57 protein-coding genes and 3 pseudogenes (1 of these 60 running past the window's edge) are annotated in these 55723 nt (G+C 70.3%); 21 read left to right on the top strand and 39 right to left on the bottom strand.

The genetic code is table 11. The annotated features are described in order from the left end of the window. Positions 1 to 223: 223 nt before the first annotated feature. The 4 genes from WJM95_RS33130 to WJM95_RS33115 all read right to left on the bottom strand — a co-directional run bounded on the left by WJM95_RS33130 (position 224) and on the right by WJM95_RS33115 (position 5760). On the bottom strand, positions 224 to 1030 hold the full coding sequence (locus WJM95_RS33130; protein ID WP_339134491.1) for an AfsR/SARP family transcriptional regulator: 807 nt from the start codon (positions 1028 to 1030) through the stop codon (positions 224 to 226). Positions 1031 to 2037: 1007 nt separating this feature from the next. Next, positions 2038 to 2832 (bottom strand): ScbR family autoregulator-binding transcription factor, encoded by a 795-nt coding sequence (locus tag WJM95_RS33125; RefSeq protein WP_339134489.1) that lies wholly within the window; start codon positions 2830 to 2832, stop codon positions 2038 to 2040. Positions 2833 to 3157: 325 nt separating this feature from the next. Continuing rightward, positions 3158 to 4393, bottom strand: coding sequence for a cytochrome P450 (locus tag WJM95_RS33120; protein WP_339134487.1), 1236 nt, complete (start codon positions 4391 to 4393; stop codon positions 3158 to 3160). Positions 4394 to 5076: 683 nt separating this feature from the next. After that, positions 5077 to 5760, bottom strand: coding sequence for a ScbR family autoregulator-binding transcription factor (locus WJM95_RS33115; protein ID WP_339134485.1), 684 nt, complete (start codon positions 5758 to 5760; stop codon positions 5077 to 5079). 375 nt (positions 5761 to 6135) lie between these two features. On the opposite strand from WJM95_RS33115, the gene WJM95_RS33110 reads away from it, so the two are divergent. After that, entirely contained in the window at positions 6136 to 9258 is a 3123-nt protein-coding gene (locus tag WJM95_RS33110) for an acyl-CoA dehydrogenase (protein ID WP_339134483.1), read from the top strand. 1266 nt (positions 9259 to 10524) lie between these two features. Here the strand turns inward: WJM95_RS33110 and WJM95_RS33105 are convergent. Together WJM95_RS33105 and WJM95_RS33100 are read right to left on the bottom strand one after the other, a co-directional pair. Continuing rightward, a complete protein-coding gene (locus WJM95_RS33105; RefSeq protein WP_339134481.1) occupies positions 10525 to 10845 on the bottom strand; it encodes a hypothetical protein in 321 nt (106 codons plus the stop codon). A 76-nt stretch (positions 10846 to 10921) separates the two neighbouring features. After that, positions 10922 to 11185 carry a hypothetical protein gene (locus tag WJM95_RS33100; protein WP_339134479.1) on the bottom strand — a complete coding sequence of 88 codons (264 nt, stop codon included), beginning with the start codon at positions 11183 to 11185 and terminating at the stop codon, positions 10922 to 10924. A gap of 189 nt (positions 11186 to 11374) precedes the next feature. Between WJM95_RS33100 and WJM95_RS33095 the strand changes: the two are divergent. Both WJM95_RS33095 and WJM95_RS33090 read left to right on the top strand, forming a co-directional pair. Continuing rightward, positions 11375 to 11854, top strand: a pseudogene (locus tag WJM95_RS33095) (winged helix-turn-helix domain-containing protein); the annotation flags it as partial. Continuing rightward, positions 11854 to 12477: a transposase gene (locus WJM95_RS33090; RefSeq protein WP_339134477.1), complete on the top strand. Its 624-nt coding sequence runs from the start codon at positions 11854 to 11856 to the stop codon at positions 12475 to 12477. The pseudogene WJM95_RS33095 and the gene WJM95_RS33090, both read left to right, overlap by 1 nt. Before the next feature lie 299 nt (positions 12478 to 12776). Here WJM95_RS33090 and WJM95_RS33085 read toward each other — a convergent pair whose 3' ends face one another. Further along, complete coding sequence (locus WJM95_RS33085) at positions 12777 to 13133, bottom strand: DUF6086 family protein (RefSeq protein WP_339134475.1); 357 nt, start codon at positions 13131 to 13133, stop codon at positions 12777 to 12779. A gap of 167 nt (positions 13134 to 13300) precedes the next feature. Here WJM95_RS33085 and WJM95_RS33080 point away from each other — a divergent pair, with 167 nt between their 5' ends. Continuing rightward, positions 13301 to 13996, top strand: coding sequence for a hypothetical protein (locus WJM95_RS33080; RefSeq protein WP_339134473.1), 696 nt, complete (start codon positions 13301 to 13303; stop codon positions 13994 to 13996). A gap of 109 nt (positions 13997 to 14105) precedes the next feature. Here the strand turns inward: WJM95_RS33080 and WJM95_RS33075 are convergent, their stop codons facing one another. The 8 genes from WJM95_RS33075 to WJM95_RS33040 form a co-directional block, all read right to left on the bottom strand. Then, the gene (locus WJM95_RS33075) at positions 14106 to 14567 is read right to left on the bottom strand and encodes a DUF4279 domain-containing protein (RefSeq protein ID WP_339134471.1); all 462 of its coding nucleotides are present in this window, start codon (positions 14565 to 14567) and stop codon (positions 14106 to 14108) included. Positions 14568 to 14849: 282 nt separating this feature from the next. Then, positions 14850 to 15107: a hypothetical protein gene (locus tag WJM95_RS33070; protein ID WP_339134469.1), complete on the bottom strand. Its 258-nt coding sequence runs from the start codon at positions 15105 to 15107 to the stop codon at positions 14850 to 14852. A gap of 309 nt (positions 15108 to 15416) precedes the next feature. Then, positions 15417 to 15680 (bottom strand): hypothetical protein, encoded by a 264-nt coding sequence (locus tag WJM95_RS33065; RefSeq protein WP_339134467.1) that lies wholly within the window; start codon positions 15678 to 15680, stop codon positions 15417 to 15419. A 590-nt stretch (positions 15681 to 16270) separates the two neighbouring features. After that, the gene (locus WJM95_RS33060; RefSeq protein ID WP_339134465.1) at positions 16271 to 17143 is read right to left on the bottom strand and encodes a hypothetical protein; all 873 of its coding nucleotides are present in this window, start codon (positions 17141 to 17143) and stop codon (positions 16271 to 16273) included. A 220-nt stretch (positions 17144 to 17363) separates the two neighbouring features. Then, the gene (locus tag WJM95_RS33055) at positions 17364 to 17603 is read right to left on the bottom strand and encodes a hypothetical protein (RefSeq protein ID WP_339134463.1); all 240 of its coding nucleotides are present in this window, start codon (positions 17601 to 17603) and stop codon (positions 17364 to 17366) included. A gap of 106 nt (positions 17604 to 17709) precedes the next feature. Then, on the bottom strand, positions 17710 to 17925 hold the full coding sequence (locus tag WJM95_RS33050; protein WP_339134461.1) for a DUF6243 family protein: 216 nt from the start codon (positions 17923 to 17925) through the stop codon (positions 17710 to 17712). 622 nt (positions 17926 to 18547) lie between these two features. Next, positions 18548 to 19666 (bottom strand): acyl-CoA desaturase, encoded by a 1119-nt coding sequence (locus WJM95_RS33045; protein ID WP_339134459.1) that lies wholly within the window; start codon positions 19664 to 19666, stop codon positions 18548 to 18550. A 7-nt stretch (positions 19667 to 19673) separates the two neighbouring features. After that, the gene (locus tag WJM95_RS33040; RefSeq protein ID WP_339134457.1) at positions 19674 to 20729 is read right to left on the bottom strand and encodes a ferredoxin reductase; all 1056 of its coding nucleotides are present in this window, start codon (positions 20727 to 20729) and stop codon (positions 19674 to 19676) included. Between the two features lie 86 nt (positions 20730 to 20815). Between WJM95_RS33040 and WJM95_RS33035 the strand changes: the two genes are divergently transcribed. Next, positions 20816 to 21955 (top strand): helix-turn-helix domain-containing protein, encoded by a 1140-nt coding sequence (locus WJM95_RS33035; RefSeq protein ID WP_339134455.1) that lies wholly within the window; start codon positions 20816 to 20818, stop codon positions 21953 to 21955. 436 nt (positions 21956 to 22391) lie between these two features. Here the strand turns inward: WJM95_RS33035 and WJM95_RS33030 are convergent, their stop codons facing one another. The 3 genes and pseudogenes from WJM95_RS33030 to WJM95_RS33020 all read right to left on the bottom strand — a co-directional run. Further along, on the bottom strand, positions 22392 to 22751 hold the full coding sequence (locus tag WJM95_RS33030) for a DUF805 domain-containing protein (RefSeq protein WP_339134453.1): 360 nt from the start codon (positions 22749 to 22751) through the stop codon (positions 22392 to 22394). Between the two features lie 790 nt (positions 22752 to 23541). Further along, complete coding sequence (locus WJM95_RS33025; protein ID WP_339136062.1) at positions 23542 to 23832, bottom strand: hypothetical protein; 291 nt, start codon at positions 23830 to 23832, stop codon at positions 23542 to 23544. 55 nt (positions 23833 to 23887) lie between these two features. Beyond that, a pseudogene (locus WJM95_RS33020) lies at positions 23888 to 24037 on the bottom strand (transposase); the annotation flags it as partial. A gap of 86 nt (positions 24038 to 24123) precedes the next feature. Between WJM95_RS33020 and WJM95_RS33015 the strand changes: the two are divergent. Continuing rightward, entirely contained in the window at positions 24124 to 24519 is a 396-nt protein-coding gene (locus tag WJM95_RS33015) for a contact-dependent growth inhibition system immunity protein (protein WP_339134451.1), read from the top strand. 441 nt (positions 24520 to 24960) lie between these two features. Here WJM95_RS33015 and WJM95_RS33010 read toward each other — a convergent pair whose 3' ends face one another. Continuing rightward, positions 24961 to 25653: a GntR family transcriptional regulator gene (locus WJM95_RS33010; protein WP_339134449.1), complete on the bottom strand. Its 693-nt coding sequence runs from the start codon at positions 25651 to 25653 to the stop codon at positions 24961 to 24963. 110 nt (positions 25654 to 25763) lie between these two features. Here WJM95_RS33010 and WJM95_RS33005 point away from each other — a divergent pair, with 110 nt between their 5' ends. Together WJM95_RS33005 and WJM95_RS33000 are read left to right on the top strand one after the other, a co-directional pair. Continuing rightward, on the top strand, positions 25764 to 26297 hold the full coding sequence (locus tag WJM95_RS33005; RefSeq protein ID WP_339134447.1) for a YbhB/YbcL family Raf kinase inhibitor-like protein: 534 nt from the start codon (positions 25764 to 25766) through the stop codon (positions 26295 to 26297). A gap of 34 nt (positions 26298 to 26331) precedes the next feature. Continuing rightward, on the top strand, positions 26332 to 27243 hold the full coding sequence (locus WJM95_RS33000) for a hypothetical protein (protein WP_339134445.1): 912 nt from the start codon (positions 26332 to 26334) through the stop codon (positions 27241 to 27243). Positions 27244 to 27277: 34 nt separating this feature from the next. On the opposite strand, the gene WJM95_RS32995 is transcribed toward WJM95_RS33000, so the two are convergent. The 5 genes from WJM95_RS32995 to WJM95_RS32975 form a co-directional block, all read right to left on the bottom strand. Then, entirely contained in the window at positions 27278 to 27937 is a 660-nt protein-coding gene (locus WJM95_RS32995) for a hypothetical protein (RefSeq protein ID WP_339134443.1), read from the bottom strand. Between the two features lie 174 nt (positions 27938 to 28111). Further along, complete coding sequence (locus WJM95_RS32990) at positions 28112 to 29158, bottom strand: peptidase (protein ID WP_339134441.1); 1047 nt, start codon at positions 29156 to 29158, stop codon at positions 28112 to 28114. Positions 29159 to 29183: 25 nt separating this feature from the next. After that, positions 29184 to 29699, bottom strand: coding sequence for a hypothetical protein (locus tag WJM95_RS32985; protein WP_339134439.1), 516 nt, complete (start codon positions 29697 to 29699; stop codon positions 29184 to 29186). 339 nt (positions 29700 to 30038) lie between these two features. After that, on the bottom strand, positions 30039 to 30734 hold the full coding sequence (locus tag WJM95_RS32980) for an SDR family oxidoreductase (RefSeq protein WP_339136006.1): 696 nt from the start codon (positions 30732 to 30734) through the stop codon (positions 30039 to 30041). A gap of 79 nt (positions 30735 to 30813) precedes the next feature. Beyond that, the gene (locus WJM95_RS32975) at positions 30814 to 32028 is read right to left on the bottom strand and encodes a transposase (RefSeq protein WP_339134437.1); all 1215 of its coding nucleotides are present in this window, start codon (positions 32026 to 32028) and stop codon (positions 30814 to 30816) included. A gap of 51 nt (positions 32029 to 32079) precedes the next feature. Here WJM95_RS32975 and tnpA point away from each other — a divergent pair. Next, positions 32080 to 32493, top strand: a pseudogene (gene tnpA, locus WJM95_RS32970) (IS200/IS605 family transposase). A 120-nt stretch (positions 32494 to 32613) separates the two neighbouring features. After that, positions 32614 to 33504 carry a helix-turn-helix transcriptional regulator gene (locus WJM95_RS32965; protein ID WP_339134435.1) on the top strand — a complete coding sequence of 297 codons (891 nt, stop codon included), beginning with the start codon at positions 32614 to 32616 and terminating at the stop codon, positions 33502 to 33504. Positions 33505 to 33571: 67 nt separating this feature from the next. Here the strand turns inward: WJM95_RS32965 and WJM95_RS32960 are convergent, their stop codons facing one another. The 3 genes from WJM95_RS32960 to WJM95_RS32950 all read right to left on the bottom strand — a co-directional run bounded on the left by WJM95_RS32960 (position 33572) and on the right by WJM95_RS32950 (position 36007). Further along, positions 33572 to 33958, bottom strand: a complete 387-nt coding sequence (locus tag WJM95_RS32960) for a hypothetical protein (protein ID WP_339134433.1) — start codon at positions 33956 to 33958, stop codon at positions 33572 to 33574. Positions 33959 to 34098: 140 nt separating this feature from the next. Further along, on the bottom strand, positions 34099 to 34800 hold the full coding sequence (locus WJM95_RS32955) for a response regulator transcription factor (protein WP_339134431.1): 702 nt from the start codon (positions 34798 to 34800) through the stop codon (positions 34099 to 34101). Continuing rightward, entirely contained in the window at positions 34772 to 36007 is a 1236-nt protein-coding gene (locus tag WJM95_RS32950; protein ID WP_339134429.1) for a sensor histidine kinase, read from the bottom strand. Before WJM95_RS32950 ends, WJM95_RS32955 begins: the two co-directional genes overlap by 29 nt. Positions 36008 to 36389: 382 nt before the next feature. Here WJM95_RS32950 and WJM95_RS32945 point away from each other — a divergent pair, with 382 nt between their 5' ends. Both WJM95_RS32945 and WJM95_RS32940 read left to right on the top strand, forming a co-directional pair. Then, entirely contained in the window at positions 36390 to 36665 is a 276-nt protein-coding gene (locus WJM95_RS32945; protein WP_339134427.1) for a hypothetical protein, read from the top strand. 74 nt (positions 36666 to 36739) lie between these two features. Beyond that, positions 36740 to 38293: a hypothetical protein gene (locus WJM95_RS32940; RefSeq protein ID WP_339134426.1), complete on the top strand. Its 1554-nt coding sequence runs from the start codon at positions 36740 to 36742 to the stop codon at positions 38291 to 38293. Between the two features lie 36 nt (positions 38294 to 38329). Here the strand turns inward: WJM95_RS32940 and WJM95_RS32935 are convergent, their stop codons facing one another. Beyond that, positions 38330 to 38746, bottom strand: coding sequence for a hypothetical protein (locus tag WJM95_RS32935; RefSeq protein ID WP_339134424.1), 417 nt, complete (start codon positions 38744 to 38746; stop codon positions 38330 to 38332). A gap of 65 nt (positions 38747 to 38811) precedes the next feature. Then, on the bottom strand, positions 38812 to 39819 hold the full coding sequence (locus WJM95_RS32930; protein ID WP_339134422.1) for a hypothetical protein: 1008 nt from the start codon (positions 39817 to 39819) through the stop codon (positions 38812 to 38814). A 238-nt stretch (positions 39820 to 40057) separates the two neighbouring features. Here WJM95_RS32930 and WJM95_RS32925 point away from each other — a divergent pair, with 238 nt between their 5' ends. The 3 genes from WJM95_RS32925 (at position 40058) to WJM95_RS32915 (ending at position 42568) form a co-directional block, all read left to right on the top strand. Further along, positions 40058 to 40570, top strand: coding sequence for a hypothetical protein (locus tag WJM95_RS32925; protein WP_339134420.1), 513 nt, complete (start codon positions 40058 to 40060; stop codon positions 40568 to 40570). Between the two features lie 19 nt (positions 40571 to 40589). Further along, entirely contained in the window at positions 40590 to 41561 is a 972-nt protein-coding gene (locus WJM95_RS32920; RefSeq protein WP_339134418.1) for a ribosome-inactivating family protein, read from the top strand. Between the two features lie 164 nt (positions 41562 to 41725). Next, positions 41726 to 42568: a formate/nitrite transporter family protein gene (locus tag WJM95_RS32915; protein WP_339134416.1), complete on the top strand. Its 843-nt coding sequence runs from the start codon at positions 41726 to 41728 to the stop codon at positions 42566 to 42568. Positions 42569 to 42678: 110 nt separating this feature from the next. Here the strand turns inward: WJM95_RS32915 and coaD are convergent, their stop codons facing one another. Beyond that, complete coding sequence (coaD, locus tag WJM95_RS32910) at positions 42679 to 43104, bottom strand: pantetheine-phosphate adenylyltransferase (protein ID WP_339134414.1); 426 nt, start codon at positions 43102 to 43104, stop codon at positions 42679 to 42681. 101 nt (positions 43105 to 43205) lie between these two features. Between coaD and WJM95_RS32905 the strand changes: the two genes are divergently transcribed. After that, positions 43206 to 43595, top strand: coding sequence for a hypothetical protein (locus WJM95_RS32905; RefSeq protein WP_339134412.1), 390 nt, complete (start codon positions 43206 to 43208; stop codon positions 43593 to 43595). A 206-nt stretch (positions 43596 to 43801) separates the two neighbouring features. On the opposite strand, the gene WJM95_RS32900 is transcribed toward WJM95_RS32905, so the two are convergent. Next, positions 43802 to 44716 (bottom strand): alpha/beta hydrolase, encoded by a 915-nt coding sequence (locus tag WJM95_RS32900; RefSeq protein ID WP_339134410.1) that lies wholly within the window; start codon positions 44714 to 44716, stop codon positions 43802 to 43804. Positions 44717 to 44824: 108 nt separating this feature from the next. Here WJM95_RS32900 and WJM95_RS32895 point away from each other — a divergent pair, with 108 nt between their 5' ends. Then, on the top strand, positions 44825 to 45271 hold the full coding sequence (locus WJM95_RS32895) for a MarR family winged helix-turn-helix transcriptional regulator (protein ID WP_339134408.1): 447 nt from the start codon (positions 44825 to 44827) through the stop codon (positions 45269 to 45271). A gap of 26 nt (positions 45272 to 45297) precedes the next feature. Here the strand turns inward: WJM95_RS32895 and WJM95_RS32890 are convergent, their stop codons facing one another. Then, entirely contained in the window at positions 45298 to 45783 is a 486-nt protein-coding gene (locus WJM95_RS32890; RefSeq protein WP_339134406.1) for a hypothetical protein, read from the bottom strand. Between the two features lie 346 nt (positions 45784 to 46129). Between WJM95_RS32890 and WJM95_RS32885 the strand changes: the two genes are divergently transcribed. After that, entirely contained in the window at positions 46130 to 46876 is a 747-nt protein-coding gene (locus WJM95_RS32885) for a phosphotransferase (RefSeq protein WP_339134404.1), read from the top strand. Positions 46877 to 46987: 111 nt separating this feature from the next. On the opposite strand, the gene WJM95_RS32880 is transcribed toward WJM95_RS32885, so the two are convergent. After that, positions 46988 to 47497: a hypothetical protein gene (locus WJM95_RS32880; RefSeq protein WP_339134402.1), complete on the bottom strand. Its 510-nt coding sequence runs from the start codon at positions 47495 to 47497 to the stop codon at positions 46988 to 46990. Positions 47498 to 47606: 109 nt separating this feature from the next. After that, the gene (locus tag WJM95_RS32875; protein ID WP_339134400.1) at positions 47607 to 47987 is read right to left on the bottom strand and encodes a hypothetical protein; all 381 of its coding nucleotides are present in this window, start codon (positions 47985 to 47987) and stop codon (positions 47607 to 47609) included. A 47-nt stretch (positions 47988 to 48034) separates the two neighbouring features. Between WJM95_RS32875 and WJM95_RS32870 the strand changes: the two genes are divergently transcribed. Then, positions 48035 to 48886: a sulfurtransferase gene (locus WJM95_RS32870; RefSeq protein ID WP_339134398.1), complete on the top strand. Its 852-nt coding sequence runs from the start codon at positions 48035 to 48037 to the stop codon at positions 48884 to 48886. 139 nt (positions 48887 to 49025) lie between these two features. Here WJM95_RS32870 and WJM95_RS32865 read toward each other — a convergent pair whose 3' ends face one another. After that, complete coding sequence (locus WJM95_RS32865; RefSeq protein ID WP_339134396.1) at positions 49026 to 49481, bottom strand: hypothetical protein; 456 nt, start codon at positions 49479 to 49481, stop codon at positions 49026 to 49028. 145 nt (positions 49482 to 49626) lie between these two features. Between WJM95_RS32865 and WJM95_RS32860 the strand changes: the two genes are divergently transcribed. Continuing rightward, positions 49627 to 50304, top strand: a complete 678-nt coding sequence (locus WJM95_RS32860; protein WP_339134394.1) for a sigma-70 family RNA polymerase sigma factor — start codon at positions 49627 to 49629, stop codon at positions 50302 to 50304. Positions 50305 to 50485: 181 nt separating this feature from the next. Continuing rightward, the gene (locus tag WJM95_RS32855; protein WP_339134392.1) at positions 50486 to 51016 is read left to right on the top strand and encodes a hypothetical protein; all 531 of its coding nucleotides are present in this window, start codon (positions 50486 to 50488) and stop codon (positions 51014 to 51016) included. 303 nt (positions 51017 to 51319) lie between these two features. On the opposite strand, the gene WJM95_RS32850 is transcribed toward WJM95_RS32855, so the two are convergent. From WJM95_RS32850 to WJM95_RS32835, 4 genes are all read right to left on the bottom strand, one after another. Continuing rightward, on the bottom strand, positions 51320 to 52516 hold the full coding sequence (locus tag WJM95_RS32850; protein WP_339134390.1) for an FAD-dependent oxidoreductase: 1197 nt from the start codon (positions 52514 to 52516) through the stop codon (positions 51320 to 51322). 122 nt (positions 52517 to 52638) lie between these two features. Continuing rightward, complete coding sequence (sigJ, locus tag WJM95_RS32845) at positions 52639 to 53583, bottom strand: RNA polymerase sigma factor SigJ (protein ID WP_339134388.1); 945 nt, start codon at positions 53581 to 53583, stop codon at positions 52639 to 52641. Between the two features lie 136 nt (positions 53584 to 53719). Then, positions 53720 to 54370 carry a GNAT family protein gene (locus WJM95_RS32840; protein WP_339134386.1) on the bottom strand — a complete coding sequence of 217 codons (651 nt, stop codon included), beginning with the start codon at positions 54368 to 54370 and terminating at the stop codon, positions 53720 to 53722. A 274-nt stretch (positions 54371 to 54644) separates the two neighbouring features. Further along, positions 54645 to 55723: the 3' portion of an ABC transporter ATP-binding protein gene (locus tag WJM95_RS32835; protein ID WP_339136004.1), read on the bottom strand. Its footprint extends 688 nt past the window's final position; only the last 1079 of its 1767 coding nucleotides appear in the window; its start codon lies off the right edge, out of view — the gene reads right to left on this strand; its stop codon occupies positions 54645 to 54647.

Raw genomic sequence — 55723 nt, 5'->3', positions numbered from 1 at the left:
AACGACACGGGCGGCAGTGCCGCGCATCGCATCAGCCCGTGCCGGCCACCAACACCCTCAACAAGCAGGACGAGCCGGTGGGGCAGGGCGGGCGGGAACGGGGCGGCGCGGGTGCGGGCGGCCGGCCCGCCCACGGCGGGACGGGCCGCGCAAAGCAGGAGGGCGGGAGCGGGCGGGGTGGGAGCGGGCGGGGTGGGTCAGCCGGTGCGGGCCGCCGGTGTGCTCATGGCGGGGCGGGCCGGAAGGCTCTGGGGCCCGACATCAGCAGGGAGCGCTGGAGCTTGGCGAGCGCGGGCGAGGGCTCCAGGCCCATGGCGCGCACCAGGGTGGCGCGCAGCCGCTGGTAGGCGTCCAGGGCCTCGCCGCGGCGGCCGGAGCGGTAGAGGGCGAGCATGTACTGGCCGCACAGGCTCTCGTGCATGGGGTACTGGCTGATCAGCACGGTGAGTTCGGCGAGCAGTTCGCGGTGGCGTCCCAGGCGCAGGTCGGCCTCGACGCGCTGGTCCAGGGCGCACAGCCGGCTCTCCTCGAGCCGTTTGGCCTCGGTGCGCAGCTGGGGGCCGGTGTGGACGTCGGCCAGCGCGGGCCCGGTCCACAGGTCCAGGGCCTGGCGCAGCAGGCGGGCGGCCTGGGGGTAGTCCTCGGCGTCCATGGCCCGGTAGCCGCTGCCGGCGAGCCGCTCGAACTCGCGGACGTCGCTGACGCCGTCGCCGTTCCGAAGGAGGTAGCCGCCGGGGACGGTCAGCAGGACGTCCTTGGCCTGGCGGCGCCGGCCGGCGGGGCTGTGGGCGCCGCCGGCCAGGGCGGCGGAGATGAGTTCGCGCAGCTGGAGGATGTAGGTCTGCAAGGTGGCGCGGGCACTGCGCGGCGGGCTGGCGCCCCACAGTTCCTCGGCCAGCACCCCCACCGGGACGACCTGCCCGGCCCGCAGCGCCAGCAGGGCCAGGACCTGGCGGGGCTTGGGTGCGGTGGGCGTGACGGACACGCCGTTGTGCCGCACGGCGAGTGTGCCCAGTACGTCGATGTCCACGCCGTCTCCCCGTTTCTGACGCAGTTCCGCAGTGTCGTCCACTGCACCCCGAGTAAAAAACAGCACGCGCGGTATGTCAATGGGAAACCGGAAACCCTGCTTGCTCCCGCACCCGGCACGAGGACGGCCGGCCGCGCGGCCGGGGACGACCAGGCGGCGGCCGGGGGCGGACCCGTGCGGCCGGGACGGGCCCGTGCGGGCGGGACGGGGCACCCGCGCACACGGGGGCGGCGGGCCGGCCGCGGTACGGGAACGGCCCAACTGCGGTACGGGGACAGGCCGGCCGCGGTACGGGGACAGGCCCGCGCAGCCGGGGGGCGCCCGTGCATACGGGGACGGCGGCCCGGCCGCGGCAGGGGAACCGCCCGGCCGCGGTACGGGGATGAGCCGGCCGCACGGCCGGGAACGGGCCGCCTGTGCGCTACGGACGGCCGCCCGCGCGGCACGGGGACGGCGGGCCGGCCCCGGCACGGGGACGGACCTGGCCGCGAGGCCGGAACGGACCGCTTGCGCGGTACGGGGGCGGACGGCCGGCCGCAGTACGGGAACGGCCCAACTACGGTACAGGGAGGGGCCGGCCGTGCGGCTGCACCGGCGCTCACGGACACGGCGCAGCCTGCATCGACGGGATGGGTCGCAGGCACTCACGGCCACACGGTGGCTGCACCCGGGCAGACGGGGCGCGGGCGCTCACGGCCGCGCGGCAGGCCGTACTGACGGCTGCGGCGCAGGTGCCGACGGCCGCACGGCAGGCTGCGGCGACGGACGGGTCCGGGTGCCCACAACCCCCATGACGGGCCGCACCGAAGGCCGTTGACGCAGGACCGTGCCGACGGCCGTTGACGCAGACCGGGTTGGCGGCCGTCGGCACAGGCCGGTCGGCGGCCGCGGCGCAGGCCCGGTTGGCGGCCGTTGGCGCAGGCCGGGTTGGCGGCCGTTGGCGCAGGCCGGGTTGGCGGCCTGCCGCAGGCCGGGTTGGCGGCCGTGAAGGGGGGCCAGGCCGGGGTCTAGGTGCGGGGCGGCATCCATTCCAGGGCGCGTTCGGGGCTGGCCGCCAGCCCGGGCAGGACGAGGGACCAGAACTGCTCCACGAGCCCGGCCGGCAGCCAGCCACCGTCCACCGCGCCTCCCCCCGCACCGGCCCTCACGCCGTCCACCGCGCCTCCCGCCGCACCGGCCCTCACGCCGTCCGCCGCGCCTCCCTCCGCACCGTCCCTCACGCCGTCCTGCGCGGCGCCCATCGCACCGCCGATCGCACCGGCCGTCACACCATCCACCGCGCCGTCCGCCGCGGCGGCCATCGCGGCGGCCATCTCCAGGCCGACGGTGGCGGCCACGACCGTGGCCGTCACGCCGTCGGGGCAGACTCCCTCGGCGAGTTCGCCCGCGCTCTGGGCCTGGAGCACCAGCTCGCGCACGCACCGGTGCCACAGGCCCAGCATGGCGGCCCCGCTCTTGCGGGAGGGGTCGGCGCCGAGCCTGAACCCGGCCCTGACCACCGGGTCGCCGGCGACGGCCAGCAGCAGGCCGGACATGGTGCGCATGAGCAGCTGGAGCCGGGCGCCGTTCTCCTCGCGGCAGCGTTCGGCCAGCTCGCGCACCCAGTCCGCGGCCGCGGACTCCACCTCGGCGGCCAGGGCGTCCTTGCTGGCGAAGTGGAAGTGCAGGGCGCCCGCGCTGACCCCCGCCCGCCTGCTGATCACCGGCAGCGAGGCGAGGGCGTAGCCGTCCGCGGCGAACACCTCGGCCGCGGCGCGGACCAGGGACTGGCGCGTGCGCGCCGCCCTCACCTGCTTGACCATCACAGCCTCCTTCCGGGCCCGCGCGGCATCCGCCGCGCACGCCCCCCTGCATCCGGGCCCCCGGGGCCCGCGAACATTACCAAACCGCGCGCTTGGTACGTTTACTGTAGGGGACGATGCCGGGCAGGACGAGACCCGCCCCGGCCATCGCCGCACCGGCACGGCCAGATAAAGACGCAGACGGCGGGACCCTCCCCCGGCCTGGGGGGAGGGTCCCGCCGTCTGCACGCGGCGTCTTGGTCCAGCGGGTCAGGGACCCGGCGCCCTAGTCCGGCGGGTCCGGGGAGCCGGTGTCCCGGTTCAGCGGGTCCGGGGAGCCGGTGTTTCAGTCGAGCGGGTTGAGGATCACCGGCAGGGCGCGGTGGGAGTTCATCAGGAAGCTGGACATGGGCCGCAGTTCGCGCGGGGGGCAGGCCAGCCGCATGCGGGGGAAGGCGTCGAAGAGCGCGGCGAAGGCGCCGGTGGCCTCCATCTCGGCGAGCGGGACGCCCATGCAGCGGTGCGTGCCGTGCCCGAAGCCGAGCAGGTCGCGGCCGGTGCGCAGCACGTCGAAGCGGTCGGCGTCGGGGCCGTGGAGTTCGGGATCGCGGCCGCCCGCGGCGAAGTTGACCAGGATCGCGTCGCCCTTGCGGATGAGGACCCCGTCCAGGTCGATGTCCTTAACGGCGAACCGCATCGGCGAGTAGGCGCCGGGAGTGTGCACGCGCATCGTCTCGGCCGCCACGTCCTGCCAGCCGGCCCGGCCCTCGCGCACGTGCCCGAGCTGGACGGGATCGCTCAGCAGTGCCCCCACCGCGTTGGTGATCAGCGCGGCGGTCGTGTCCTGCCCGCCGGCGATCATCAGGAAGAGGGTGCCGAGCAGTTCCGCCTCGCTCAGCCGGTCCTCCCGGTCCCGGGCCGCGATGAGCGAACTGGTCAGATCGTCCCCGGGCCGCTCCCGCTTGTCCTTCACCAGCTGCGACAGCAGCATGAAGGCCTCCAGGCGGGCCGCCTCGATCTCGGCGCCGGGCAGGGTGGTGCTGAACACCTTGTGCAGCGCCGCGCACAGCGCGTCGGTCGGCTCCCCCTGCACCACCCCGAACAGCTCGCAGATCACCCGCATCGGCAGCACCTCGGCGAACGCGGTCCGCAGATCCACCTCCGTGCCGGCCGGCAGCGCCGCCAGATCCGCGAGCAGCTCGGCGGTGATCTCCTCGACCCGCGGACGCAGCGCCTCGGTGCGCCGCGCGGTGAAGGCCCCCGCCACCAGCCGGCGCAGCCGCGTGTGGCTCTCCCCGTAGGCGAAGAGCATGTTCTCGTTGGCCACCCACGGATACAGCGGCCAGTCCTCGGTGATCCGGCCCTCGATGAAGGCCGGCCAGTGCCGGCGGGCGTCCTTGGAGACCCGCGCATCGGTCAGCAGCCGCTCCACATGCCGCTGCCCCACCACGGCCCAGGCCACCACCCCCCCGGGCAGCTGGACCTGCACCGCAGGCCCCTGGGCCCGCAGCATCGCGGCCTCTCCCGGCAGATCCCGCCCGGTCACGTCCAGGACATACGGGCATACAGCAGGCGCGCTCACGTCGTTCTCCCTGGGTCGGTGTTGCACAAACGGCACGTGCCCAGGGGGAGGAAACCCCCTCCCCCACCCGGGAGCGCCACGCGAACACGCCCCCGGCGACTGTTCAGTTGTCCCTCACACACCGGCCGCCACCAGCCCGCGGCCCCCACCCCGGCAACCACCCGGCCACGCATGCGCGCACCCGGCGACCGCCCGGCCGTTCCCCGTGCACCGGACGGCCGTCCGGCTGTCTTCCGTGCACCGGGCGCCCGCCCGGCCGTCTCCACCTGCGCCCGGCAGCCGTCCGGCCGCCCATCCGTCCGGCAGCCGCCCGGCCGTCCTTCGCAGACCCGACGGCCACCCGGTCGCCCTTGCCTTGGTACACCGGGCAGTTGCCCGGCCGTTTCGTACACCAGGCAGCTGCCCGGCCGCCGCTCGTACGCCGGGTCGGCGGCCGGCCGGCAACCGCTCCCCCGGCAACCGTCCGGTCACCCCGCACACACCCGGCAGCAGGCCGGCCGTTCTTCGCGCACCCGGCGGCCGTCCGGGCGCCCTTTCGTCCGTCCGGCAGCCGCCCGGCCGCCCCTCGCTCCCCGGCAGCCGCCCGGCCGTCTTTCATGCACCTGACAGCCGCCCGGCCGTGTTCCGTGCGCCCGGCGATTGTGCGGTGGTCGTGCGTGCGCCGCAGTGCGGTGCGGTGGTGGTCAGCCGGCGGCTGCGATCTCCCCGCCCTGCGCGCGCAGTTGCAGCGCCGCGGCGTGCACCCGGGCGCCCCGGTCGGCGGCCGTGTCCAGCTGCATGAGCACCGCCGGCACGGCGATGCTCGCCATCAGGTGCCGCTGGAGGTCCGAGACCCGCTCCGGCAGATCGGCGTGATCCGTCATGATCTTGGAGAGGACCTGGACCCCGGTGAACGCCCCCACGAACATCCGCGCGGCCGCGGGGACATGGACGTGCGGGAGGAGTTCCCCGTTCTCCTTCGCCCGGCCCAGGATGTCGATGTTGTGCTCGATCCACCCGCTCATCGGGACCTGCCGGTCCAGACCGTCGGACGGAGCCCCCTGATCGACCGTCAGGCGGATACTGCCCCGGACCATCGGGTCCCCCACCGACAGCAGATGCGCGAGCAGGAACGCCTCGTCGATGCCCTGCTGGAGCATCAGCTCCTGCGGCGGCGGAGCGGGGATCGACTCCAGCTGCCCGGCCAGCACCGCCTGCGCGAGCTCGTCCTTGGAGGGGAAATGGAAATACAGCGCCCCCTTGGTGACATTGGCCCGCTGGAGGATCTCCGAGATCGTCGCCGCCTCGTATCCCACATCGGCGAACACCGCTGCCGCGGCGACCAGGATGGCCCGCCTCGTCCTGATGGCCCGTTCCTGCAGCGCCACGGCCTCCACCTCCACGATCGGCTCCGGTCGGCCTCCACCAAAAATAAACCGACAGGTTTGTATTGTGCCACCCCCCTTCCGCACGATCAACCACACCCCTGGGCCGCCCCGTAACACCGGGATTGTTCGCATTCCCGCGGCCGCCCGGCGAATGATCTGGACCTGAAGAAAACCTTGCGCGCGGTATAGAGCAGCAACCCGTCGACAGCAGAATCGGATATTCCGCTACGGATCCCCTGAACGGCCCGTGAAGATCGCCCGGGACGCCTCGCGCTTTACTGTTTTTTGACTTGATAAGAAAACCGGTAGGTCCGTATCTTCTGGGGAGTCCAGCACGTCCACATCCGGATCTGCGACCGACGGGGGATAAGGGTCATGGCCCTTGCGACAAGCCAGCCGACCGTGCAGGACGGCCCAGCCGGCCCTGCCGCACACCAGCCGCCACAGGCACAAACACCCGACCGCCTGGACGCCGACCGGCGAAAAGAACTCCGCGCGATCGAGGCACGCACCCTCGAAAAGATCAAAAACCCCGCACAGGACCCCGCCCCCGCGCAGGAACTCACCGCCGCACAGGACCCCGCGCAGGAACTCACCCCCGCGCAGATCCCGGCCCCGGTGCAGGGCATCGCCCCCGCACAGGGGCCGGCCCCGGCACAGAACCCCGCACAGGCGCAGCACCCCTGCCCCGCCCGGGACTTGACCCCGGCGCAGGACGCCCCGCCCACGCGGGACCACACCCCTGCACAGGGCCCCGCCGCGGCGCAGGATCCCGCCCCCGCACAGGCACCCGCGCAAAGACCGGCCCGAGCGCAGGACCCCGCGCCCGCCGAGCGCCCCTCCCCCATGCGGGGCCCGGCCGCGGCGCAGGACTTACCGCTCGTGCAGGACCTCACCCTTATGCAGGACCTCACCCCGGCGCAGGACCTCGCACCTGCCGAGGACCTCACCCTCACTCAGGGCCTCACACCGGCGCAGAGCCCCGCACCCGTGCAGGGCCGCCCCGCATCCATACCGGACCCGGCCCCGGAACGGGACTCCCCGCCCATGCGGGACCTCCCCCTGACGCAGGGCCCCGCCCCGGCGGATGATCCAGCCCGCACCGAGGGCCCCTCCCCCGTGCAGGACCCGGCCCGAGCGCAGGACCTCGCGCCCGCACACAGACCCGCCCCGGCACAGGCCCCCACCCTGATACGGGACCTCACCCTCACGCCGGACCTCGCCCCCGTCGAGGGCTCCTCCCCGGCTCAGGGCCCCGCGCCCGCCGAGGGCCTCACACCCGTGGGCCCGGCCCCGGCACACGACTCCTCGCTCGTACAGGACCTCGCCCCCGTCGAGGGCTCCTCCCCTGTCCAGGGTCTCGCCCCGGCGCAGAGTCCCGCCCGTATTGAGGGCCCCTCACCCGTGCACAACCTCATCACCGTGCAGGCCCCGGCCCCGGCGCAGGACTCCCCGCCCGTCGAGGGCCCCTCCCCCGTGGAGTGCCTGACCCCGGCGCTGGACCTCGCGCCCGTACGGGGCTTCGCCCCCGCGCAGAACTCCTCCCCTGCCCAGAACCTCGCCCCGGCGCTGGACCCCTCCGTGCAGGACCCGGCCCCCGCACAGGACCTCTCCCCCGTGCAGGACCTCTGCCCCGTGCAGGACCTGGCCACCGCACCGGATCCCGCCCCCGCGCAGGACCCGGCCCCGGTGCGGGAGCTGTCCCCGGCGGAGGACCTGGCCCGGCTGCTCTTCGGCGAGGACCAGGAACGCGAGCGCATCCACGGCCCGTGGCGGCGGCTGATCCAGGACGAAACGTTCCGCCACCAGCCCGGACGCACCCCCGCCCAGCAGGCCGCCCAGGCCTACGACTGGCTGCGGATGGCCAACGACACCCTCGACGACCCCCAAGCCCTGGCCACCGACCCCGCCCAGCTCGCCGCCCTGCACGAATGGACCGCGATCGTGGACGGCGGCGGAAGCCTGTGCACCCTCGCCAGCATCCACTACAACCTCTTCCTCGGCAGCCTCCTGGACCACGAGAAAGCCGGACACCGCGACCTGACCCCCTACACCTCCCTGCAACGCATCGGCACCTTCCTGTGCACCGAGGTCGAACACGGCAACGACAGCGCCGCCCTGGAGACCACCGCCACCTACGACCCCGCCGGCGGCGGATTCATCCTCAACACCCCCCACCCCGGCGCCCAGAAATTCATGCCCAACACCAGCCTCACCGGCGGCCCCAAAACCGCCGTCGTCGCCGCCCGCCTGATCATCGACGGCCACGACGAAGGCGTCTACCTGTTCCTGACCCCCCTCAGCGACGAGACCGGCATCCTCCCCGGCATCCGCGTGCGCCCCCTGCCCATGCGCCCCACCGCCCCCGTCGACCACTGCCTGACCGCCTTCGACCACGTCCCCCTGCCCCGAGAAGCCCTCCTCGAGTCCGACCACGGACACCTCACCGACGACGGCACCCTCACCAGCAGCCTCGGCAACCGCCGCAAACGCTTCCTGCGCTCCATCGCCCGCGTCACCACCGGCAAACTCTGCATGAGCGCCGCCGCCATCGGCGCCTCACGCGCCGCCCTGACCATCGCCGTCCAGTACGGCGAACACCGCCACGTCTCCGGACCCCGCCCCGGCGAACGCATCACCGTCAACACCCACCGCACCCACCACGCCCCCCTCCTCAACTCCATCGCCACCGCCTACGCCATGACCCTCCTGCACCGCACCGCCCTTGACACCTGGACCCACCACACCCCCGACACCCGCGACCACGCCGAACGCCTCACCGCCATCACCAAAGCCTGGAACACCTGGCAGGCCCGCACCATCACCACCCAGGCCCGCGAACGCTGCGGCGCCCAGGGCCTCTTCGCCGTCAACCACCTCGCCAACCTCCCCGACTACATCGAAGGCACCATCACCGCCGAAGGCGACAACCTCGTCATCTGGGCCAAAGCCGCAGCCGAACTCCTCCTCACCCCCCACACCCCACCCCCCACACCCCCCACCCACACCGGACCCCCCGACCTCACCAACCCCCACCACATCCACACCCTCCTCACCCACGCCGAAAACATCTGGCACACCCGCGCCCGCACCGCACTACGCAACGCACCCCCCAAAAACCCCGCAGGCCGCTGGAACCACGCCTCCACCCCCGCCCTCGAAATGCTCACCCTCCACACCACCAACCACGCCACCACCGCCCTCCTCAACGCAACCCACAACACCACCAACCCCCACACCAAAACCCTCCTCACCCACCTCACCCACCTCTTCCTCCTCCACCAACTCCGCCCCCACACCGGCGACCTGATCACCCACCACCACCTCACCCCCCAACAAAACAACCAACTCCCCACCCTCACCGACACCCTCACCCACACCCTCGCCCCCCACCTGACCACCCTCACCCAAGCCTTCAACCTCCCCACCCCCTACCTCAACGCCATCCCCATCACCACCACCCACCGCCCCACCCTCACCAACTACACCCACCCATAAACACCCACCCCCACACACCGACACCCCAGCACCAGCACCAGCACCAGCACCGACCCACGACACCCGACACCACCCCAGACGCACCCCCACCAGACGCACCCCCCCACCCAGCAACACCAGGCACCCCCCACACCCGCCTGACGCACCACCCCTAAAACACCCTTGACACCACACCACACCACCCCACCCACCCAAACACACCACGCCAGACCAAACAGCCAGACAGCACCGCCCGCCCCCACCCCGGACGGGCCCGCACCACATTCACAAGCCGGGAACCGAACCACCGACCAGACCGCGGCACAACACCAACCCCCGCAGGCATTTCCGCGGTCAGGCCGCCAACACACCCAGAACCAGCCGACGGCAGACACCCGACACTGAACGACACAGGGCCACCCTCACCAAGAACAACCCCGCCCCCCGTTCACGAACCAGGAGCCAGACCACCCACGGACAACGGGCCGGCCCATGAACGCATCAAGGAGGATCCGGTCCCCCACCGGCCGGCCACCCACACTGCCGGCAGGCAGTTCCCTGAGGATGTCCTCGGTCTGTGGCACGATCTTGATCACCTCGCCGGTGTGCTGCGCCTGCTCGCTCACCTCGATCTGCTGCGGTGAGCCCAGGGGGACAATCTTGAAATCTGCCGGCTTCGCCTTCCCAGGTTTCGAATCCTGGCGCCGCCACCCTCACGGGATCGGCCCCTGACCAGCAAGGGCGCTTTCTAGGGGCCGTTCTCGTTCCCAGATCACGCCAGTGCCCGCCACTCCCCGAGGTTCCCCGCCCGTTGTGGCACGGCCGTGGCACATACCGTGACCTTGATCATGCAGTCAGCGGAGTTTTACGGCTGGAGTCCCGCTCACGGCCGATGGCGACGCCTGCGAGCCGCCCGCTAGGTTCGCCGCGGGTGAACGATGGAGGCATGGCAGACCACCTGCGCTCCGAGGACGGCTGGCTGATCCTTGACGACAGCAGATCGCCGTGGAGGTCGACCTGGGTCTCTTCCTGCCTGTCACGGGATCGTGGGGCTGCGTGCTGTGCAATCTTCCGCCAGGGCTGGCAGGCGCCATAAGAGGCAATGAGGTTCGCTTGCGCCTGGAGAACGGCCAAGTGCGCCAGATCCGTCTTCTGGCCGGCCCCCACGATGAAACCTCTGTGTCCTTCGTCGGTGAAGGAACCGCACCGTTCTGAACTGCTGACCGTCCCTGCGTTCGGTCGAGGCTCCTGGCTCGTCGCAGGATTGCCCTAGCGGCCTCATCCTTATCAGGTCGATGACCGAAGGCTGTCGACGCCAGCCAACCGAGAGTGAGCCTGGACCGAGTGTCCAATGAGGTTCGGCTTCGGCCACCACTGTTCGCGCTTGTTGGTGTCAGCCGCTGATGCGCCGCCGAGGCGCGCCGCAAGTTCCGCCGGACAGACCGTCACCCAGGCGTAGCCGCGCAGGAACTGCCTGCCCTCGCGCAGGGACGTGCGCCGCTTGCGGCGCAGCACGGCATCGAGGTTGGTGAGTTCGTCGAAGTCGTCCCATTCGATGTGGCCGTAGAGGGGGCTGCTCCCATCCAGCACGGCGTACAGGAAGTCCACCAGCGCGGTGCAGGATGGGGCGTCATCCGGGAATTGACCTTGACCAGAGCCGATGCGCGCCAGATGGAACCGTCCCTCAGGACGTGGTAGGAACTCGCCCGACCCAGGTGGCCAGTTCCCCGCCCTCCGTGAGAAACACGAGCTGGGCTCCCCACGGGAACGCGGCAAGCTCCTCCTCGAACCGCGGCCACGTCTTCCCGATGCGGGGGAAGCGGCGCACCAGGTCGTCGATGTCCCGGCGGATCTGCGCTTCGGAGACGACCCCTCCCCCGCTCCCGGCCTCCGCCTCCACCAGGCCGCTGTACAGCCCGGTGCGGGCGGCACGAAACCACCGGACCAACGATGCCCCAGGACCGTCCGGCACAGCCGCATCGAACGAGGCTTCGACGCATACGTTCACTCCGCGCACCCTATTGGTGCCTCAGCAGGCACCGCCCGGCACACAGGCCGGACCGCTGGACGGGAGCGGCGGGGCGATACTGACTTCGGCTCGTTGGGGTGAACTTGCTCGGAGTGCCTGATAGGGCCGGTGTGGTGGTTGTATCTGTGGTGCGTGAGATATGCGGATGGGGGCGGGCTGAGTCCTGCGGGACGTCAGCGCCGGGAGACGGTCCGGATGCAGGCGGCCGAGTTGTTCGAGCAGGACATCAAGCCGCTGGAGGTGGCGCGGTGCCTGCGGGTGAGTCTGAAGTCGGCCTATCAGTGGCAGCAGCTGTGGCGGGACGGTGGTGTGCAGGCTCTGGTCTCTCGGGGCCCGGGTGGTTCGCGGTGCCGGCTGTCTCCGCGCTGCCTGGAGAAGCTGGCCGGCTACCTCGATGAGGGGCCGGCCGCGCATGGCTGGGTGGAGGACCAGGTGTGGACCGCAGGGAGGGTGGCCACGCTGATCGGCCGGAAGTTCCACGTCTCCTACAGCGTCTCCGGGGCGACACGGCTGATGCACCGGCTCGGCTTCAGCCCGCAGGTCCCCACCCGGCGGGTCGCCGAGCGTGACGAGCAGGCTGTGACCGTGTGGAAGGAGGCGACCTGGGCGGAGGTAAAAGGGCCCGGGCGGCCTGCGCAGGCTACGTCTGCTTCGAGGACGAGGCCGGGTTCACGCGACGGCCGCCCAGGGGACGGACCTGGGGCCGGCGCGGCCGCACCCCGGTCGTGACCATCAGCGGACGCCGCTCGGGACGGCTGTCGGTGGCCGGGCTGATCGCGATGCGGCCCGGGTCACGGACCCGGCTGTGTCATCGGCTGATCGCCCACCCCGCGGGCAAGGGCAAGCGCCGCAGTATGGGCGAGCGCGACTTCATCGCGCTGATCGACGGCACCCATCACCTCGTCAAGGCGCCGATCGTGCTGATCTGGGACCGGCTGAACACCCATGTCTCCCACGCCATGCGCGAGTTGATCGCCGAGCGTGACTGGCTGACGGTGTTCCTGCTGCCCGCGTACTCGCCGGACCTGAACCCAGTCGAGTGGGTATGGGCCCACGTCAAGCGCAGCCTGGCCAACCTCGCCGTCGTCGCTCTCGACCAGCTCGAAGTCCTGGTCCGCAACCGGCTCAAGCGCCTGCAGTACCGGCCCCACACTCTCAACGGTTTCATAGCAGGCACCGGCCTGACCCTCGACGAGCCAGCGCCACCCTAATGCGCCGAAGTCAGTACTTGCACCGCTCGCTCGCGGACGGTGGCGACTGGTGGTGGTAGCCGTACGCTCCCCGTCCAAGGAGTTTGAGCCTGTGGCCTCATCCTTGTCAGGTCGTTCATCGGGCGTCGTCGACGTTGGTCAACCGGCCGTGGTCCTCGGCTGAGCGTCTGCGCGGTTCGACACAGACCGCCGCTGTCCGAGCCTGTTGGTCTCAGGTGTTGGTGTCAGCCGCCACACGCGGCCCTAACCTACGTGGCCCTCGCCTACCGTTCCGTTGACCGCAGCTCTGGCTGCATGCCCTATCCCATGGAACGTGCGAACGCGGTCCTCTCCTCCGTCAGGGCTTCCTCGTGCTCGGGCTTCAACGTGATCGGAGCGCCCGCGCGTTCGAGGAGGACGAGCGAGGTGACCAGCAGGCCGCGCGCCAGACCGTGCATCACCGGATTCGAGGTCGAGGAGTACTGCGCGTAGAGACCCTGCACGAAGGCACGGAAAGTCGACAGTTCTATGTCACAGCTCCCCTGAGGCGTTGGCGTCAGGCCAGTCGGCAGCTCCACGAACTCCGCGGCGCCCCGCGCAAGGGAGGCGTACAGCTTTCCGCTGTAGTAGCCCGCGTCCCACAGCGTCTCTCCGCCCAGTTCATAGGGGTAGCTCAATCTACGATCTCCACACTCTCAGGCCGATCTCGGGGCTGGCGCCCGGAGTTCCTCGAACATATACGCCAAGGCCTCGCCGCTGCCCGCCGCTCACCCCAGCTGCCATCCCTGGCCGGGGAGCCCCACCGGGTCGGATTGGTCTCCTTGAGGGGCCGTAGCCTGGCGGGATGCCCGACGACTTCCTTGCCCTGTGGGCTCCCGCGTTCGCCTCGGAGACTGACTGGCTCGCGGAACTCGCTCAGGACGACGGCCTCACAGGCTACGAGGCACCGGGGCTACCCGACGCCGCCTGGGTGCTCGGCGGCATGTACGAGCGGGGGGCGACCGCCGACGATTCGGTCAACCACAGTCAGAGCCGCGACGAGCACCCCGGCCCTGGTTGGGAACGGCTGCGTTGGGCTGAACTGGCTGCCCGTATTGGTGATGCGGTCGTGCCGGAAGGCCTGTATCCCTGCTTTCGTTGCTTCCCCTCCGCGAACGAGCCGGGCATCGTGTCCGGCTCCGTCGAATGGCCGACCGAAGGCAGCCTCGACAGGCCGACATGGGACCAGCTGATCCGGTTTCTCACCGCTCACAGCCTTCAGGGGGCGAACACCGCCTGCCTGGCCTCCTACAACCCGATCATCGCGCGGGATTTCGAGAAGAAGCAGGTCCACTCCGGCCGCCTGGGCGACGCTCACGCGCTCTTCGACCATCCGGACATCCTGTACACCCCGTCCAACCTGTGGGCAGCAGATCGCTCCTGGGTGGTCTGCACGGACTACGACCTCTGGGCCACCAAGGTGTGCGGTCCCCGACCGCTCGTAGAGGCGTTGCTCGCGGACGTAGAGATCGAAGCCGTTCGCCTGCCGTGGACCAGCTAGTGACGTGCCCGGTTTCGAGGCGCGGCGAACCCCTCGGAGCACGGTGCACGAAAACGTGATCGTGGGGGTCGATGGCTCGCCCGAGCGCCCGAGATGGCCCGCCTATCCTTCATGCGGACGCGTCGGTCATGGTCGGTTCGGGCGGATAGAGGTCGAGCACGACATCCAGCCCGAACGCACCGACCTCGGAGAGCAGAGGAGCGGGCAGGACACAGTCTCCCTGACCATTCTCGCTGCCGAAGCCCAGGCACAGCTCCAGATCGCAGTCGGCCGACAGGCTCGCCAACTCCTCGCGATGCCCGTCGACCAGCGCGAGCAGCACCCGCACATGGTCCGTGAGGTCGGAGTCATCAGGAAGTCCGCTTCGCCTGAGCCAGACACTGGTCTCGCGTCGAGCACTGGTCGGGTTGCGGGGGCTCATCGCGCTGTCCCGCTCGAACTGCTGGTCGGCCGGGATTCCTAGGCGACCCGAGATCTCGCCGACAGTGACCGTGCGGCTCGTGATCCGGAGCGACCCAGCCGACCACTTCGTCACCGGCGCGGCCGGCTGCCTCCTCAGGTCCTCTGGCACGTCCTCACGATCGCAGGACAGCCGACCGGGCGCGAACCCATTTCCCCAGGTCTCAGACGCCGGTGGCAGCCGAACATCACGACTTCAGGTTGAGTAGCACCCGAGAAGACACTGATCGTCCGTGGTGGCCACGCCCGTACTCCCCCTTGGCCGACACGCACCTCCATGACGCCTTGCTGCCCCTGACCGCGCCGGACGACGGGGCAAGTGCCTTTGTGTGGGGGAAGGAAGCTGCCAATCGGTCTGCGCACGACGCCGTTTTCCTCTCGGCAGAGAGCGCGATCACCACAACAGGAAGGCGGTGATCGGCCATCCCGGCACCACGAGGAGGAAACCCATGACGGCCAGGCCCATGCCGCGCTGGCCCCGTCGGGCCACCTGGATGCCGGCGATGATGCTGAAGACGAGCGCCAGCGGCGTGAAGACGAGCAACGACACGAGCAGCCCCAGGACGCCGAGGCCGAGAAGCAACAGCAACGACAGCAGCGAGAGGAGCAACGCGGCGATGGCGGCACTGTTCCATACTTCCGGTGGGCGCACTGGTCCACCGGGCGAGAGGTAGGGGCCGGACCCAGCATGCCACTGTGGGCCCGCGTATGAGCCGGGTGGCCTGCCTGGAGTCTGATCGGAATCCATCATCGGTGGTGCCCTCCCGGCTCCGAGACTGAGGTCAAGCGGTACACCGACCTGCCCAAAGATTCGCACAGAGGTGCGGCTTGGACTACCTCGGCCCACGCATGCCCGTCGGCCGAATGTCCAGTTCAGGCGGCCCTGGGATCAGTTGACGCGAGGGGTGCTTCAGAGTGAGGTAGGGCTTCTGGCCCGCGCTGATCGGCTGGGCAACAACCGTCAAGGCTGATCCACCTCGGACGGGCCCAAGACCTTTCGTCGCCGATTCTTCGGCCGCGGATGCATACGCTCCCACTCGATCAGTCCCGTCTCGATCAGGACGAAGACAGCCCCAGCGATCGCGAAGACACGTTTCCCGCCTTCGTCGGTGATCGTCCCCACGCTGAAATAGATGAAGAGCACCAGGTTGACGATCCTGATCCCCCACACCGGTCCGAAAAGACGCTTCGCCCCGCGAACCAACGCGCTGATGGTCGAGTACATGTGTCGATCCCCCATGGTGAGGGCCAGGTGACCCAAGCGGACGGGAGTGTACCCACCCGGGCGTGAGCGGCTTCGTGCCGGAGTCTCATATGACTGAGCCAAGCCACAGGGCGGCGTCTACGGACTGGAACAGCACCCGTGCCGGCCGCAGCGTTGAAAGCCCGGCTCTCATATTCATCCGGTCCGTCACGCGAAGCTGTCGACGCGAGTCGACCAACTCGGTGCTTCGGTCGAAGGTTCACTCAGGTCTGGTGCTGGCCGTCGTTGCTATCGCTTGTTGGTGTCGGCCGCTGATGTCAGGGCGTCGGCTCGGGCCTACGATGCCGGCCCTCAGGCGGGGGTACACGAAGCACGGGGAGCTCCGACGATCTTCGAACGGACGGGAAGGCTACCCCCGCCGGCCGGCCCAACCCACGGCACGCGTCGGCGCGGGCCGCCCGCATCGGAGAGCAGCCGGGGCCTGATGCGAACGAGGCGGGACGGTCGCCAGGGTCTGGCCGGCGCGCCGGCCGGTCGTTGGGCGACCGACCCTCAGTGCGCGCCGCCGCCCCCTTTGTGATGACCATCGCGCTCGGCCACGGGCCGCGCCTTCACGAGTCGGAGCCCGACCGCCCGTAGGCAACGGGCCTGCCCGTGAACGCGTCGAGCAGGATGCGGTCGCCCACGGGTCGACGCAGCTTCACCTTCACCTTCTCGACGCGCAGTTCGGAGGTGCACGGCCCGTCGGAGGTGCCCCGGACCGAGGCCGAGAACACCACCATGCTCCCGGCCTCGAGCACGTCGACGGCCGGGCCGTCGTCGCACGCCCCGTGCTCGGCACGCAGGGTGAGCGTCCTGCCGTCCCCTCCGATGGCCTCCAGCCCGGCGAGCGGTCCCAGTTCGGCCGTCTGCTCCCGTACGGCCCCGATCGGAGAGCGGGGGGTCTCCGAGGGCGTGACCGCGACGCGCTTGAGCGGGGTGTCGTAGCCCTTGATGGTGAAGAGCCAGGCAGGCACCGTCGCAGCTCCCCGACTCGTCGCCATCGTCATGTCACCGAGTCGGACGCCGGTCACGGTAAGGGCCGGACCGGAGTTCCGGCCGCGGCCGAGCTTGTCGTAGGCCGCCCGTGCCGAGGTCAGGGGGACGGTGAGCGAGTCGCCGTCGCCCCACCGGACCTTCCCCCGCTTCACCGGTGCGCCGGGAAGCGAGGCGCGCAGTTCGAAGTTCTGGGTGGTGTACGCGCGCTTGTCGGCGTCGTTGTGAAAAGCCCCCTCGGGAAGCTGAACGGCGGCGCCGAGCGGGTAGTAGCCGTCCCGCCACGCGCGCGCCGCCTCCGAGCCCTCCCAGGCGGCAGCCACACGGCGCGCCCGGTCGCGGGGGCTGTGGTCGCCGGTATGACCACCGGAGGCTGCGCCCTGGTCGCCGCATCCGACCGCCGCGGCGGCGATCAGGCCGAGGGTGACGAGCAGTTTGACGGACCGCATGATGCCCCCAAAAGAAAAACGTGGAGTGGAGCCGAATCCGACGCCAGACCTGTGACGCCCGGGCGGTGCCGGACGTTCGGCCCGAACACGGGTCTCCCCCCTTCGTTCTCCAGGGCCACGCAAGGGGCATGGACGCGGTCCCTCGTCCGCACGCCCATCGTCAGGCGGTCGTCAGAATCCTGGCGGCACGCTCGGCGCTCTTCACCGCCCGGCCCAGCCCTCAGAGCGGCTTGAAGCTCGGCTGAACCGGGCCGATCTCACCGGCTGCGACCAGGTCCTCAAGATCCTCCGGTGCCAAGAGCTCCAAGGCTTCTTCCGGTTCGACGCCGTGGTACTGCTCGACTTCGGTCCAGTCGTCCGGGTTCCGCTGCCGGCGGGCGGGCTCACCCAGCAGAGCTCGCAATGCACCCAGCGACGACATGCACTGCTCCAGACCGATCGCGGGGTCGTGCGCCGCCACCCTAGCCCCGCCCGGTCCAGGGCCACATTCACTTCTACGACGACGGGGCCCGGACCGCAGCGTGCGGTCCGGGCCCGGCCTGTGGTCGCCCTGCGGCGGCGGTACGTCAGCTCTGCGCCGTGTCGTCGCCCGCCTGCCCGGCATCCTCCGCCGCGCCCACCTTCTCGCGCATCTTGCGCACGAGCTCCGCCTTCAGGTCGGCCGCGCTCTGGCGGTCGAGGTTGCGGTGCGGGCCGTGGTTCTGGCGTTCGGCGCGGGACAGCCTCTTGCGCTGGCCGCCGCCCATGCCCACGGGGTTGTTGATGTTCTTGCTCACGGTCACGGGTTCTCCCGGTAATGATGTGAAGTGATCTACGGATTCATCGGTGGAGGGACGAGCGGGCGACGTCGAAAGACGTCAGCAGGGGCCCATCACGCTCTCACTCGTACATCGGCGCCTGGAAGAACATGACAACGACGTTACCCGGTTCCGTCGGCCCCGCAGACCAACGTGTTCCGACCGGCCTCGGCAGGGCTTTGGCACGTGCCCCGGGTCAGCCGTCTCCTTCCGGGGATCTCGCAGCACCGGCACCCGTCGGCTGTTGGCCGTCCGCGAGCACGGCCCCTGTGGGTCTCGGCTCTAGCTGGAAAGGAGGCCGCGGTCTCACTTCGCTGTGCGGCCATGGCCTGGCACAGCTCCAGGAGTGGCTCTTCGGCCGGGCTCGAGAGTGAGAAAGGAAGTCCCGGACGGAGGCAGTACCTGCTCAGGAGCAGCGGACAGGGCCGTCAACGGCACCACCAGGAGCACCGGCAACAGGACTTGAACCGCGGCGAGGACGAGGGCCCAGGCGCGCCGCAGCCGCCTGGGCCCTCTCCGGGGGACCGCCCCGTCCTCGACCGTCTGCGTGCCGTGCCCGCCGGGCACGGCCGTTTCGCCGGAACGCTTCCGGCCACCCTCGTGGGGATCAGGCCGCCACGAGCTCCCGCTCGCGGTCCGGCGCCTTGACCTTGGGCTTCTTGTTCGGCAGCGAGAGCCGGACGACCTTGTGCCACGCGGAGAACACCTGCTTGGGCAGCGGCCCGGTGACGTACTCCAGCTCGTACTTCTCGAAGAGCGCGCGCACCTTCACGGCGACCTCGGCGTACCGGTTGCTCGGCAGGTCCGGGAACAGGTGGTGCTCGATCTGGTGCGACAGATTGCCGGTCATGAAGTGCATGGCCTTGCTGCCGCTGATGTTCGCCGAGCCCATCATCTGGCGCAGGTACCACTGGCCGCGCGTCTCGCCCCTGATCGACCGGCGCTCGAAGACCTGCACGCCCTCGGGGAAGTGCCCGCACATGATCACCGAGTGGGACCAGATGTTGCGGACCAGGTTCGCGGTGAAGGTGGCGGCGAGCGTGGGGAGGAACGACGGGCCCGACAGCAGCGGGTGGATCACGTAGTCCTTGAGCACCTGCTTGCGAATCTTGCGGCCCACGGCCTTGGCCCGCTCGCGGAACTCCGGGTTCTTGCGGCGGCGCTTGTGCAGGTTCTTGCCGAGTTCCAGGTCGTACGCGGCGATGCCGTACTCGAAGAAGCAGGCGTTGAGGAAGTTCCACAGCGGCTGGCCGAGGTGGAACGGGTGCCACTTCTGGTCCTCGTCGACGCGCATGATGCCGTAGCCGAGGTCGTTGTCCTTGCCGATCACGTTGGTGAACGTGTGGTGCAGCTCGTTGTGCGAGTGCTTCCACTGGTCGGACGGCGAGACGTGGTCCCACTCCCAGGTGGTGGAGTGGATCTTCGGGTCCCGCATCCAGTCCCACTGGCCGTGCAGGATGTTGTGGCCGATCTCCATGTTGTCCATGATCTTCGCCACGGACAGACCCGCGGTGCCGAGCAGCCACGCGGGCGGGAAGAGCGAGAACAGCAGCACGCCCCTGCTGGCCAGCTCCAGCTTGCGCTGCGCCGAGATGACCTTGCGGATGTAGGCGGCGTCCTTCTCCCCGCGGCTGGCGATCACCTCGTCGCGGATCGCGTCCAGCTCGCGGCCGAGCTCCTCGATCTGCTCCGCGGACAGGTGGGCGGTGGGGTCGATGGCGGTCAAGGTGCTCCTACCGTTCGATGTCGCAGGGGCCCGCCGCGGCGGACACGCAGGTCTGGATGAGGACGCCCGGCTCGGCCTCGGTGATCTCGCCGGTACGCAGGTCACGGACGGCGCCTGCCTTGAGCGGGGTGACGCAGCCGAAGCAGATGCCCATGCGGCACCCGGAGGGCATGAGCACGCCGGCCTCCTCGCCGACGTCCAGCAACGGCGTGGCGCCGTCCGCGTCGGCGGTCTTGCCGGTGGTGCTGAACGTGACCGTGCCGCCGTCGCCGGTGACGACGATGCCGGGGCGGAAGCGTTCGGTGTGCAGACGCTCCGGTACGCCGTGGTCGGCCCAGTGCTTCTCGGCGGCGTCGAGCAGGCCCGCGGGCCCGCACGCCCAGGTCTCGCGCTCGGCCCAGTCGGGCACGAGTTCGCCGAGACGGGCGATGTCGAGCATCCCGTCCGTGTCGGTGTGCACCTCGGTGAGCCGCAGCTTCTCGTCCCCGGCCAGGTCGCGCAGTTCGCCGCGGAAGATCACGTCTTGGGGCCGTGGCGCGCAGTGGACCATGACGGCGTCGTCGAACCCGGTGTCGCGCAGCATGCCCATCACAGGCGTGATGCCGCTGCCTGCCGTCAGGTGAAGCACCTTGGCGGGCTTGGCCCGCGGCAGCACGAAGTCACCGGTCGCCTGGTCGAGCTGGATCAGCGTGCCCGGTTTCGCGTTGCGCACCAGGTGGTTGCTGACCTTGCCGTCCGGGATCGCTTTCACGGTGATCGTGAGGCGGCCGTCCTCGCGGTTCGTCGGTGAGGTGATGGAGTAGGCACGCCACAGGCGCACTCCGTCGACGTCGACCCCGATCCGCACGTACTGACCGGCCGTGTGGCCGCGCCAGCCCCGCCCCGGTCTGATCACGATGGTTGCGGCGTCCCCCGTCTCGGGGTGCACGGCCTCGATGCGCCCCCGGAGGTCGGCGCCCGCGCGCAGCGGGCTGACCAGGTCGAGGTAGTCCGACGGCAGCAACGGCGTCGTGACCATCTCCAGCAGTTTCCACGCCCTGCCGCGGAGGGCTGTACTCGTCATGGCCCCAGCTTGCTGCGTCTCAGGGCGTAAAGTCCTGACCGCAGGACGTGAATCTGATCGACGGAATTGTTCGCAGGGAATAGAACGTGAGCCATGTAACCCGGAGGGCCAGCGAACTGGCCCTGGATGAGACAACGGTCACCGTGCTTCGGGCCGCGCTGAAGACCACCGCCGACGAGGTCGTCCAGGCGATCATCGACGAGGTCCCCTCCTACGCCAACGCCCTTTCCGGCAGCATGGGCGGCACCATCCGGCGAGCCGTCCGCACCGCCCTGGGGCACTATCTGGACCTCGCGAGCGGGAACGCGGCGGGCGGGGACGGCGGTGACGCGGCCTATGAGCTGGGCCGCGGCGAGGTCCGCGACGGCCGCTCCATGGACGCCCTGCTCAGCGCCTACCGAGTCGGCGCCCGCGTGGCCTGGCGGTGCCTGGCGGCGGGTGCCGTACCCGCGGGTCTGCCCGCCGCCGCGGTCGCCAAGTTCGCCGAGCTGACCTTCGCCTACATCGACGAGCTCTCGGCCGCGAGCGCCGCGGGCCACGCCGACGAACTCGCCGCCCGGGGCAGGGATCAAGAGCGACACCTGGAACACCTGGCCCGTGACCTCCTCGCCGGCGCGAGCCCGGACGTACTGCTGGCCTCTGCCCAACGGGCCGGGTGGCAGCCTCCGGTTTCACTGACCGCGGTCCTGCTGCCCGCCGCCCAGGCCCGGCCTGCCTACCGCGCGCTCGACCCGAGCACCCTCGTCCTCGACGATCTGCCGGACGCCACCGGTGTGCTGCTCGTCCGCGATGCCGACCGGTCCCATCTCTTGCGGCAGCTGACCGACCGCACCGCCGTGGTCGGCCCGGCCCGGCCCTGGATTCGTGCGTCCGCCTCGTACGCACGAGCCGTACGCGCGCGATCCCTTTCCTCCGACATTCGCGACACCGAGGACCACCTGCCCGAGCTGGTGCTGAGCGCGGACGGGGACGCCTTCGCGGACCTGCGTGCCCGAGCCCTCGCGCCGTTGCGGACCTTGCCCGTCGCGACCGCGCGGCGGCTGGAGGAGACCTTGCGGGAGTGGCTGCTGCACCAGGGCAGGCGGGACGAGGTGGCGGCGGCGTTGTTCGTCCATCCCCAGACGGTCCGGTACCGGATGACGCAGCTGCGGGAACTGTTTCCGGATCTCGCGTCGCCGCATCGGGTTCTCGAACTGACGCTGGCGGTTGGTCTTGGCGCCCGCTGACGCAAGCTGCGACCGTCCGCGATCGCGTCGGATCGTGGGCGTGTCGTGGCAGGGGCGATCACTGCGCCGCAGAGATCCTGGACGCCCACCCCGGGTCGCGCCCTCACCCGTCCAGCCGGATGACGACCACATTGCCGATGCGTCAGCTGGCGACGACTGTCGTTGTTCGTCGTCGCCGGATCTTCCCGGACGGGAAGCACAGACGGCCCCAGGGGTGTCCCTGGGGCCGTCTGTGCTTGACTTGCGTGGCTTTCTCGATACGAACCATGTGCACGGCGGTCGCTGAGGTGCGCTCAGCCGGCCGGGCGGTCGCACGCGATTGCCGGCGACTGACTCCGGTCGCGACGGTTGCTGCCCCTCACCCTTGTGAAGCAGTCAGGTCAGCGACGGTGGCCCGTCGCTCCCCCGGGATGACAGCCACCGCGAGCGGGGGATGTCAGACGGCCGCGGCGGCCAGCTTCGGGTTCGGGCCGTACTCGCTCGGCTCCGGCTTGCTGTCGGTGGCCAGGAAGACCAGGAGGGTGATGGCGCCCACCAGCGGGACGAAGGCGAAGAACAGCCACGCGCCGGAGCGGCCGGTGTCGTGGAGGCGGCGGACGCTGACCGCGAGGCTGGGGATCAGGGTGGCGAGCTCGTAGACCGCGGCGATGGCGACGGTGTTGAGGACACCGATGCCGATGGCCGCCAGGGCGACATAGATGAGCGAGTTGATGAGCGTGAACATCCAGTACTCCTGGCGGCGGGCGCGGCCGCTGAAGGTGGCGTACTTCTTGAGGACGTCGATGTACCAGTGCATGGGTCCCCCCAGGGACGTGAGCGGTGAGGCAAGTCCGAAAAGAACAAGCCAGCGCGGAATGTAGATGGCTTGTTTTCGCTGGTCAAAAAGTTACCGGGAAGCCGCCGATCGGTGATCGTAAGTGCACGGATAGAGGCCAACTTCGCCTGCTTTGCGGTGCGTGAGAGTCCGTGGCCGTGGCGCGCGCCGGCCAACGCACAAATTCCGAAGCCGACCGGCCCAGCCGTGTGTTCGTGTTCTCGACTGAGGTCGCGCTCAGTGCGGCCCGGGGCTGAGACTCCGGGCCTCGGAGACGCAGAGGGGTCAAACCCCATAAGTCGACCCGCGCTTGGGGTACATGACGACCTGTCGTCGAGGCAAAGGCCGTGGACGCCCCGCTGGGGGCCTCGACTCCCGTGCGCGGGTACCCGTACGTACCGACAGCGCCCCAGCCGGAGTTGACGCTGCGGGTATACGCCCATCTGATGCCGAGGGCATGAACTCTTACCGCGAACAGACAGACGGTCTCTGCTGGACCGGGTAGGACTTGATCGAGTCACCGCTCGCGCTTGCGAACGAGGCAATGGCCCTGGCGGTGCCTACATGCAACTGGGCATCGGGCCAAGGATCGCGGTCGTTCCACCGACGGTCTTGCCGGCGCTGTTCCCCCTGGGCGCAGCACAATTGGTCGCCGGTTGATGGACGGTCACCGTCGTGGACGGTGCGCGGTCGGGCTCGGTCGCACTGGCCGCGTTGGCCGCGTTGGCCGCGTTGGCCGCGCCGAGCCGGTACGCGGTTCTCGGGTTCACGGCTACAGAGAGCTCTTCCTTGCAACGGTGACCTGAGCTGTCCAGGACCCGGGTTCCTCGGGCGGATCCCAGATCACATCGGCGTCAGCTTCGTGGAAGTCGTGTGCGAGTCCCACCACCATGGCAACCATTGCGGCCTGTGCCTCGGCCGGGTCGGCGTTGGCCGCCAGGTCGGCAAGGCGTCCGCAGAGCATCCCGCCTTCCTCGGTGAGAACACTGTGCCGCCAGCCTTCCGGTGTCGCCAACAGGACGATGCTCCTCGGCACGCCAAAGGGAGGCCGTCGCTTCGTCATGCCCTCTCGTCGCACCATGGAGCCATTCAACCTCGTGGGCTGGCTGGAGGTTCGCGCGGGCAGAGCAGAGCCGGCCGAGGATCTCGACCGGCAGCGCGGCGAGCACGTGGGCAATGCGCGGAGCGTCGTATCCCGCGTCCAACACGACCCGCACCTCGGGGTCACCCGGCCGCGACGGGCCGGCGGCGACCAGTCGCTCGACGACGCCGACCGAGTTCGAGCCGCCTCGACGCCGGACCTCAAACGACAAGATCAGACCGGTTTGCGATCTGGTCATGGGACGATCATTCGGTGACACGCTCCTCGCACCGTGACCGATCCCTCGAAGAGCTTGAACGTGACTGCTGGCCGGCTCCGTCAGCCGGTGATACTCGTCTTCTCACTACTGCACATGCCTTGCGGCGTCGGCCGATCGGCGAACTGACCGTCGAGGACATGCGCTTGTTGATCGGGCAGGACATCGGCCTGCCCCACCTCCTGCCACTGGCAGTGGAGGTACTGCGGGAGAACCCGATGGCAGAGGGACACATGTACGAGGGTGATCTGCTGTCCGCAGTCCTCACCAGGAACCCATCGGTCTGGGCCGAGTTCTCCGGGCTCGGCCCAGAGATTCGCGGGTTCGTCTCGAAGTTGACTGACCTGCCCCCGGACCTACAACAAAAGGTCGAACGCTTCCTGGTCCAATAGAGCACCGACGCAGGGGATTCCGGGCAGACGGGGCGGCCGCCGCATTCACGCAGCATCGCGCAGGAGCGAGCGCGGACCGGGACGAGTTGCCGGTCGGTCACGCGTGAGTCGGCGGACCATGATGCCGACCATTGCCCAGCCCAGCGGATCGCGAGCCTTCTTGAGCCGTAGTTCCAGCCAATCCAGTCAGCGACTGTCCTTCCGGTCACCTTGAGGATTCGGCACGTCGCGTTCGCAGTCCGCACGGCCCGGATCCTCCTGGTTGGGCAGGGCTTGCCCTTGCGCGGGTCCGGCCGGGGGCCCGATGGAGCGCCGTTTGGAGCGACCGCTGCCACGGGCCCGGCCAGCGGTGACGCCGCTCCGTCGTCCTGCGGAACAAGCACGCCGGCCACGAGCTACTCCGCGAGGCCGTGAACAGGGCGAACGCTTGCTGATGCGGCACTACATGGCAGGACCTGAATCGTCGGTCAGGGCGGCCGCGGTCAAGGTGAGGTGCTGGACCAGGATCGCGGCTGCGGTGTCGGCGTCGCGGGCCAGCGCTGCCTCCTCCAGCATCCGGTGTTCCTTCGCGCCGTCCCGGTCGGGGTCGCGGTGCGCCGACCAACGGCGGGCCAGCTCACTGGCCGTCCACAACCGGTCGAAGGTCTCCAGCAGCGCGCGGTTGCCACACCCCTCCAGCAACGTGCGGTGGAAGGCCCTGTGCGCCTCGGCCCAGGCATCGGTGTAGTACTCGCCCTCCTCCGGCACATACGCCGGAGTGCGAACCAGACGATGGTGCGCGGCCCGCACGCGGGCCTCCCAGTCGACGTCGCCGCGCTCAACGGACATGCGCAGGACGACCGGTTCGATGGTCCGGCGTGCTTCCGCGATCTCCTGCCAGCGCTGGTCGGAGAAGGACGGGACGGCGAAACCGCGGTTGGGCAACCGGTCGGCGAGCCCTTCACCGACCAGCCGTACGAGCGCCTCGCGCACCACGGCCAGGCTCACGCCCTGCTCCTTGGCAAGATCCTGCGGCTTGAGGGGGGCGCCGGGGGCGTGGTCCCCGCGCATGATCGCGTCCCGCAGGTGGGCGTAGACCTGCTCGGAGAGCATCTGCTTCCCCGCCGGGATCGAGGGGCGCGCCGTCTGAGTCATGGGCTCATCCTAGACGACCACATAGACGATCCCCTGGATAATCGATTATCCGTGTTATCGTCGATTCATCAGCCGATCAGGGCGCCCGCGTCCGGAAGGGAACGACCGCTGTGCCTGCCCATAACCCCTTCGCCCGCCTCCCCCAGGCGGCCTCGTTCACCGTCACCAGCACCACCGTCACCGACGGTGCCGCGTGGCCGCCCGAGCAGCTTTCCTCCGGCCTGCCCGGCGGGAAGGACACATCGCCGCAGCTGTCCTGGAGTGGTGCCCCGGACGGCACGAAGAGCTACGCCGTCACCGTCTACGACCCCGACGCCCCCACCGGGTCCGGGTTCTGGCACTGGGCGGTCGCCGACATTCCCGTCACGGTCACCGAGCTCCCCGAGGGCGCCGGCGACGACACCGGGTCACAACTGCCCGAGGGCGCCTACCAGTTGCCCAACGACGCCCGGCTGGCGCGCTACATCGGCGCCGCCCCGCCGTCCGGGCACGGCCCGCACCGCTACTTCATCGTCGTGCACGCCCTCGACATCCCGTCGGCAGGCGTTCCGGCCGACGCCACACCGGCCGTCCTCGGCTTCACCATGGCCGGTCACACCCTCGGGCGCGCGGTGTTGCTCGCCACTGCCGAAACGCCCGCATGACAGCGCCGCCCAACTTCCCGGAGGCACCAGCGCCATGCACCTCGACGACTCTCCCGGTTCCGCCCGCCCCGACGACGACCCGATGGACCTGAGCGCAGTAGGGGACGTCAGCCGCGCCGTCAGCGCCGCTCACCTGTTCATCTACTTCGCCCCCGAGAGTGCCGAGGAGGCGGCCGAACTCGGAGTGACCGACCGCGGGCCGGCATATCTGGCCTTCCGGTCGGCCGCGATGGGCGCGGTTCCGTGGCAGGTCACGCTGGCGGCCTTCTACAACTTCAGCCCGCGGGCCGTACGCGCCATGGCGGGCGTGTGGGACGCCGCGCCGCCCGAGCGGTGGCAGGCCGCCCGCTTCCTGGCCGCGGGACGGGCGATGCGGCGCGTCAACGTAGACCTCTCGGACGACCGCCTCGCCGAGGCGCGTTCGCTGATCGATCGGGTCCTCGCCGGCGCCGACTACGCAGGCAAGGTACTGGCCGCCGCGAACGCCTCGGTCCCGCTTCCCCCGGACCCCCTCGTCGCACTCTGGCAGCAGATCACGGTGGCGCGCGAATGGCGCGGCGACGCCCATCTCGTCGTACTCGCCGACAACGGCCTCGGTCCGTGCGACTGTCTCGTTCTGCACACCGCGACCGGCCGCTTGCCGACAGCTCTGGCACGAGCGACCCGTCAGTGGAACGACGAGGAGTGGAGCGCGGCGACGGCTCGTCTCGTCGCGCGCGGCTGGCTCGACTCCCACGCCGTGATCACCGACGCCGGCAGTGCCGCACGCGAACGTATAGAAGGGGAGACGGACGAGCACTGTGCCGCGCTGTGGGCTCCGATCGGCAACACAGGAGCCCGCCGCTTCGCCTCACTCATCGCGCCCATCACCAACGCGTTCGCTGCTGCCCCGTCTCATCGGATCCAGGACCCGACTTCGGAGGCGACAGCGTTGGTCACAGGGTGAAGACCTCCACGCCCCGCGTCTTGCAGTCCTGTTGTCAGTTGTGGTGGGGAACGCAGGGGGCCAGGTGGCTGTGGTGGGGGTACTGGTCGATTCTGGTGAGGTCGGTCGCCGTGTGGCGGGTGGGGTCGCCGCCTCCGGTGACGGTGGCGATATTGGTGACTCGTGGGCGGGCGTTGCAGGCGACGTCGACCTTCAAGGTGATCACCGGATAGCTGTGCCCGGCGGGCAGGACGTCGTTGCGGGTGCACGTGAGGGTCGTCCGGATGCAGTGCCACCCCCTGCCGTTGATGCTTTCGGCCCTGAGGCCCGCAGGAAGGAGGTCGTGGACCGTGACCCTCGTGCCGTCGGTCGGACCGGCCGCGGTGCTGTTGGCCGCGGTGATGATGTAGACGCCGTCCCCGCCCTGGGTGAAGGTGCCGTGGTGCCGTTTGGCCAGGGTCAGGGAGGGGTGGGCGGGCGCGACGACCGTGAAGGTGAGGCCGGTGTTGCCAGTGGTGTCGGCAGCGCTGGATGTGCCGGTCTTCTTGGCCGCCTTGGCCGGATCGGCGCCCCTGGGTTTTGCATGGGCGGTCGTCGTGAAGACGTCCGTCGCCGGGGCCCTTCGGCCTTCTGCCCCGCTGATGTCGGGGTGTTGGGCCGTAGCGGTCCATGCCGTGGCCAGGGCGATCGCCAGGACGCCGAGACTTGACGTCATGACCGCACCCGTCCCGCGACGCGGTCGGTCCGTACCACCCTGGTCTCCCGTGTCGCGGCCCGCTCCAGCCCGCCCTCTGTCATGCCTGAACACCGGCAGCTCCGCTTCCACGTCGTCGGCAACAAGCCGTCATGGACAATCAGTTCACATCAAGAACGCTTCAGGCTTCCGCGGTCATCTGCGGCGCCGGAGGAACCGGGAGACCGGCAGGCACAGGGCGACGAGGACCAAGGCGGAGAGCGCTACGACCCCCAAAGCGGGCAACCGCCCCAGGAGTTGGCCCTGCCGGGTGACCGACGCGACGACCTCCCCGGCGGCCTCCGGGGAATCCGGGAACGTGACCTTGGCGCGCGCGGTGCGCTCGACCAGGCCGCTTCTCGCGGTGAGCGCCACCGTCCACGGGCCGTCCGGGATGCGTGCGTCCAACGGGACGACCACCTCCGCGGCGTCGCCAGGAGCCAGTGACGTGCCCGTCCTCGCCGCGAACGGTCCGGCACGCAGCCCGCTCGGCCCGTCGCGGAGGGAGAGCGCCCCGCTGATGTCCAGGGCGCGGCCCCCGGTGTTGTGGATCCGGGCGTGGACCTCCGCCCGCCCGTCGGCGGCCCGGGTCGAGCGGATCCGGTCGATCGTGAAGTCCGAGGGCGGCTCACCGCCGGGACCGACGTCGATGTACATGCGGACGCCCACCCGGCCCAGCATCGTCACCGTGTGCGAACGGTCCACGGGGGTGCCGGTCTGCGCCCAGACGACGCCGTACCGTTCGCCTTCGGCGGCGTCCTTGGGCACGCGAATGGTGGTGCGCACCCGCGCCGTTGCGGACGCCGCCAGGTCGAGGCTCGTTCTGTCGAGAGACGTCCAGCTGGTCAGCTCGTCGGGCGTACGCCCGCGCGCGAAGGTGAACCGGCCCTTGGCGATGGTGGCCGCCGCAGCGTAGAGGTCGACGTGCATGGGTGTGGGCGACTCGTTGAAGACCTCGACCCGGCGCTCGATGGTCGAGCCGGGTGCGAGGTGGTCGACGATGTACGCCTGAGCCCTGGGGTCGGCCCTGCGGCTCTCGGGGGCGTCGAGCAGCCGGATACCGATGGTGCGGTGCGCGGCCGGGTCGTGAGGAGAGGGCGCTCCGGCCACCCTCGTCTCCCCCGCCGAATCCCTCGTCTCCCCTGCCGACGCCGGCATCACCCCGGCCGTCTGCGTGAAGGCCAGGACCAGCAGCAGTGCCAAGAAACGGTGCGCGCCCTTCACTGCGTCAGGCAACGGACTGGGTCAGCGTTCCGGTGTAGTTCCCGCCGACGGAGCCTGCGGGCACGCTGACGGCGACCGTCGGGTTCCAGGTCGCGGTGTTGTCCCCGACACCGGCGGACCCGGTGAGCACGACCTGGCTGGAGTTGCTCAGCGTCACGGCCGTCGGGGTGGCGGTGATGGTGCCGGTCGTGGTCACCGATCCGGGTGTGTACGCGGCATCGGTGGCGGGAATCGTCGTCGGACCGTTCGCGAAGTCCGTCTCCGCCGCGGTCACGGTCCAGGAGGCCGAGGCGAGGGCGCGGTCGTCGGTGACGGTCACGGGACCGATCGGTGCGCTGATCGTGGTGCCGGGCGCTCCCGAGCCCAGGTTGGCGCTGACCGGTGCCGACATGGTCAGCGCCCCGGAGGTGACGGTGTACGTGATGGTGGTGCTGGGGTCGTCCGCCGCGGCGGCGAGGCCTGGCTGAAGCAGGACGAGAGCAGCGGCGGAGGCCGCCAGGGACAGGCTTCGTGCGCGCACGATCACTCCCGAGGTAGCCGCCCGCCAGGACATCCTGGCTGACAGCGGACGTGCCGGCTGACGTGACGCAGACAATCGGGCGCGGGCCGCGCACACAAGCCGACGCGCGCCGCGCTCCACCACACGAAGGACCACATTTCAGCCGGACCGCGGTGACCTGCGGCGTTGAACACCAGGCCGAGCACCCGGCGTCCAGGCGGCGCGGCGCGCACGGCCGCGGTGTCGTCGCACGAGCCCCGGAGCCCGGCGTGCGAGGGAGGACGAGCCGCGGGTCAGCGTTCGCTCGGCGGGACTGCGCCCGTTCTCGCGTTGTCTTCCGGGCCACGTCCTGGAGAGGGTTCAGGCCTGGCCCGCGGGCCGGAGCAGGATCTCGTGGATGGCCAGGTGTCGGGGGCGCTGGACGGCGAAGGTGATGACCTCGGCTACGTCCTCGGCGGTGACCTGGGCGACGTCGTAGAGCCGCTGGGCGCCCTGGCGGGTCGCTTCGTGGGTGATGTGGGTGGGCAGCTCGGTGGCGACGACGCCCGGCTCGATCACCGTGACGCGCACGTCGGGCAGCAGCTCCTTGCGCAGCGCCTCCGACCAGCCGTTGAGCCCGAACTTGGTGGCCGCGTACACGCTACTGCCGGCGTTGGCGACCCGGCCGGCGACAGAGGAGATGTTCACGAGATCGCCGCCGCCGTCCTTGAGCTGGTCGAGGAACACCTCGGTGGCCGTGATCGCGCCGAGCAGATTGACCTCGATCATCTTGCGGTAGTCGTCGCGCTGCTCGGCGGAGAACGGGCCGAGCAGCATGACCCCGGCGTTGTTCACCAGGACGTCCGTACCGCCGAACTCCTGCTTCACCCGTTCGGCCGCCGCGACGAGGGCGCCGCGGTCCGTGACGTCGGCGGACACGGCCATCGCACCCTCGCCGAGCTCGTCGGCGAGGGCCTCGACGCGGTCCGTGCGGCGGGCGAGAAGCGCGACCCGGTGGCCCGCCGCGTGCAGCGACCGGGCGGTCGCGGCCCCGATCCCGGAGGAGGCCCCGGTGATGACGGCGACGCATCCCTGCTGGCCCTGCTTCTGGTCCTGGCTCGTGACTCCTCCCCCTCGTTGGCGACGGGGCTTCTCGCTATGCCGGTTGGGCTTGGCGACGGGCCAGCCCGGCCCGTAGAACGTTGAGCGCGCCCACGGTGTCGGCGTGCGTCTGGTGGTCGCAGTTCTGACAGTGGAACTTCTCCTGTGTGGGCCGGTTCTCCGCTGCGACGTACCCGCATTCGGGGCAGGTGCGGGAGGTGTTGCGGGGGTCCACGGCGATCACTTCCCGTCCGGCGCTTTCAGCCTTGGCGTGCAGGATCGTCAGGAACACCCCCCATCCGGCATCTGAGATCGAGCGGTTGAGTCCGGCCTTGCAGGCGGCCCCGTTGGGCAGGAAGCCGCCCGGGGTCGTGGGGTCCGACTTCGGGGCGGGAGCTTTGAGCATATTGCGGATCTTGAGGTCTTCGTGCGCGATGAAGTCGTGTTCGCGCACGAGGCCGAGGGCGGTCTTGTGTGCGTGGTCGAGGCGTTGGCGCCGGACCTTACGGTGCAGGTCGGCGACCTTCTGAACGGCCCGCTGATGGTTCTTGGTGCGCTCGTCGCGGCGCACCCGGGGGAAGCGGGACAGTGCCCGCTGCGCGGCTTGGAGTTTCGCTGTGGCGCGGCGGCCGTGGCGCGGGTTGGGCGTGAACTCGCCGCCCGAGTCGGCAAGGAAGTTGGCTATGCCCATGTCGATGCCGACCACGCGGCCGGTCGCGGGCAGTGGCTCCGGCTGGGACCGCTCGGCGGTCAGGATCACATACCAGCGCTTGCCTTCGCGCTTGACGGAGACCGTCTTGACCTTGCCGGCCACGGGCCGGTGCTGGTTGACCTTGACGTGCCCGACGCCTTGGAAGCGGACACGGGTGACCGGGTCGTGCGGGGTGGAGTCCCAGCGGCAGCCGTCGCCGTCCTTGGGGAAGTCGACGGTGTCGAACCAGTTGATGCCCCGGAAACGGGGGTAGCCCGGCGTCTCGCCGGACGCGACCCGGCGGAAGAACGCGGCGAACGCCTTGTCCAGGCGGCGCAACGTCGCCTGCTGCGACGAGAACGACCAGCGACCCTGCCGTTCCGGGTCGAACGCCCGGATGTCCTTGAGCTGCGCGGACTGCCGCCCGTACGTGACGCTCGTCTTCGAGGCGTGCCGGTAGGCGTCGCTGCGTTCCTCCAAGGCTCCGTTGTAGAGCGAGCAGTGATCCCGCAGCATCTCGCCGAGCGAGGCCGCCTGGCGAACGGTGGGCCGCATGAGGAACTTGTACGCACGGATCATCCGGCCCACCCCCTCCCTGGTCAGCTTCAAAGACGATACGACACTTGGCGCATGTCATCGCGCTGGGCACCAAACCCTGATATCCGTAACGGGCGCCACGTCGCCTACAACCTGCATGCGCACTTGGTGTTCGCCACCAAATAGCGGCGCAATGTCTTCGACAACGCCATGCTCAACCGCTGCGAAAAGATCATGCGGGAGGTATGTACATGCTTCGACGTGGAACTGCGCGAGTTCAACGGCGAAGCCGACCACGTCCACCTGCTCGTGCACTACCCGCAGAAGATCGCCCTGTCCAAGCTGATCAACAGCCTCAAGAGCGTCAGCTCCCACTACTTGCCGGCCGATTACACCGGCCGGATTAACCGCATCGGGATAGGCTCAACGTTCTGGTCGCGCTCCTAGTTCGCCAGCTCCTGCGGCGGTGCACCACTGACCGTGATCCGTCAGTACATTGAGAACTAGAAGCGGCCTGCCTGACCGTCAAAACAGAGACCGAGCGAACCCCGGCGCTGCACGCCTCCGGGACAAGAATGCGTCTCCCCTCCCCGGCTCAAGCCGGGGATACCCACGCAAAAAACGGGGATGGGCAACCAGGCCGAGGTGCGGGACTTCCTGAGCACACGACGCGACCGCATCACCCCCGAGCAGGTGGGGATCATCGGCGGCGGCCGTCGCCGCCTGCCCGGTCTGCGCCGCGAGGAAGTCGCCATGCTGGCGGGGATGAGCAGCGACTACTACGCGAAGATGGAACGCGGAAGCCTCGCCGGCGTCTCTCCGGAGGTACTCGACGCCCTGGCCAGGGCCCTTCGCCTCGACGAGGCGGAGACCGAGCACCTGCACGACCTCGCCAGGGCCGCGGACCCCGCGCCGAGCCGACGCCGCTCCCGCCCCGCACAGGCGACCGTCCGGCCCTCGCTCCAGCGCTTCCTCGACGCGATCACCGGAGCACCCGCATGGATCGTCGATCAGCGGGCCGACATCCTCGCCACCAACCCGCTCGCCCGCGCCCTGCTCGCCCCGCTGCTCGAGGACCCGGACGCCCGGAACAACAGCGCGCGGTTCATCTTCCTCAGCCCCGCCGCGCGCACCTTCTACCCGCAGTGGGAGCACGCCGCGGACGCCTCCGCCGCGAACCTGCGGACATCGGCGGGGCGAAACCCGCGCGACAAGGCCCTGACCGACCTCATCGGGGAACTCATGGCCCGCAGTGACGCCTTCAGCAGCCGCTGGTCCGCCCACGGCGTCCGCCTGCACCGCACCGGCACCAAGCACATCCACCACCCCGACGTCGGCGACCTCGCATTCGTCTACGAGGGCGTCGAGCTGCCCGACCACCCGGGATGGATGCTGTACACGTACACGAGCGCGGCGGGATCCCCGACCGAGGAACGGGTCAACCTCCTCGGCAGCCTCGCGGCCACGACGGCCGACGGGCGGGCCACCGCACACGCCCTCCACCCGGACGACCTGTGAGCCGGTTCGGCTCCGGGGATCCATGGGCCCGTCGGCGGCTGCCGTCCGCGTCCGAAGCGAGCGCCGCTCATGCGACGTACGACGTTGTCTTGCTGACCCATTGCGACAGGGTGATCCGCGTCGTCGGGGCCGCTCGGAACGGCCTGCGGTGGTGAGGGGACGCCTGGCCGGACTCGGCCCCGGTGGCCGTGGACGTCCTCGCGTGTAGGTCTTCGCCGCGAGCCAGGGCGTCGCGCAGGAGGGACAGGTGTGCGGGCACCGCTGCGGGACGGTCGTGGTCGTCCCCGCAAATGCCGCGGGTTGCCGGGTGGGCCGCCGCTCCAGTCGCGTCATCCGACGTGAGAGGCGCGAGAGGCTTGAGCGCGTGTCCGGCCAGCGGCTCACGCATCGTGCGGATCTTCTCGGCGGCCGTCTTCCCGCCGGACGTCTGGACCAGGCAATTGGCTTCGATCATGGCGAAACCTCCGTTCCTGGTCCCACCTTCGCCCAGGAAGGGTCCCCGGCGCGTCGTCCCAGCGCAGCGATTCCCGCGTACCACGGCGGCGGTATACGGCACGCCGGTCTACTGCCGGCACACACCAGGGAACGCCGTGCTCACGACCGCGCGCGCACCTGCGGGCGACTTGGTTCGGTCACGAGGCCGACCAGTCCGCACTGATAGGCGACGACCACGAGCTGGGCACGGTCACGGGCCGCCAGCTTGGTCATGGCCCGGTTGACGTGGGTCTTGGCTGTCAGCGGGCTGACGAACAGACGTTCGGCGATCTCGTCGTTGGACAGGCCCAGCGCGACAAGACTCGTGACGTCGCGTTCCCGCGGTGTCAGGCACTCCAGCCGGTCGTGTGTGGCGACCGTGCACGGATCCGGCTGCGCCAGGAATCGGGTGATCAACGCTCGCGTGGCCGACGGGGACAGCAGCGCCTCGCCGTCCGCGACCGTGCGGACGGCGTCCAGGAGTTCCTCGGGGCTCGCTCCCTTGCCGAGGAAGCCGCTCGCACCGGCGCGCAGCGCCTCGGCGACGTACTCGTCGTCCTCGAACGTGGTCAGGATGAGCACCTTCACGCCTGCGAGGTCCTCGGACGCGCTGATGAGCCGTGTCGCCTCGATGCCGTCCGTCTCCGGCATGCGGATGTCCATCAGGACCACGTCCGGATGGTGTTCACCGGCCAGTTCGACCGCCTCGTGCCCGTTGGACGCCTCGGCCACGGTCTCCATGTCGTCGGTGGCGTCGAACAGCATTCTGAAGGTGCCCCGCAGCAGGGCCTGGTCATCGGCAAGCAGTACGCGAATCGTCATGCCCATCTCTCCGATGCCGTGCCGGGTTGGTGAAGCCGGGGCGCAGTGGCAGTTCGGCGGTCACGGTGAACCCGCCCTCGGGGCGCGGTCCCGCGTGCAGCGTGCCCCCGATCGTGGCGGCCCGCTCACGCATTCCGATCAGTCCGTGACCGGCCCCCGGGTGAGGAGGGCGCAGTCCGTCGCACCCGTCGTCCTCGACGGTGATCGTCAGCCGTTCACGGTCGTAGTGCACGAAAACCCGGGCGCGATCGGCTCCGGCGTGCTTGCGCACATTGGTCAGGGACTCCTGCACGATGCGGAACGCGGCCAGGTCGACCGCCGGCTCCAGCGGCTCCGCGATGCCCCGCAGGTTGTAGGTCACGGCCAGCCCTGCGCGTTCGAACGACTCCAGCAGGGCCGGTACTTGCGCGAGGCCCGGCATCGGATCGCGGGGCGCCACCGGATCGTCCGACTGCCGGAGCAGGCCCACGGTCGCCCGTAGTTCGTCCAGCGCGGCACGGCTGGTGTCCCGGATGTCCTCCAGAGCCGTGAGGATCTGTTCCGGTCGCTGGTCGACGAGATGCACGGCGACGCCCGCCCGAGCGTTGATCAAGGCGATGTGGTGCGCGACGATGTCGTGCAGCTCGCGCGCGATCCGGACGCGCTCGGCCGCCACGCGCTGCTGTGCCTCGTGCTCGCGGGTGCGCTCCGCGTGCTCCGCCCGTTCCTCCACGGCCGCCACATAGGCGCGGCGTGAGCGCACTCCGTCCCCGACGGCGGCCGGCAGGGCTGTCCAGGCCACGATGGCGGCCTTGTCCGGGTCCAGCCACGACTTCGAGGCGAACACCGCGGCGGCCAGCAGGACCGCGGCCGAGACGGATGCCGCGGTCCAAGCGGTTCGCCGGTCGGTTCGTACCGCCACGTTGTAGACGGACACCAGCACCGGGCTGGTCACCAGGGGGCTGTCCCGAATCCCGAGCAGTTGGAAGACCACTCCGCAGCCCACCGTGACGGCCAGTACGCCGAACGGGTGGCGCCGCCGCCACACCAGTGCGGAACAGCCGACGGCTGCCACGACCGCGGTGGGCCACCGCAGTGCGATCTGGTGCTGGTGCGGTTGGATCGAGGCGGCCACGACCGACAGCGCGAACAGCACGGCAGCGCCCATCGCGTCCATCGCACGGACCCGGGATCGCGCTCCCCGACTCCAGCCGTTGATCACCGCCATGGCACCACCGTAGGTTCGACGGCCGGATCGGGCATTGTCTGGTCGCGGCCGTGTGCGGCGGTCCGGTGGTGTGCGCTGTCCGGCGGTTCCGGCGATCCGTCATGCCGAGGCGTCAGCGAATCCGCGCAGCGTACGGGTGGGTCCGTGGATCAGGGAGCCCACTGTGCGCCGGGCGCGCGAGGTGTCGGCGTGGAGGGTGTTCAGGTGCAGCACCGGGCTCGGAAGCGGGCATCCAGGGGTGCCCCGGAACCGGGCGAGGGGGCCGGTGAGTCACTACAGCTGAGACACGGGGCGTCACCGCGCCCACGGCGGGGTCCTGGACGCGGGCTCAAGGGGGACGGGGACAGCGGGTGTGGTCATCTCGCACAGATCGGCGGCCCCCATGACAAGCATCAGCAGGGCCATCACGCTTGACGCCGCTGCCGCCGTCCACGCCAGGGTGCTGAGGACGCGGCTCCGGATGATGGTCCCCGCCTGTCTGGTCGCGGCGCCGGCCCTCGGCGCGGCAGCCGCCGGCGCCGCCTCAGCCCTCGGCCGACACCGCATGGGCTCCATGGCCCACTACGCGGTTTGGATCGCCACCGCCACGGTCAGCGTCTTCCTGCTGCCGACCCCGATCCTGCGTGCGTCGCCGACCTGCCGGCCGGTCGTCCCCTGACCTCTCTCTGCCGGAGCGTTCGACACCCGTTCATCCCCCGACGCACGCCCTGAACGACGAAGGAAGCGACCGAAATGCCGGAGACCGACGCCCTGAAGTGGTGGGAGCCACCGTTCTACCTGCATCCGAAGCAGTTCGGTGCCCGGGAGAGATACCGCCCCACCGTCCCGCCGCACGTCGTGAAGGCACTCGGTCAGGGCGGCCGCGGGCGGGCGAAAGCCGGCAACTCCGGCGCGGGAAAAGGCTCGTGGCGACGGCGATGGGCCGGGACCAGCATCCTCGTCCATGTCCTCGTGGGCCCGGCCGGGTCGGGCAAGACCCTGCTCGCTCTGGACCGGACCAACACCGGCTCCCGCAGCTACTTCGACCCCTACCACTGGAACGAGGGATCGGACGTCCACTTCCTCAACGCCCATGACGAGGCGTCACTCGCGGCAGGCCTCACCGACCTGACCCGCCGCCTCACGGCCAGGGCGGCCGCGAAAGACCGGAGTGCCCCGCCGTACGGGCAACGCACCCCGGAAGACCGGGCGTTGAGCGCCCTGATGCGGAGCCCGAAGAACTGGGTGCTGCTGCTGGACGGGCTGGACGACCCACGGATGGTCGCCCGGGCCTGGTCACCCACCGGTCTGCTCCGTCGCCATCTCCGCCGGGCATCCCGGAACGGTTTCGGTCGGATCATCGTGACCTCGCGCCTCGACGACCGCGCGGCATGGCCCTCGTGGATCACCGTGACCCCGGTCGGCCCGCTGCCCACCCCACCCGCGGGCGAGCAGCTACGACGCCTCAGTGGGGCAACCGCCGGGACGTCGGAGGAGGCCGACCACCTGGCGGGCCGACTCGGCGGCCATCCCCTGACCCTGCGCATCGCCGGAAACCACCTCCATACCAGCTCGACGCCGAAGACGGTCCTGGATGCCTGCGCCTACCGCGACTACGAGGCCCTGCTGGACTCCTGTGCGGCACGACGCGGGGTGCCGAGCCCCGGTACACCGCAGTTGGAGACGCTCGCGGCGGTGTCCGAACTGGCCCTCGACCTGGCCGCCCGGCGCGGGATGCCGGAAACCCGCCCGATCCTGCGGCTGCTCAGCTGGTTCGCCGCTGCGTCCATCCCGGGTGAACTGTTCGTTCCCGAGGAACTGGACCGCCTGATCCCCGGCCTTTCCGGCGAGCATCCCGACGGCGATCTCGCGCCCTCGTTCACCGACGGCGAGCTGTACGTGACCGTCCGGACGCTCCGAGACCTGGGCCTGCTGCACACCTTCGGACCCGACCGTGAAATCGACGAGCGGGACCGCTACCTCGCCCTCGATCCCGCGGTGGCGCAGACCCAGCGCGACGCCCTGGCCACAGAGCCTGCCCAAGCAGCGGTGTTCCGGGCGGCGGCGGTCGAACTGCTGCACCTCCGGGCGGTGTCCGCCACGTCCGACCGGTCGCAGGCGTGGTGGTGGCCCGTCCTGCTGCCGCACGTGCAGGCCCTCGGCCGCCAACTGCCCACCATGGACCGCGCGTCCGCCGAGCGCCTGAGGGACACCGCCGACAGGGTCGCGGACGGCCTGCGCCACAACGGGCAGAAGCCGGCCGCGGATCTGCTCCGATCGTCCGTCGAGGGCCTGGGCGCCGAATGAGCCTGCACGCCAGGCACCGGCACCGGCCGACGGGGACTACTCGGGGAGCGGTGCGAGCTCCGGCAGGGGACCGAGATGCTGGCCGACACGCTCGCGCAGGAGGAGGTACTCCTCCCAGCGGCGGGGCAGCGGCCCCGGCGGGCGTTCGACGACGCGCGCTGCGGTGACGATCTGTCCATGCCGGAACTGCTCGCGCGTCAGGTCGAGTTCAACGCCGCTGGGCAGCTGATTCCACCAGTGGAAGCCGTGCTGGTCCCCGTCGGCGTGGACCTCGCCCACCATGAGGTCGCCGCCGAAGATGTCGTTGACGACCAGGGCCGTGATGTCGCAGTGGCCCCACGCAGGGTTGTCGGACTGCCATCCGGCGCGAGCGAGGTCGTCCGGAGAGCAGGTGTCCGCAGCCCAACTCGCGCGCAGGGCCTTGTCGAGGGCGAGCAGGTTCCAAGGAATCATGCCGGCAGCATCGCAGCCGCCACTGACACCTGCGGCGGCGGAGCGACCTCTCCTCGCGTCCTCGGTCAGTGCATGGCAAGCACCCACAGGAAGCCGGCCAGCGCTCGCACCAGGTGTTCCGTCTCCTCGATCTGCTCCGTCAGTGCGACCGGTACGTGGGACAGCTCCCAGGAGGCACGGTCCGAGGGCTCGTGCGACTCCTCCGCCTCCCACAGTCGTCCGATCTCCTCGGTGCTTGCCTTGAGCCGGGCGCACGCGTCGGCTGCGGAGCCGAGGACCTTCACCAGCGGGCCCGCGTCGTCCCGCCTCGCCTCCTCCGGCCGGGCGCCGGACAGGGTGCCGGCCGCGCCGGACAGTGCGGTGGTCACAGCGGCCAGCCGCACTGCCCGCTCCAGCCAACTCGGCGCCGGGTGACCGGAAATGGCTGGCGAGGCGAGCGATCGTTCCAGGTCTTGACCGAGGCGTGCGCCGACGGACCGCTCCCGATCGGTGGGCCGCCAAGTCCCCGACTCCCGTGTCTCGTCCGCCCGCCCCATGGCCTGGCGGACCCGCGCGAGCGCCGCCGGCCAGTCGCCGAGATCCCAGTCCGGCGTGGCCAGCAACTCCCGTACGCGGTAGCCGAGTGTCAGCCGCACCCCGGCGGGCCGCGGCCGCGGGAGGTCTGCCTCGGCATGAGCCTGTAGTACGTAACTGATCCCGGCCACCGATGCCGCGCTGCCGACGCCGATCCCGGTCCTGCGGGCCGCATCGGGTACGGGCCCCGCGTCCAACGGTTCGGCTCCCTGGGCGCAGTAGCTCATCGCGTTGGCCAGAACGACCTCGTCGACCAGAATCCCCGCGTCGTGGGCCGCCCTCCAGAACAGCAGACCGAGCGTGTTGTGTCTGCCGCTCCCCCACGGCCACTTCACCCGCATCCCGGAATTCCCTGAGAACCGCGGGGACACCCCGGGCCCCAGGCCACCGTCGTGCTCGTCGTACCAGGCGACCAGCAGGCGCGCCTGGTGCCCGGCGCGCTCCCACGCCCCGCAGCCGTAGGCGCCCTGATGCTCCCGCTCCCACCCGTCCCTGTCCACGGCGCGAACCGTACCGGGCCGGGCGGTGCGGGTCGTCCAGGAGGTCACCGCGGGGAAGCGGCACGCGCGCGTTGAGTGGTCGTTAAGGGAGTGTTGATCCCTTCTTCCTAGCATTCCTGACGCATGGATCACCGATCAACAGCGAGATGGAGTAGGCGTGTTGTTCCGTACGCGAGGCAAGGGCAAGATTTCTTCCTTATCGACCGGGGCCGGCAAGCCCCGGAGGCGGACCGCGGTCATGGCCGGGGTGCTCGTGGGCGTGTCCGTGGTGGCGCTGGGGACGGCTTCCGCGGCATCGCAGGACTCGGGGAAGCCGACGAAGGCCGCCGCGCAGGCAGCTCCGTCGGCCGACTCGGCACGTGAGCACTGGCAGCCGCCGAGGAACCGGACCGCCGATATCGAGGACCCGAGGCCGGGCCAGATCAACACCGACTACCTGATCAGCGAGGTGTCGCCGACGCAGTACCGGGGCTGGTGGTACCAGTCCCACCTCAACGGCGTCAGCGTCACCTGGGTGGCGCCCTCGGGGCGGGATCCGTACAACGGCTCGGACTGGATCGAGATCGTGGACAGCAACGGCAGGCGTGTCGCCTGGGACTGGGCCTGCGGCAACACCAACTGCGGTGCGTACGGCTCGACCCTGATCAACGCGAACCTGACGAAGGGCGCGGAGTACAAGGCCCGCTACTACAGCGACGCGGGCCGGGTCACCAGGGGCACGCTCCAGGCCGAGTTCGAGTTCTGGGTCTGAGATGGGGAGCTCGGAAGCGATGACGCGAAGGACGGAACCGGCCGAACGGGTCGAACACGGGCCGGTGCGACGGCGGTTGGTCAGCGCGGCCGTGGTCGTCTCGGTGCTCGCGGGCACGCTGGGCGCCGGAGGGTCGGTCACCTACGGCGCGACCGACCGGACCGGACAGGACCGGAGCGCCCCAGAGCAGTACCAGGCACAGGCACAGCCGGCGGTGACGGAGGACGAGGATTTCGCCGACCTCTACACCCGCACGATCGCGAACATCCGCAACGCGATGCTGGGAGAGCAGAGCGTCCGACGGCCCGGTGCCGGGCACCTGATCCAGAATCCCGACCCCGGGGCCTTCCAGTCGATCAACATCGGCCGGTTCACGGAGGACGAGTTCATCCTGGGCCGCATGGTCCGAGGAGTCTTCCGCCGGTCCGACAACTATCTGCTCGGGTTCTACGTGGAGAGCCTGGACGCCAGCCGCCGGGTGTTCTACACGTTCACCGAGCAGGTGAACGGCCGGGCCAGGGACATGGTCCCGCGGAACGTGTACCCGGGCGTCCGCAGGGAGCACTTCGGCTGGGGGGTGACCTACCGGGGTCTGCCCGCGACCACCATCAGCCGGAGCACCCTGCGGAACGCGGTGCACGACATCTATCACCACGACCCGAACACGAGCACCCACACGCTGGAGGCCGGGGTCCAGGTGCTGGCCGTGGCCCTGGCCGAAGGCGCGAGGTTCCAGGCGATTCCGGCGTACGTCGCCCAGCACATCCGGGGCAGGGAAGCCTGGGTCGTGGGCGGCCACGCGGACGAGATCAGGAACTGGGACCAGCGCTCCCAGGTCGTCCTTCAGGCACGTGCCGCCGACCCGAGCGGCAATGGCGAGGTGTGGCAGCAGCGCCGTGAGTACGCCTGGAACGGGGCCCGCGTGCTGCTGACCGCGCTGGACCTGGCCCGTCGGCTCTATCTGATCAAGCCGCCGGCCAGAAGGCCCTGACGCAGGGAGCGGCCGTCGCCGTGCTCCACCTCGTGGCGGAGGTGGAGCAACTCCCCCAGGGGCCGAACGTTGCTGGACGGCCCGGGAAAAACGGGCAGAAGGTCCTCGAGGTTCGGGACTATATCGCATCAAATGGGGCAGATAGGACGGATAGCCTCGACTGTATGCCCATGACGATGCCCGCCACCATTGCCGCGTCCGCAGATCTGGCCGTAAAGAAGTCCCGGCTGGTTCGCTCACCTGCCCGTTACCTGGTCTCCGCGATGCTCGCCGGCATCTACATCGGTGTCGGCGAGGTCCTGCTGCTCACCGTCGCGGGGCCGCTCGACGCGGAGCATTCGGGTGCCGTCAAGCTCGTCGAGGGCATGGTGTTCCCCGTAGCTCTGACCATGGTGATGTTCGCTGGTGCCGATCTGTTCACCAGCCAGTGCATGACCATGACGTTCGGCGCGCTCAGCCGCCGAACCAACTGGATGGACATGGCGCGGGTCTGGGTGATGTCCCTGCTCGGCAACCTCGCGGGGGCCGTGTTCTTCGCGTTGATCATAGGCGCGGCCGGGACCGTCAAGACCGGGCCCTCCTCCGCCCTGCTGGGCAGTCTGCTGGCCGCGAAGCAAGCGGAGACGGGAGGACAGCTCTTCGCCCGGGCCGTGCTCTGCAACATGCTGGTCTGCCTGGCCGTGTGGATGTTCACCCGCACGTCCGGCGACGGGGCCAAGGCCTTCATGATCTGGATTCCGGTGTTCGCCTTCGTCTCCAGCGGCTTCGAGCACAGCGTCGCCAACATGGCACTGTTCTCGCTCGGTATAGTCAGCGGCCAGGCAGGCGTCGGCGACCTCGCCCACAACCTCGCCTTCACCGTCCCGGGCAACATCGTGGGGGGAGCGGTGCTGGTGGCCGGGGCGTACTGGTTCACGAACCGCGGCACTTCCAAGCCCGTCGACGTCCCCGCCGAGCCGTCGCTCCCCGCGGCTGACACCGCCCCGCGGACCCTTACGACCGTCTGAGCTTGGCACCCGGCCGGGGTCGAGGCTGGACAGATGCCGGACGACTCACGTGTCCCGGCAGTCAGCGTGCGTGACAGCTCTCAACCGCTGGAGGAAGCGCGCTCAAGTCATCATTCCGGGCGCGGTCCCGCTTGGCCCATCGCGGTGACGAGGGTGGAGGAGACGTGGGCCAGGGCAGGGTCTGCGGCGAGGAAGAACGTCTCCACTCCGGCCAGTTCGTGGTTCATGCGGGCCATCGGCATCTCGTAGTCCAGGTCGCGAACACCGCGAACTCCCCGCACGACGACGTCGATTCCGGCTCGGCGGCAGTAGTCGACCAGCAGGCCGCCGGTGTGGGAGTCGACGGTGACGTTGCTCAAGCCGGTTGCCGCCACACGGAGTCGGTCCAGTCGTTCCTCGACGGGGAAGCGGCCGGTCTTGTTCGGATTGAACATCACGCACACGACGACCTCGTCGAACAGGACGGCAGCGCGCCGGAGTACGTCCTGATGCCCTGGAGTGACCGGGTCGAAGGATCCTGGAAAGAGGGCTCGCATGATCGGGAAGACTAGCAGCGTCGTTCGTCACAAAACGATCTTGGACACCCTCGTTCTCCTCTCCGCAGGCACCCCTTGGATCACACCACCGGGAGGAACCAGTGTCGTACCCGCAACCACTTACCCCCGAGGAAAAACTCTCCGCCGCGAAGAAGCTGTTGAGCCTCCCGCGCATCGTCGCGATCTGCGGCTCCACCCGCTTCATGGCCGAGATGAACGAGGCCGACGTGCGCGAGACCAAAGCCGGAGTGATTGTCGTGAAACCGGGCTGCGACATGAAGGCGCCGCACGACCTATGGTCCGACCCCGTCGAGGCCGAGGCGCTGAAGGTACAACTCGACGATCTGCACCGGGCGAAGATCCGGCTCGCTGATGAGGTGCTCGTAGTCGGCGACTACATCGGAGACAGCACCCGAGCCGAGATCGCCTACGCCCGGTCGCTGGGCAAGCCCGTGCGGTTCACGCACCCCGAGGTCACCCCTGACGCCTGATCGCGCGCTGCCACATCGACAACCAGGGTCGACAGCCCGCCACCCGACCGTCTCGCGGTGGCTTCGGCCGCCGCCCACCCCATACCTTCCGCAGGCATCCCTTGGAATTGATCATCAAGTGGGGCGTTCTGAAGTCGAACCCGTGATGGCGGCGACGGTACCCCTGTAACCGTCGCCGCCATCGCGGGGAGGCCGCTCGCTCGGCGTCAGTGGACCGGTTCGAGGTCGTCGGCGCTCAGGTGGGCCGCGAGGAAGCGGGCGGCGCGGTCGAGTGCGGCGTCCGCCTCGTCGAGGCGGCCGTAGTGGTGCTGGAACACGTGAGGGAGGCCGGGGCCGACTTCGAGCGTGACCTCGACGCCGTCGGCACCCGCGCGGCCGGCCAGTCGGACCGCGTCGTCGAGGAGTACCTCGTTCGCGCCGACCTGCACGAGGAGTGGGGGCAGTCCGGTGAGGTCCGCGAACACCGGGCTGGCCAGGAGATGCGCCCGGTCGCCCGAACCGATGTAGAGATCGGCGCACGCGCGCACGTCGGCCGCCGTGAAGATGGGATCGGCGCCTTCCTTGGAACGGATGCTCTCCCCGGCGAGGGTGAGGTCGACCCAGGGGGAGAAGACGACCACGGCGGCCGGCTGCGGCAGCCCGGCCTCCCGGGCGGCAAGCAGCGTGGCGATGGTCAAGCCGGCTCCGGCGGAGTCACCGGCCACCACCAGGTCCCGTGGGTCGGTGCCCGCCCCCAGCAGGTCGCGGTAGGCCGCGAGCCCGTCGTCGACAGCCGCGGGGAACTGGTGCTCGGGCGCCAGCCGGTAGTCCACCGACGTCGCGCGCAGCCCGGCGCGGCGGGCCAGTTCACCGACCAGCCCCGCGTGGGTGTCCGGTGAGCCGACGACGTAGCCGCCGCCGTGCAGGTAGAGCAGCCGGCCGCGGCCGGAGGCTCCGGCCGGCTCCAGCTCCAGGGCCGGCCGCCCGCCCAGGACGGTCCTGCGGGTGGCCACGTCCTCCGGCGCGGGGCGGGTGAGGGCCGCGGCGAAACCGTTGCGCTGCTCCTCGGGAGTGGGCGGCGTCTCGCTGCGAGGGGCGGAGCGGAGCAGGGCGTCCAGGGCTTCGCGCTGCTGTCGGGACATGTGGGCCTCCATGGGTCGGGATGCGAGGATGGATTCCTGGGAATCCACCTGCCCGCCTCAACCGGATTCCAAGGAATATGATTCCCTGGAATCTACTGGAAGGCCAATGTGAGCCACATCACTCCCCTCTTCATCGATCTGGTCCGCGTCGAGACCCGGCTCTACAACGCGGTGAGCGCCCGGCTGCGTGCCGAACAAGGGCTGGGGCTGGGACAGTTCGAGTTCTTGGAGATCATCGACCGCGTGCCCGAGTGCCGCGTGCTCGACATCGTCGGCGAAGTGGCGATCACCGTGGGGGCCGTCAGCAAGGCGGTCGACCGGCTGGTGGCCGCGGGCTGGTGCGTCCGGGTCGCCCACCCCCAGGACCGTCGCTCGTCCGTCCTCCGCCTCACACCCGAGGGTGAGGAGCGGTTGTCCGCATCCCGCCCCATCGTCGAGAGTGAGCTCACCTCACTGACCGGGGCGGTTCCCCCCGACGCCCTGGCCCGCATCGGCTCAACCCTGGCCGGTCTCCGCGCAACCCTGGAGGCGGGCCCCCACGGCCGTGCTGAATGACGGGACATGACCCCCACAAACGAACTTCAGCAGGCGGCGGACAGCCGGGACTTGGCGCTGTTGCGGATACGGCGGGTGCGGCCGTTCTCGGCCAGAACTTCCAGGGCCGACACGGCTGAGGACTTCTCGGCGGTGCGGAGCTGTAGCCAGTTGGAGGCCGCGAGCAGGTTCGCGACCTCCCACGGCTCGTTCAAGGTCATCGCCCGCAGCAGAGTCCACTCGCCGAGGCGCCGCGTGGCGAAGTCGTCCGATGCGACAAGGCCGGTCATTTCCGAGCGCCAGGAGGGATAGCCCGGGTCCGTGAGCAGTTCAGCGGCTCGCCTGTCGAGGTATTCACAGACGGCACTGTTCGCCATCGTTCTGGCGGGATCGGCGAGTACTCGGGCGATGAGGGTGGCTGCATCCGCGGGGAACACCTCGTGGAACGCCCTCCGGTAGCGGGCGAACCGCACGTGTTCGTCCGGATCCCAGTCCGGATCGTCCGCCGGCACCGCTCCGCTCGACGACACCATGGTTCCCTCTCAACTCCTTCGGATGGAAGCCTCGATTGCGGCCCGCTGGGCTGGGGTAACGGCTTCGCCGGGGCTCGGTCTGCCCCGCAGCACATCTCAGTCGAGATACGCGTACTGATCGATGTCCAGCGACGCTCCGGCCCGGGCCGGCCAGGCCAGTAGGGCGTTATTCCTCCCCACCCGGATGGCCTTGAAGCCGTGGGCATCCTAGGGGCCAGCGGGATCGACGGGCGGGACAAGGACCTCGAACGGAGGCAGTGGAGGCGCGTCAAGAGTCCCTCCCTCGATGCGCCGCACGCGATAAACCCGGCGACGCCGGCGACCGTCCCCGGGATACTGGCCGCCCATGGACGAGGTCGAAGTTGTTGTCGCCCATTCCGAGCGTGCGACGCTGCGCGTCGGTGACGTGTTCCTGAAGGTGGACGCCGATCAGGCGCGCGTCGACGTCGAGGTGGAGGCGATGTCCCTCGCGCCGGTCCCGACCCCCGAAGTTCTGTGGCGCAAGCCGCCCGTGCTCGCGATCGCCGCAGTCCCGGGGACGACGCTCGGGCGCCTCGGCGGACCGGTGACCGGGTCACCGTCGGCGTGGGCCGCGGCGGGCGCGGCCATCCGGAAGCTGCACGACGCGCCGCTGCCGCCCCGGCTCGGCCGGGCAGGGCGGAGCGTCGTCGCGCTGACGGCGGAACTCGACGCCGAGTGCGAGCTGCTGGTGACGCACGGCCTCCTGCCCGCCGACCTGGTCACCCGCAACCGCCGGATCGCCGAGGCCGCGCTGCGGCCGTGGGCTCCGGCGTTCACCCACGGCGACCTACAGATCGCGCACGTCTTCCTCGACGGCGACGAGGTCACCGGCATCATCGACTGGTCCGAGGCGGGCCGGGGCGATGCCCTGTACGACCTCGCCACCTTCACGCTCGGGCACGAGGAGCACCTCGACGACCTCATCGCCGGCTACGGCGCCGACGTCGACCTCGACGTGATCCTCGCGTGGTGGTCGTTGCGAAGCCTGCTGGTGGTTCGCTGGCTGATCGAGCACGGCTTCGACGCCTTCGCGCCGGGCTGTGAGGTCGACGTGCTGCGATCCCGGATGTGAGGCCGCGCGGGCCCGCCCGGCTGCTACGCAAGCACTCTCACGTATCGACCGGCATTGGGCCTTCGGCCAGCCGCATACGCTGTGAGCTTGAAGCCCGCGCCGGCCGACGGATCAGCGGTAGTCCTCCGGGTGACCCTGCATCCACGTATTGATCTTGTCCCGCGTTCCGGTGAGCGGCTTCTGGTGCTTCTTGAGGTTCTCGAAGGATCTGTCGCCGCCCAGTTCGGTCCGGAGATCCGCGATCCACGCGAGGGGTTCCTTGAAATGTCCAGGGCCCTGGGGATCCGCCTTCATCGCGCCGTCCAGGCGGCTGAGTTCATCGAGGACCCGCCCGAGGAAGTACTCGCAGTTCCCCGGGGTGGTGCACCCGTCGTTGTAGGTGGCCTGAAGCCCGGCGAACGCATCGCGGACCTTCTCGACTCCCGGTGCCGGCGCCGCCGTGCTCGGGGTGGGGGGCTCCTCGGTCGCGGAGGCCGATGCCGCGGCGCGGATGTTCCGGGCCGTTGATTCCGGAGCGCTCGACGTCGTGCCGGGGCTGCCAGAACAGGAGAGCAGTCCTGAGGCCAGGGTCACAAGGAGGGTGGAGGCACCGAGAGCGTGCCGTGCGCGCATATTGATCATGCCGCGTACGACTCCGTAGGGGGCTCACTGGTTGCGCTGGATTTCGGACTGGGTGGGCATTCTGCTGTCGGTCCTGGCGGTACGCGCCCGACGGCGCCGGGCCGGGAGGCTAGCGCGCCATGTTCGAAATGCCTGACGCCGCTCCGACGTCATCGGCGGACACCGGCGAAGTGGACGCCGAACTCGCCGGACCGTTGACGAGCCCCGGGCCCGCGGCCAGGAGTACGAGGGGCAGCACGAACGCCCCGTACCTCCAGTCGCCCTGGACGAAGGACAGCAGCCAGCAACCGGCCGTCGCCGCCGCGAAGCCGGCCGCGATCACCGGTCCGATTCCCAGCCGTTGGATCACCCGGCCCGCGATCACCCCGCCGCCGGTGTCGGAGAGCGCGATGAGCACGCACGAGGCGATGAACAGGGCAACCCCATGGCGGTCCCGCCGAGTGCCCGCAGGGCACCGTACGCGCTGGAGCGGTCGCAGGTGTTCCACCATGCGGAACGATCTTGCTCGTATGGTGGACGGCTGGTTACGGTCGCCGCATGAGTGAACTTGTGGATGTCTCGCCGTTCGCGCAGGTTGAAGAGCTGAACGGCCTGCCGGGGCACGTGGTCCTGGCGGACGTGAGGTGGTATCTGGATGGCCGATCCGGGCGGGCGGCGTACGAGGAGGGACATCTGCCGGGTGCGGTGTTCGTGGACCTCGACCGCTGGCTGACGGGGCCCGCGACACCGGAGGGCGGACGGAATCCGTTGCCGTCACCGGAGCTGTTCAGCGAGGGCATGCGGGCGTTGGGCATCCACGACGACGACATCGTCGTGGCCTACGACGACCAAGGCGGAGTCATCGCGGCCCGGCTGGTGTGGATGCTGCGGAGCACCGGTCGTCGCGCGGCGGTCCTCGACGGCGGACTCGCCGCCTATCTCCAGGCACACCCCGGCTCCCTGACCGTGGGGGAACCGGCGCCCACCGAGGCCGACTTCTCCGTACGCGCCTGGCCCGCGGAGGCCCTGGCGGCGGCCGACCAAGTGGTGGGACCTGACGTCCTGGCGGTCGACGCCCGCAACCGTGACCGGTTCGCAGGCGAGCAGGATCCGGTCGACCCGCGCCCCGGCCACGTTCCGGGGGCGGTGAACGTCCCCTGCCGGGAGAACCTGGACGGCCAGGGACGCCTCCTGCCCGAGCAGCGGATCCGCGACAACTTCGCCGCCGCGGGAGTGGACCAGGACTCCTCGCCGAAGGTCGTGTCGTACTGCGGCTCGGGCGTGACGGCCTGTCACAACCTCCTGGCTCTCGAGCACGTGGGTCTGCGTCCCGGCCGGCTCTTCGTCGGGGGATGGTCCGCCTACAGCCGTGACGAGTCCCGCCCCGTGGAGACCGGACTCGCTCGCTGACGGCTCCGTCCGGAGTCCTGTGGATCCCGGGCCGACCGTGTGAACTCGGTGCGCCGGAAGCCTTCGAGTGGCTCACGAAGGCTTCCGGTGCTGCCGGCCCGGTCGAGGCCGACGGACGCTCTGCTTCGAACCTCGCGGGTCAGTCGGCGAGTTCGAATCGCTCCGCGATCTGCTCGATGAGCGGCAGGTGCTCCGCCCAGCTGGCGCTGCCCATACCGAGTACGAAGGCGGCGTTTCCGCGCACGGCGAAGTACTCCCGCGTCCGGCGTGCGACCTTCCCGTCGCCGTCGCGGGTGACGAAGTCGAGTGCCACTCCCGACCGCCCGGCGAACCGGGTCTCCGTGCGTGTGAAGTCCGCGAAGCCGTGGGCCGCGAGCTTCTCCTGAGCCTTGTCCGCCACCTGCGCCGCGGTCAGCCCTCCGGCCGGCATCTTGAAGACGATCAGCATCCGGCCCGCGCCTCCGGTGGCCCGCAGGATCTCCGGCCCGTTCGCCGGAACGGGCGGCAGCGCCTCCCAGTCCGTCGGCACATGGAGGACCACCCCGTACGGGATGATCTCGAACGGCTTCCAGGCGGTGCTGCTGACATCGGACATGCGACGACCTTCCAGGGGCGGGGGTGCTCGGCCGCCCCAGGTGATACCGGTCACCGGCCGCGATGCGAACCTCGCGTCCCGTCGTCTTCCCGGTATCTGTGGAAGGGGAAGTCGGACGAGCACGGAGCATCAGGAGACCATCGCGGTGAACAGGTACCGGACCGGACCGGCCGTCTCTGAGCGTGAACGTCTGGTCACCGATCACGGCCACCTCGTCGAACGGGAGGCCGCCCGCTACCGCACCTGGCACATCGATCGGGCGGACCTGCGACAGGCCGGCATGCTCGGACTCCTGATCGCCGCGAGCCGCTTCGACCCCGATCGCGCCGTGCCCTTCGGGGCCTACGCGCACACGTGGGTGCGCAAGGAGATCCAGAGAGCCATCTCCCAGCAGGAGTTCCCCGCCGTCGTGCCCGCCGATCTCGTCGGCCGCACCGTGGCCCTGCGCCGCGCCCTCGACGAGAACGCGGACAGCCTGAACCTTGCGGCCGCGTGCCTGGGCATCTCGCCGGCGACCGTCACAGCCCTCCACCGGCAGCTTCGTACCTCCGCCCGCGAGGACGACGAAGAACTGCCCGCACCCGGTTACGTCTTCGACGACCCCGAACTCACCGTGATGGCCCTGGACTTCACCGAGGCGGCCCGCGCAGCTCTGGCCCGCATCGACCCACGTCAGGCCGAGGCATTGGTCCTGCGCTACGGCCTGGACGACCAGCCAGGACGGTCGTTCCGCCAGATCGGCCGCCACCTCGAAGTCTCCGACCACACCGCCAAGAAGCTCGTCGAACGAGCCCAGGCCGAACTGCGCCTGCTCATCACCTGACGCAAGCGCCGCCCGAACACCGCCGAGGGGACGCGCCGCAGTCCACCACGTCAGGGAGAGCGTGCCGCGGGAGGGTCCTGTGGCCGGGGGGTCACGTTTGGCGTGTAATGGAAGGTACGGGAGTGCGAGCCGTACGACGGCCGCAAGACACTCCGAGGCGATCGCAGCCGGAGGACTTCTCGTGAACCACCACACCCGAGCATTCATCGCAGCGACCGGAACCGCGCTCTTCCTGTCCACGGCCACCATGGCGTACGCCGGCGGCAGCCCCGGCGGCGCACACGGCGTACAGGCGGCGCCGGCGGCGACGAGCACCTCGTCCTCAGCGACGGTGTCCACCAAGTCCGGTCCGCTGGGCAAGATCCTGGTCAACAGCAAGGGGCACACCCTGTACCTCTTCCAGTCCGACAAGACCAACAAGTCCACCTGCAACGGGGACTGCGCCAAGGCGTGGCCGCCGCTGAAGGCTCAGGGCAAGCCGACCGCGGGAGGCGGTGTCAACAGCAAGCTGCTGTCGACCATCACGCGCAGCGACGGCTCGAAGCAGGTCACGTACAACGGGCACCCGCTCTACACGTTCACCGAGGACACCAAGGCCGGGCAGACCAACGGGCAGGGGCTCGACGCGTTCGGCGCCAAGTGGTACGTGCTGGGCACCGACGGCAAGGCGATCACGAAGGCCCCGCCGTCGTCGTCGAGCGGCGGCTACTGACCGGCGTGGCCGGCTGACACCGCCCGAAGCGGTCGGATCCGAAGCGGTCGGACCCGAAGAGCAGAAGCCGTGGACCGCAAAAAAAGACCCCGTCCCGCAGAACGCGGGACAGGGTCTTCACAGAGCGCCGGGCAGGCCTTGCACCTGCATTTCCCCGCAGGAAGCGGGGCGTCTTTCCTTGGACCACCAACGCATCACCGAAGCGGTGCGGTGTGCGCCGATCAGCTCAAGATCAATCGTAGCGCATGCCCGGAGGGGGCACGGCCCGGCGTGCGCTGTCACTGTGGGGCCCTCCAGAGCCCCTCAGGCGGTCGCCTCCGCCCCCGCCCGGTCCGGGGTCTCCTGGCGTACGACGCGGCGGCGCCGGGACGGCATGCCCACCGTCGGGTTGGCGACGCCCCAGGCCGCGCCCTTGCAGATGAGTTCCTTGTAGAGGGCGGCCGTGCGGCCCGTCAGGGCGCGGTCGACGGCCCGGTCGTCCGCGGTGACGAACTGGATCAGGCCCTCGCCGCGGCCCAGCGAGACGCACTGCTGGAAGTAGCGGATGGAGACGCGCGGGACCTTCGTGCCGGCGAGGCGGGCGGCGATGGCGTCGGCGGCCTGCCAGGCCATGGGGACGCCCGAGGCGCAGGACATGCGCAGCGGCTTGCCCTGGGGGCCGGCGGCCAGCGCGGCGTCACCGACGGCGTACACGTCGGGGTGGGACACCGAACGCATGGTGGCGTCGACCTTGATCCGGCCGTGCTCGGTGGTCTCCAGGGTGGTGGCCCGGGCGATGGGATGGACGGCGAAGCCGGTGGTCCAGACGGTGACCGCGGCGGGAAGGCTGCGGCCGTCGGCGATCGTGACCGCGTCCGGGGTCACGGCGGTGACCGCCGCGTGCTCGTGGACCTCGATGCCCAGCCGGCCGGTCACCTTGCGCAGGTGGGCGCGGCCCTTGTCCGAGAGCCAGTCGCCGAGGGCTCCGTGGGCGGCCAGGGAGACATGGAGGTCCGGGCGCATCTCGGCGATCTCCGTCACGGCCTCCACGCCGGTCAGGCCGCCGCCGACGACCACCACGGGCAGACCGGCGTCCAGGGCGTCCAGGCGCTCGCGCAGCCGGCGGGCACCAGGGCGGCCGGCGATCTCGTGGGCGTGTTCGGCCGCACCCGGGACGCCCCCGTCGTTCCAGCCGCTGCCCAGGGCGTAGACCAGGGTGTCGTAGACGAGCTCGGCCGGGCCGTCGGCGCCGGTGACCCCGACCGTCCTGCGGTCGACGTCCACGGCCGTGACCCTCGCGATCTTCAGCTCCACACCGGTGCCGGCGAACATCTCGCCGAGCGGGCGCGGCCTGAGTTCCTGGCCGGTGGCGAGCTGGTGCATCCGGACGCGCTCGACGAAGTCGGGCTCGGGGTTGACGAGGGTGATGGTGACGTCCTCGCGGTGCAGCCGCCTGGCGAGGCGGCCTGCGGCGGTGGCTCCGGTGTAGCCGGCGCCGAGGACGACGATGCGGTGCTGCATGTCCGTACTCCTGTCAGGAGGGGTGCGCCGTTGTCCGGCGTGGTGTCGCCTCTTGAACCGGACAGCCCGGCGTTTCCTGACAGGAACGAGATGTGTCCTGCGTCACATCGGATCGGACGGTGTCAGAGGATGCAGAACGGGTCCTGCCCACGGCCTGTGGCGGCCCACTGTTCGGTCGCGCGGACGAGTTTGTCGGGGTTGACCTGGCTGCGGACCGCCACGATGCCGTCCGCCGTGACCTCCAGGCAGCTGATCCCGACGACCCTGCCGTCCACGACCGCGACGATCGCGGGCCCGCCGTTGGCGATGGCGGCGTACATCTCGGGCGCGCCGCCGACGTACTTCCGCTTGGCCTCGCTGGGCTTGAACAGCCCGCGCACGAAGGTGGCGACCGCGAGCGCGCCCTCGAAGGCCTTCGCGCGGGCCGGGATCTTGCCCCCGCCGTCGCCGACCGACACGGCGTCCTGCGTGAGCAGGCGGATCAGGGGTTCGGTACGGCCACTGGTGGCCGCCGTCAGGAACTCCTCGACGATCCGCCGGGCGGCAGTCTCGTCGACCTCGGTGCGCGCCCTGCCCTCGGCGATGTGCTTCTTGGCCCGGTGGTGGATCTGCTGGCCGGCCGCCTCGGTGATGTCCAGGATCGCGGCGATCTCCTGGTGCGGGTAGCCGAAGGCCTCCCTCAGGACGTACACCGCGCGCTCCTTGGGTGCGAGGCGCTCCAGCAGGACGAGGACGGCGTACGAGACCGACTCGCGCTGTTCGGCGGTGTCGGCGGGGCCGAGCATCGGGTCACCGGCGAGCAGCGGTTCGGGCAGCCAGCGCCCCACGTACGTCTCGCGTCGGGCGCGGGCCGAAGTGAGCTGGTTGAGGCAGTAGTTGGTGAGCACCTTGGTGAGCCAGGCCTCGGGCACCTCGATCCGGCCGGTGTCGGCCGCCTGCCAGCGCAGGAACGTCTCCTGCACGGCGTCCTCCGCATCACCCGACGAGCCGAGCAGCCGGTAGGCGATGGCCTCCAGCCGGGGCCTGGCCGCCTCGAACCGGTCCACGTCGCTCATGATCAGGGCCATGTCCCGATCCTAGTGACTTGAGCCGGAAGTTCCTCGCCGGTTGGAGGATCGGTGACCATCCGGTCTCCAGGGCCGGGCTCGCGGGCTGGAACGGACGCCACGGGACCGCGACACCGGACTGCCGGGAGCCGCTGTCTCAGGTCACCGGGCCGGCGACCGGCGCGTCCCAGGACCGGGGTCGGGCGAGCGCCTGCCACTCGTCGCGGAGCAGGGCCAGCACCGCGATGTCGTACCGGCGGCCCCGGTGCAGACAGGCGGAGCGGCGCACCCCTTCCCGCACGAACCCGGCCCTGGCCAGGACGGCGAGAGCCGCGGCGTTGGTGGTGTGGGTGACGGCCTGGACACGGTGCATGGGGAGTTCGCCGAAGGCCAGGTCGACCAGCGCGTCCACGGCGGCCGTGCCGTGTCCCCGGCCCCGGTGGCCCGGGTCCAGCATCAAGGTGATCTCGGCCGTTCCGTCGACCACGTCCTGGTCGGTCAGGGCGATGTGGCCGATCGGCGTGCCGTCGGGGAGCAGGACGAGGAAGTCGTCGCGGTCGTTGTCGTCGAGGTCCCGCTGGATGCGGTCGCGCACGGCGGACAGCGCGAGCGGCCACATGCCGACCTCGTGGGCCGCCGCGGGGTCGGCGCGCCAGACCTGGACGAGCTCCGCATCGTCGACGTCGAGCGGCGCCAGGGCGATGCCCCTGCCCTGCCAGGAGACCACCCGGGGTGCTTCCGCGTCCCCGTCCTCCCGCTCCTCCCCCACAGCGTCCCCGTTCACCGTCTCCGCCTCGTCCTCGATCATGGGCGGATGCTACGGGCCGTCTGAACCGTCGGACCAATCATTTCCCTTCCCCGGGCGGCCGGGGCCGAGGCGAACGTGGTGGCCGCGAAGGTGGCGGCTGGGACGATCTCTCGTCTGCGTAACGGATCCCGGCCACCCGCAACGCCGGTGTGAGCGCCTGCGTGCGGGAGGTCGTGGCCACCGCGTGACCGCGGCGCACTGCCTCGTCCAACGAGGCGGCGAGAAAAGCGGCGGGGCCGCGCCTGGGCGGGCCCCGCCGGTGGGGGGAGGGAGGTCAGCGGTCCTGGGCGAGCGCGTACAGCTCGCCCAGCAGGCTGCCCTCGGTGGCGACGAGGGCGTCGAAGGTGCCCTCCTCGCGGATGCGTCCCTGGTCGAGGACGATGACGCGGTCGGCCATCCTCACGTTGTCCAGGCGGTGGGTGACGACCACGGTGATCCGGTCCGGGGCCATCGCGCGCAGCTCGCGGAAGATCTGGTGCTCGCCGCGGGCGTCCATCTCGCTGGTCGGCTCGTCCAGAACCAGCACGGCCGGTTCCCGGTACAGGGCCCGCGCGCACGCCAGACGCTGCCACTGCCCGCCGGACAGTTCGTGCCCGCCCCAGACCGAGCGGGCCAGCAGGGTGTCGAGCCGGTCCGGGAGACCCTGGAGCGCCGTGGTCATTCCGACGCGTTCCGCCGCGTCCCAGACGCGTTCGTCGCCGTGTTCGCGGGGCTGGCCGAGGGTGATGTTCTCCCGGGCGCGCAGCGGCCAGTGCCCGTTCTTCTGGGGGACGAGGCCGACGTGCCGCCAGGCCGACTCGGCGTCGGTGGTGGCGAGTTCGGTGTCGTCCCAGTGGACGGTTCCGCCGGTGGGCACGGTCAGTCCGGTGAGCAGTCGGATGAGGGTCGACTTGCCGGCGCCGTTCTCGCCGACGAGGGCGACGACCTCGCCGCGGTTGAGGGTCAGGGTGGTCGGGTGCAGAGCGGGGCTTTCCTTACCCGGGTAGGTGAACTCGGCCTCGTACAGACGGATCCGCTCCGGCGCCTTGGCCTGGGTGGTACCGCGGGCGGTGGTCATGGAGCGGACCTCGTCGACGAAGGTGTAGTAGTCGCTCAGGTAGAGGCCGTGGTGGAACATCACCGCGCCGTACCGGACGATGGAGTTGAGCGCCCGTCCGGCGGTCTGCGACGCGACGATGGCGGTGCCGGCGATCGCGGTGGACATGGCTCCGGTCAGCACGAGCGCCGCCAGCGCGGCCCACATGCCGAGCGTGAACAGGCCCGCCAGGGACGCCGCCAGGAGCGTCACCAGCAAGTACGGTCGTGCGCCTTCGAGTTCGCGTCCCTCGACCCGGTCGCACATCGCCCGGTACC

The organism is Streptomyces sp. f51, from assembly GCF_037940415.1.
Classification (GTDB): Bacteria; Actinomycetota; Actinomycetes; order Streptomycetales; family Streptomycetaceae; genus Streptomyces.
Note: the sequence above shows the minus strand (reverse complement) of the source record. Positions and strands in the feature narration are given on the sequence as shown.

Coding starts and splice junctions, on each gene's coding strand:
- WJM95_RS33030 (WP_339134453.1), bottom strand. CDS start 22,751: ATGCACTGGTACATCGACGTCCTCAAGAAGTACGCCACCTTCAGCGGC.
- WJM95_RS32890 (WP_339134406.1), bottom strand. CDS start 45,783: ATGGTGTCGTCGAGCGGAGCGGTGCCGGCGGACGATCCGGACTGGGAT.
- WJM95_RS32960 (WP_339134433.1), bottom strand. CDS start 33,958: ATGATCGAAGCCAATTGCCTGGTCCAGACGTCCGGCGGGAAGACGGCC.
- WJM95_RS33080 (WP_339134473.1), top strand. CDS start 13,301: ATGCCCGACGACTTCCTTGCCCTGTGGGCTCCCGCGTTCGCCTCGGAG.
- WJM95_RS32950 (WP_339134429.1), bottom strand. CDS start 36,007: ATGGCGGTGATCAACGGCTGGAGTCGGGGAGCGCGATCCCGGGTCCGT.
- WJM95_RS32940 (WP_339134426.1), top strand. CDS start 36,740: ATGCCGGAGACCGACGCCCTGAAGTGGTGGGAGCCACCGTTCTACCTG.
- WJM95_RS32840 (WP_339134386.1), bottom strand. CDS start 54,370: ATGATCGAGGACGAGGCGGAGACGGTGAACGGGGACGCTGTGGGGGAG.
- WJM95_RS33025 (WP_339136062.1), bottom strand. CDS start 23,832: ATGACGAAGCGACGGCCTCCCTTTGGCGTGCCGAGGAGCATCGTCCTG.
- WJM95_RS32975 (WP_339134437.1), bottom strand. CDS start 32,028: ATGATCCGTGCGTACAAGTTCCTCATGCGGCCCACCGTTCGCCAGGCG.
- WJM95_RS33065 (WP_339134467.1), bottom strand. CDS start 15,680: ATGTACTCGACCATCAGCGCGTTGGTTCGCGGGGCGAAGCGTCTTTTC.
- WJM95_RS32850 (WP_339134390.1), bottom strand. CDS start 52,516: ATGCAGCACCGCATCGTCGTCCTCGGCGCCGGCTACACCGGAGCCACC.
- WJM95_RS32875 (WP_339134400.1), bottom strand. CDS start 47,987: ATGGTGGAACACCTGCGACCGCTCCAGCGCGTACGGTGCCCTGCGGGC.
- WJM95_RS33110 (WP_339134483.1), top strand. CDS start 6,136: ATGGCCCTTGCGACAAGCCAGCCGACCGTGCAGGACGGCCCAGCCGGC.
- WJM95_RS33000 (WP_339134445.1), top strand. CDS start 26,332: ATGCACCTCGACGACTCTCCCGGTTCCGCCCGCCCCGACGACGACCCG.
- WJM95_RS32945 (WP_339134427.1), top strand. CDS start 36,390: ATGACAAGCATCAGCAGGGCCATCACGCTTGACGCCGCTGCCGCCGTC.
- coaD (WP_339134414.1), bottom strand. CDS start 43,104: ATGCGAGCCCTCTTTCCAGGATCCTTCGACCCGGTCACTCCAGGGCAT.
- WJM95_RS32885 (WP_339134404.1), top strand. CDS start 46,130: ATGGACGAGGTCGAAGTTGTTGTCGCCCATTCCGAGCGTGCGACGCTG.
- WJM95_RS32995 (WP_339134443.1), bottom strand. CDS start 27,937: ATGACGTCAAGTCTCGGCGTCCTGGCGATCGCCCTGGCCACGGCATGG.
- WJM95_RS32880 (WP_339134402.1), bottom strand. CDS start 47,497: ATGATCAATATGCGCGCACGGCACGCTCTCGGTGCCTCCACCCTCCTT.
- WJM95_RS32900 (WP_339134410.1), bottom strand. CDS start 44,716: ATGTCCCGACAGCAGCGCGAAGCCCTGGACGCCCTGCTCCGCTCCGCC.
- WJM95_RS32935 (WP_339134424.1), bottom strand. CDS start 38,746: ATGATTCCTTGGAACCTGCTCGCCCTCGACAAGGCCCTGCGCGCGAGT.
- WJM95_RS33010 (WP_339134449.1), bottom strand. CDS start 25,653: ATGACTCAGACGGCGCGCCCCTCGATCCCGGCGGGGAAGCAGATGCTC.
- WJM95_RS32925 (WP_339134420.1), top strand. CDS start 40,058: ATGGCCGGGGTGCTCGTGGGCGTGTCCGTGGTGGCGCTGGGGACGGCT.
- WJM95_RS32915 (WP_339134416.1), top strand. CDS start 41,726: ATGCCCATGACGATGCCCGCCACCATTGCCGCGTCCGCAGATCTGGCC.
- WJM95_RS32965 (WP_339134435.1), top strand. CDS start 32,614: ATGGGCAACCAGGCCGAGGTGCGGGACTTCCTGAGCACACGACGCGAC.
- WJM95_RS32920 (WP_339134418.1), top strand. CDS start 40,590: ATGACGCGAAGGACGGAACCGGCCGAACGGGTCGAACACGGGCCGGTG.
- sigJ (WP_339134388.1), bottom strand. CDS start 53,583: ATGGCCCTGATCATGAGCGACGTGGACCGGTTCGAGGCGGCCAGGCCC.
- WJM95_RS33040 (WP_339134457.1), bottom strand. CDS start 20,729: ATGACGAGTACAGCCCTCCGCGGCAGGGCGTGGAAACTGCTGGAGATG.
- WJM95_RS32870 (WP_339134398.1), top strand. CDS start 48,035: ATGAGTGAACTTGTGGATGTCTCGCCGTTCGCGCAGGTTGAAGAGCTG.
- WJM95_RS33125 (WP_339134489.1), bottom strand. CDS start 2,832: ATGGTCAAGCAGGTGAGGGCGGCGCGCACGCGCCAGTCCCTGGTCCGC.
- WJM95_RS33060 (WP_339134465.1), bottom strand. CDS start 17,143: ATGCGGTCCGTCAAACTGCTCGTCACCCTCGGCCTGATCGCCGCCGCG.
- WJM95_RS32955 (WP_339134431.1), bottom strand. CDS start 34,800: ATGACGATTCGCGTACTGCTTGCCGATGACCAGGCCCTGCTGCGGGGC.
- WJM95_RS32865 (WP_339134396.1), bottom strand. CDS start 49,481: ATGTCCGATGTCAGCAGCACCGCCTGGAAGCCGTTCGAGATCATCCCG.